At 50.9% G+C, this 57,671-nt stretch carries 41 protein-coding genes, 1 tRNA gene and 1 riboswitch (1 of these 43 running past the window's edge); of the genes, 9 read left to right on the top strand and 33 right to left on the bottom strand.

Annotation, left to right across the window (positions count from 1 at the left end):
* Together BLW33_RS03310 and BLW33_RS03305 are read right to left on the bottom strand one after the other, a co-directional pair.
* Positions 1 to 341, bottom strand: partial view of a phosphoribosylformylglycinamidine synthase gene (locus BLW33_RS03310; RefSeq protein ID WP_242911584.1) — the 5' end (the start) only. Its footprint begins 3,376 nt before the window's first position; only the first 341 of its 3,717 coding nucleotides appear in the window; it begins with the start codon at positions 339 to 341; its stop codon lies beyond the left edge, outside the window.
* 138 nt (positions 342 to 479) lie between these two features.
* Complete coding sequence (locus BLW33_RS03305) at positions 480 to 3,296, bottom strand: response regulator (RefSeq protein ID WP_176966605.1); 2,817 nt, start codon at positions 3,294 to 3,296, stop codon at positions 480 to 482.
* 190 nt (positions 3,297 to 3,486) lie between these two features.
* On the opposite strand from BLW33_RS03305, the gene BLW33_RS03300 reads away from it, so the two are divergent.
* Positions 3,487 to 4,182, top strand: coding sequence for an MBL fold metallo-hydrolase (locus BLW33_RS03300; protein ID WP_090245174.1), 696 nt, complete (start codon positions 3,487 to 3,489; stop codon positions 4,180 to 4,182).
* Between the two features lie 110 nt (positions 4,183 to 4,292).
* Here the strand turns inward: BLW33_RS03300 and whiA are convergent, their stop codons facing one another.
* The 26 genes from whiA to BLW33_RS03175 form a co-directional block, all read right to left on the bottom strand.
* Complete coding sequence (gene whiA, locus BLW33_RS03295) at positions 4,293 to 5,231, bottom strand: DNA-binding protein WhiA (protein WP_090305014.1); 939 nt, start codon at positions 5,229 to 5,231, stop codon at positions 4,293 to 4,295.
* Positions 5,228 to 6,247: a gluconeogenesis factor YvcK family protein gene (locus tag BLW33_RS03290; protein ID WP_090305012.1), complete on the bottom strand. Its 1,020-nt coding sequence runs from the start codon at positions 6,245 to 6,247 to the stop codon at positions 5,228 to 5,230. The genes whiA and BLW33_RS03290 overlap by 4 nt, the downstream gene beginning before the upstream one ends.
* A 10-nt stretch (positions 6,248 to 6,257) precedes the next feature.
* Complete coding sequence (gene rapZ, locus BLW33_RS03285) at positions 6,258 to 7,127, bottom strand: RNase adapter RapZ (RefSeq protein WP_090305010.1); 870 nt, start codon at positions 7,125 to 7,127, stop codon at positions 6,258 to 6,260.
* A gap of 44 nt (positions 7,128 to 7,171) precedes the next feature.
* Positions 7,172 to 7,900, bottom strand: a complete 729-nt coding sequence (locus tag BLW33_RS03280; RefSeq protein ID WP_090245180.1) for a PHP domain-containing protein — start codon at positions 7,898 to 7,900, stop codon at positions 7,172 to 7,174.
* On the bottom strand, positions 7,891 to 8,811 hold the full coding sequence (gene murB, locus BLW33_RS03275; RefSeq protein WP_423230231.1) for a UDP-N-acetylmuramate dehydrogenase: 921 nt from the start codon (positions 8,809 to 8,811) through the stop codon (positions 7,891 to 7,893). Before murB ends, BLW33_RS03280 begins: the two co-directional genes overlap by 10 nt.
* 71 nt (positions 8,812 to 8,882) lie before the next feature.
* The gene (locus BLW33_RS03270; protein ID WP_090305006.1) at positions 8,883 to 10,253 is read right to left on the bottom strand and encodes an MATE family efflux transporter; all 1,371 of its coding nucleotides are present in this window, start codon (positions 10,251 to 10,253) and stop codon (positions 8,883 to 8,885) included.
* 104 nt (positions 10,254 to 10,357) lie between these two features.
* Positions 10,358 to 11,968 (bottom strand): potassium/proton antiporter, encoded by a 1,611-nt coding sequence (locus BLW33_RS03265; RefSeq protein ID WP_090305004.1) that lies wholly within the window; start codon positions 11,966 to 11,968, stop codon positions 10,358 to 10,360.
* Between the two features lie 129 nt (positions 11,969 to 12,097).
* Positions 12,098 to 12,946, bottom strand: a complete 849-nt coding sequence (locus BLW33_RS03260) for a tyrosine-protein phosphatase (RefSeq protein ID WP_242911583.1) — start codon at positions 12,944 to 12,946, stop codon at positions 12,098 to 12,100.
* On the bottom strand, positions 12,939 to 15,086 hold the full coding sequence (locus BLW33_RS03255; RefSeq protein WP_090305002.1) for an ATP-dependent helicase: 2,148 nt from the start codon (positions 15,084 to 15,086) through the stop codon (positions 12,939 to 12,941). The genes BLW33_RS03260 and BLW33_RS03255 overlap by 8 nt, the downstream gene beginning before the upstream one ends.
* Positions 15,087 to 15,152: 66 nt before the next feature.
* Complete coding sequence (locus BLW33_RS03250) at positions 15,153 to 16,325, bottom strand: 1-propanol dehydrogenase PduQ (RefSeq protein WP_090243838.1); 1,173 nt, start codon at positions 16,323 to 16,325, stop codon at positions 15,153 to 15,155.
* A gap of 162 nt (positions 16,326 to 16,487) precedes the next feature.
* Positions 16,488 to 17,273 carry a sulfite exporter TauE/SafE family protein gene (locus tag BLW33_RS03245; protein ID WP_090305000.1) on the bottom strand — a complete coding sequence of 262 codons (786 nt, stop codon included), beginning with the start codon at positions 17,271 to 17,273 and terminating at the stop codon, positions 16,488 to 16,490.
* 82 nt (positions 17,274 to 17,355) lie between these two features.
* On the bottom strand, positions 17,356 to 17,982 hold the full coding sequence (locus BLW33_RS03240; protein WP_090304998.1) for a GNAT family N-acetyltransferase: 627 nt from the start codon (positions 17,980 to 17,982) through the stop codon (positions 17,356 to 17,358).
* Between the two features lie 10 nt (positions 17,983 to 17,992).
* Complete coding sequence (locus BLW33_RS14455) at positions 17,993 to 18,118, bottom strand: hypothetical protein (RefSeq protein ID WP_276983294.1); 126 nt, start codon at positions 18,116 to 18,118, stop codon at positions 17,993 to 17,995.
* A 136-nt stretch (positions 18,119 to 18,254) separates the two neighbouring features.
* A tRNA-Lys gene (locus BLW33_RS03235) sits at positions 18,255 to 18,331 on the bottom strand.
* Between the two features lie 304 nt (positions 18,332 to 18,635).
* Complete coding sequence (locus BLW33_RS03230) at positions 18,636 to 20,402, bottom strand: adenine deaminase (protein WP_090304994.1); 1,767 nt, start codon at positions 20,400 to 20,402, stop codon at positions 18,636 to 18,638.
* A 33-nt stretch (positions 20,403 to 20,435) separates the two neighbouring features.
* Complete coding sequence (locus tag BLW33_RS03225; protein ID WP_090304986.1) at positions 20,436 to 21,800, bottom strand: amidohydrolase family protein; 1,365 nt, start codon at positions 21,798 to 21,800, stop codon at positions 20,436 to 20,438.
* A gap of 151 nt (positions 21,801 to 21,951) precedes the next feature.
* Positions 21,952 to 23,385, bottom strand: coding sequence for an adenylosuccinate lyase (gene purB, locus BLW33_RS03220; protein ID WP_090304985.1), 1,434 nt, complete (start codon positions 23,383 to 23,385; stop codon positions 21,952 to 21,954).
* A gap of 8 nt (positions 23,386 to 23,393) precedes the next feature.
* The gene (locus BLW33_RS03215) at positions 23,394 to 24,581 is read right to left on the bottom strand and encodes a pyridoxal phosphate-dependent aminotransferase (protein ID WP_090304984.1); all 1,188 of its coding nucleotides are present in this window, start codon (positions 24,579 to 24,581) and stop codon (positions 23,394 to 23,396) included.
* Between the two features lies 1 nt (position 24,582).
* On the bottom strand, positions 24,583 to 25,371 hold the full coding sequence (locus BLW33_RS03210) for a TIGR00282 family metallophosphoesterase (RefSeq protein WP_090304983.1): 789 nt from the start codon (positions 25,369 to 25,371) through the stop codon (positions 24,583 to 24,585).
* Positions 25,372 to 25,420: 49 nt separating this feature from the next.
* Positions 25,421 to 26,965, bottom strand: coding sequence for a ribonuclease Y (gene rny / locus BLW33_RS03205; RefSeq protein WP_090304982.1), 1,545 nt, complete (start codon positions 26,963 to 26,965; stop codon positions 25,421 to 25,423).
* A 111-nt stretch (positions 26,966 to 27,076) separates the two neighbouring features.
* Complete coding sequence (locus BLW33_RS03200; RefSeq protein ID WP_090304980.1) at positions 27,077 to 28,249, bottom strand: SpoIIE family protein phosphatase; 1,173 nt, start codon at positions 28,247 to 28,249, stop codon at positions 27,077 to 27,079.
* Positions 28,249 to 29,952: a [Fe-Fe] hydrogenase large subunit C-terminal domain-containing protein gene (locus tag BLW33_RS03195; protein WP_090304978.1), complete on the bottom strand. Its 1,704-nt coding sequence runs from the start codon at positions 29,950 to 29,952 to the stop codon at positions 28,249 to 28,251. Before BLW33_RS03195 ends, BLW33_RS03200 begins: the two co-directional genes overlap by 1 nt.
* Positions 29,952 to 30,191 carry a (2Fe-2S) ferredoxin domain-containing protein gene (locus BLW33_RS03190; protein WP_090304977.1) on the bottom strand — a complete coding sequence of 80 codons (240 nt, stop codon included), beginning with the start codon at positions 30,189 to 30,191 and terminating at the stop codon, positions 29,952 to 29,954. The genes BLW33_RS03195 and BLW33_RS03190 overlap by 1 nt, the downstream gene beginning before the upstream one ends.
* Positions 30,192 to 30,451: 260 nt before the next feature.
* On the bottom strand, positions 30,452 to 31,702 hold the full coding sequence (locus BLW33_RS03185) for a chloride channel protein (protein ID WP_090304976.1): 1,251 nt from the start codon (positions 31,700 to 31,702) through the stop codon (positions 30,452 to 30,454).
* A gap of 126 nt (positions 31,703 to 31,828) precedes the next feature.
* Positions 31,829 to 32,725: a leucine-rich repeat domain-containing protein gene (locus tag BLW33_RS03180; RefSeq protein WP_090304975.1), complete on the bottom strand. Its 897-nt coding sequence runs from the start codon at positions 32,723 to 32,725 to the stop codon at positions 31,829 to 31,831.
* A gap of 389 nt (positions 32,726 to 33,114) precedes the next feature.
* Entirely contained in the window at positions 33,115 to 34,488 is a 1,374-nt protein-coding gene (locus BLW33_RS03175) for an MATE family efflux transporter (protein ID WP_242911582.1), read from the bottom strand.
* Between the two features lie 177 nt (positions 34,489 to 34,665).
* Positions 34,666 to 34,850: riboswitch (cobalamin riboswitch) on the top strand.
* Positions 34,851 to 34,948: 98 nt separating this feature from the next.
* On the opposite strand from BLW33_RS03175, the gene thiC reads away from it, so the two are divergent.
* The 6 genes from thiC to BLW33_RS03145 all read left to right on the top strand — a co-directional run bounded on the left by thiC (position 34,949) and on the right by BLW33_RS03145 (position 43,339).
* Positions 34,949 to 36,235 (top strand): phosphomethylpyrimidine synthase ThiC, encoded by a 1,287-nt coding sequence (gene thiC, locus BLW33_RS03170; RefSeq protein ID WP_090304973.1) that lies wholly within the window; start codon positions 34,949 to 34,951, stop codon positions 36,233 to 36,235.
* 13 nt (positions 36,236 to 36,248) lie between these two features.
* Positions 36,249 to 37,535 (top strand): B12 lower ligand biosynthesis ThiC-like protein BzaB, encoded by a 1,287-nt coding sequence (gene bzaB, locus BLW33_RS03165; RefSeq protein ID WP_090304967.1) that lies wholly within the window; start codon positions 36,249 to 36,251, stop codon positions 37,533 to 37,535.
* A 306-nt stretch (positions 37,536 to 37,841) separates the two neighbouring features.
* On the top strand, positions 37,842 to 38,918 hold the full coding sequence (cobT, locus tag BLW33_RS03160; RefSeq protein ID WP_090304964.1) for a nicotinate-nucleotide--dimethylbenzimidazole phosphoribosyltransferase: 1,077 nt from the start codon (positions 37,842 to 37,844) through the stop codon (positions 38,916 to 38,918).
* Positions 38,905 to 40,464, top strand: a complete 1,560-nt coding sequence (locus BLW33_RS03155; RefSeq protein WP_090304962.1) for a DUF2284 domain-containing protein — start codon at positions 38,905 to 38,907, stop codon at positions 40,462 to 40,464. Before cobT ends, BLW33_RS03155 begins: the two co-directional genes overlap by 14 nt.
* A 12-nt stretch (positions 40,465 to 40,476) precedes the next feature.
* Positions 40,477 to 41,835: a B12 lower ligand biosynthesis radical SAM protein BzaD gene (gene bzaD, locus BLW33_RS03150; RefSeq protein WP_090304960.1), complete on the top strand. Its 1,359-nt coding sequence runs from the start codon at positions 40,477 to 40,479 to the stop codon at positions 41,833 to 41,835.
* A 13-nt stretch (positions 41,836 to 41,848) separates the two neighbouring features.
* Entirely contained in the window at positions 41,849 to 43,339 is a 1,491-nt protein-coding gene (locus BLW33_RS03145) for a B12-binding domain-containing radical SAM protein (RefSeq protein ID WP_090305371.1), read from the top strand.
* 56 nt (positions 43,340 to 43,395) lie between these two features.
* Here the strand turns inward: BLW33_RS03145 and BLW33_RS03140 are convergent, their stop codons facing one another.
* Positions 43,396 to 46,599 (bottom strand): ATP-binding protein, encoded by a 3,204-nt coding sequence (locus BLW33_RS03140; RefSeq protein WP_090304958.1) that lies wholly within the window; start codon positions 46,597 to 46,599, stop codon positions 43,396 to 43,398.
* Between the two features lie 409 nt (positions 46,600 to 47,008).
* On the opposite strand from BLW33_RS03140, the gene lplA reads away from it, so the two are divergent.
* Positions 47,009 to 47,992: a lipoate--protein ligase gene (lplA, locus tag BLW33_RS03135; protein WP_090304956.1), complete on the top strand. Its 984-nt coding sequence runs from the start codon at positions 47,009 to 47,011 to the stop codon at positions 47,990 to 47,992.
* A gap of 9 nt (positions 47,993 to 48,001) precedes the next feature.
* Here lplA and BLW33_RS03130 read toward each other — a convergent pair whose 3' ends face one another.
* Positions 48,002 to 54,292: an Ig-like domain-containing protein gene (locus tag BLW33_RS03130; RefSeq protein WP_090304954.1), complete on the bottom strand. Its 6,291-nt coding sequence runs from the start codon at positions 54,290 to 54,292 to the stop codon at positions 48,002 to 48,004.
* A 498-nt stretch (positions 54,293 to 54,790) separates the two neighbouring features.
* Positions 54,791 to 55,405, bottom strand: coding sequence for an MBL fold metallo-hydrolase (locus BLW33_RS03125; protein WP_090304952.1), 615 nt, complete (start codon positions 55,403 to 55,405; stop codon positions 54,791 to 54,793).
* A 166-nt stretch (positions 55,406 to 55,571) separates the two neighbouring features.
* On the opposite strand from BLW33_RS03125, the gene BLW33_RS03120 reads away from it, so the two are divergent.
* The gene (locus tag BLW33_RS03120; RefSeq protein ID WP_090304950.1) at positions 55,572 to 56,516 is read left to right on the top strand and encodes a DMT family transporter; all 945 of its coding nucleotides are present in this window, start codon (positions 55,572 to 55,574) and stop codon (positions 56,514 to 56,516) included.
* A 109-nt stretch (positions 56,517 to 56,625) separates the two neighbouring features.
* On the opposite strand, the gene BLW33_RS03115 is transcribed toward BLW33_RS03120, so the two are convergent.
* Both BLW33_RS03115 and BLW33_RS03110 read right to left on the bottom strand, forming a co-directional pair.
* A complete protein-coding gene (locus tag BLW33_RS03115; RefSeq protein ID WP_090304942.1) occupies positions 56,626 to 57,228 on the bottom strand; it encodes a DUF4125 family protein in 603 nt (200 codons plus the stop codon).
* Between the two features lie 12 nt (positions 57,229 to 57,240).
* Positions 57,241 to 57,591: a hypothetical protein gene (locus BLW33_RS03110; protein ID WP_143032579.1), complete on the bottom strand. Its 351-nt coding sequence runs from the start codon at positions 57,589 to 57,591 to the stop codon at positions 57,241 to 57,243.
* Positions 57,592 to 57,671 lie beyond the last annotated feature (80 nt).

The raw sequence follows: 57,671 nt of genomic DNA, 5'->3' as shown, positions 1-57,671 counted from the left end.
ACTTTGATGGCTGGACGATTCCCCGCCAAAATTTGGATACACTGAGCCGCTGAATCCCCGTGCTGATCGTATTGTCCAGGAAGGTACTCAGTGGCAAAAACCCGCTCACCGTCCGAGAACGCTATGGCATCCTCCCCCACATCATCCACATTCGGTTCTGAGAAAATAATATTCTTAGCCTTCTCCATGATGTCATCATCCAACATTTCCACATCATACCGATAGATGATACGGATACCACGCAGCCCTTTGATGTTCAGGATTTTACGGAAGGTTTCAGCCAGGGCCATTGCTTCCGTATTAAATCCCGGTTTCTTTTCTACGAAATATCGTTTGATCACTACTACTCCACCTTTATATTTGATACAGCTATTGTACTCTCTTTTTGCTTTTTTTGCAACTTTTTTCAATGAAATTTGAAACGATAGAGCAAAATATTCCCCTTTAAACATTTTCATTTTCTATCATATTTACAACTTTTATGAAAATACATCATTTGTTACGCACTCCTGTCCTTTACTCATATAGTCTGCCAAGACAGTGTACAATGTTTTTTTGACGATTGGCTTCGCGATGTGGGCATCCATTCCCGCTTCCTTGGATTTTTGACTATCCTCTTCATAGGCATTGGCCGTCATGGCAATAATGGGCAAGGAGTGAACATCCTTCCGCGGCAGTTTACGGATAGTCTGGGCTGCGGTCAAACCATCCATTACAGGCATCCGAATATCCATAAGGACCGCATCATACCATCCTTCGGAAGAATTGGATATAGCCGCTACAGCCTGGGCGCCATCCCAGGCATTTTCGACCTGACATCCCGCCTTAATCAATAAACGCTCTGCAATTTCTGCATTCAAGGGATGGTCCTCGCACAATAAAATCCGGCTTCCTTCTAAGGTGTTCAAGGACATCGATGTCTGATTTTCTTCCCTTTCATCTGAGTCTAGAATCTCTAAATCCAAAATCACCGTCATACAGGTACCTTCCTGGGGATGGCTTTCCACCATAATCTCGCCGTCCATTAGGTCCACCAGGCTTTTGACAATGGCTAAACCGAGACCAGACCCTGCGGAGGTCGTCGTCACTCGATTTTGTTCCTGGGAAAAGGGCGTATACATTTGATTTTTTACAAAATCCAGGCTCATGCCAATCCCCGAATCCTTTACGGTAAATTGTGTTCGCCAACGCCCAGGCCTCTGAGATTTCTCGCCTTGGATATTAAAGGTCACCAGGCCTCCCCGGGGAGTGAATTTTATAGCATTGGATAAAAGATTGATGAAAATCTGTTTCATCCGAACCAAATCCATATAAACATCCCGATTCTCCAGATAACCATCGGTCTTTAAGACGAAGTCGACCCCCTTTTCAGCCGCTGTTGGATCGACCATATCCCAAATATTTTCAATAAACGAACGAAATTTCACGCGCTCTGGCCCAAGAATCATCTTCCCGCTTTCAATCTTATTCATATCGAGCGTATCGTTAATGAGCGAAAGCAGATATTGGCTAGATTCTCCAATTTTTCGAATATTCTCCCGAAGAATCCTAGCATCGGTTTCATCTTCGGACAAAGTAACCAGCCCCACAATACCATTCATTGGCGTTCGCATATCGTGGCTAATTCGAGATAGAAAATCGGTCTTGGCTTGGTTGGCCTTCTCCGCCAAGGTTAACGCTGATTCAATTTCCTGAAGACGTTTTTGTTCTCGCAGATGATCTTCAGTTATATCAATTTTTTCAACGAGAATACGGGTATCATCCTTCGATAAATAGGCATATTTTTGCATTTTATAGCGCTCTTCTCCATCGACACGCTCTGCAAAGGTCACACTAAACGTCGGTTTTTTTTCAAGCTTTTCGATAATGGATGGCAATGCAATGGCCTCATATAAGGATTTACGCTCCCCTGGGACAACGACCGTTTCGATGAATTGATGGATAGCTTCATCATAATCCGGGTAGGGATTATGGGATTTAACCAATTGTTCCTTTTCCTTTTGCGTTGTAATATGGAACGTCTCGTTCACCGTGTCAATTATCCCGAGGAAATCATATTCTTCATTCGTAAGATTCTGGATAATCATCTCTTCCTGGAGCTGTTCATCCATATCCACTAAATAGAAAAACGCCTCGATTTCCCGGGTAGTCGGGTTTTCCATAATAATAACCTGAGTCCGGACACGATGGCGGTGTCTATTTTTCATCGCAACCCAATGGATTAAGCTTTGTTCTCGTTCACCCTGACACGCACAGTTTAGGAGTGCATCTCTGGAAAACAATTCCAGATACTGCTCTTGCTCCTTTTTATTGGGAAGAAATTGGCTTGTAAATGCGATGATCTCCTGGATATTCTCCAACGCTTCAACGGTCTGTCCCACAGGTCCGGGAATGATGAGCTCCAAAAGACGGTTTGTTGTCAAATTCCCATGGAACACAGAAATGGCATCTGGCATGGCGCGCACTAAAGAATCCCTCTGCCGCGCATAGGATTTTTCAATCTCTTTTTGGGCGGTAATGTCGGTGGCAGTACAGGCTACCTTGATACGCCTACCTGTCTCATCATAAATCGCAGTAAATCCATAGCGATGCCAGAATTCCTGACCCTCAATTCGATTAATCACCTCACACGTAGCACTCGGAGCCCCTGCCTTCATCGCCTCAAAAGCACTTCGCAGAAGGGGTTCATAATCTGGATGGGTAAATTTTTTCTCAAACCAACAATCGGGATAATTCTCCAGGTATGCCGCAATCCCAAAAAACTCCCGACCATTAAATTCCAAAGCCGAGTCCGTGTCTGGATAATACTCAAAATACATCATTCCAGCACTGTTGATGGCGGCCTGCATGGAGGATTGGGTTTCCGACAAACGCCCCTGGACATCAGACAGAGCGCCACCCAAATTTGAATCCGACGCCTTTAGATATTTGCTCCCAATTCCGATGGCAATTTCCGAATAGCCTGCGCCATCACACAATACTCGGTAGCTTAGATCCAGCCAGCCCCAAGAATCATCGTCATTCTTAATTTTAATCGCCTGGCGAGCGTTTTCTCCCCCCTGGATTTTTGCGTACAATCCCCGGTAGGCCTCTACCCAATCCGGATGGATCTTTCCTGTGCGCACATGGCTCTCCGGGACATCCTCGTCCCACCCCCCTTGCCCTATACGCTCAAGCCCTTCTCCAAAACGGTATAAGCGTTTTTCGTTAATGTTGTATTCCCAATACTGCAGCCCGGCCTGGGCTAAGGCGGTCGCCATCACCGCTCGTGCTTCCGCCCGTATCGATTCAAACATGACTTTGCCACCATCCATGTCATACCCTCGCTTTTTCATTTTCTTCAGCTTAAACTCTTTTTATTATAACATAATCCAGGCCCAAGGATGACCTCATCCAAATCTTTTCCCTCAAGGACCTGTTTTTTTCAGAAAAAGCTGTTATAATGAAACTATATTATACGGCAAACCCATTATAAAGGAGGTTTTTATGAAAGTTATCTATCTGCATCACAGCGGCTTCATTGTTGAACTGGAAAAGGTCACCCTGATCTTTGATGCCATTACCAATATCCAACCCCATTTTTTACGGAAGGGCCGGAAAAATATCTTCTTTGCTACCCACAGTCACAAGGATCATTTTGCCCAGCGCATCTTCTCCTATGGCACCGATTATAATTCCACTTATATTTTGAGTGACGATATTAGTAAACGTGGGGGGAGTAACATTAGCTATGTCCATCCTTACGAAACCTTGGAAATAGACGGGGTAACCATTAAGACCTATGGGTCTACAGACCTGGGGGTCTCCTTTCTGGTAGAGGCTGAGGGAAAGACCATCTTCCACGCCGGCGATTTAAACTGGTGGGATTGGGACACCGAGGAACGCCCGCACATCGACCCGGTAGCCGAAGAAGCGGATTACAAGGCAGAGATTGCCAAATTGAAGGCAGATCTCCAGAACACCATCATCGATGTGGCTTTCGTCCCTGTGGATGGACGCCTGGGAGGCTCTGCCACCAAGGCCGCCGTCTACTTCATCGATGAACTCCATCCCAGGGTCCTGGCGCCCATGCATTTCTGGGATGACTACAGCCTGGTGGGTACCCTGACCAGTAAAGTTTACGGCTCTGGTACGGAAATCCTCCCCATTGAAAAACGAAATGAGATTATTTTTGAGGATTAAACACGCAAAATTGATTTGCCACGCAAAAGCCCACCGGATATCCCTCAGGATGTATCGGTGGGTCTTTTTACATTTTACTTGAATATTATCCGTCTGACTGTCATTTCAGACTACCGCTCCGCGGCGATCTTGGCCAGCTTGGAAAGGCGATGGTAGACCCCGGATTTGCCGATGGGGGGGACCATCATCTCCCCCAGCTCCTTGATGCTGGCGTCGGGGTTTTCCAGGCGGAGGGTGGCCAGGGCCTGGAGGCTGGGGGACAGGCTTTCGAGCCCCGGGCCGTCGGCGATGGCCTGGATATCCGCCAGCTGTTTTTCTGCTGCGGCGGATACCTTGTTGAGATTGGCCACATCGCAGTTGACCTTCCGGTTGACATCGCTGCGCACTTCCTTCATCACCCGGATACTCTCCACGTCTAAAAGCGCCTTATGGGCCCCGATTAGGCCAAGAAAACCGGAGACACTCTCGGCTTCCTTGGCGTAGAGCACCTCCGATGCCTTCCTCGTGATGAGATTGGTCTTAATCTCATAGTGGCTTAATATCTGGGCCAGGCTTTTGAGATAATCCTTTTGCTTTCCTGCCAGCTCCAGGCGATAGCCCTTTTCTGGATCTGATACCGAGCCACAGCATAAAAACACCCCCCGGATATAGCTTTTAATAAACCGCTGCTTGGAGCTGAAAAAGGGGGGGATCTCGTTGACATAAAAATTTTGATGCTTTGCATTATGGCGCAATATCCGCAGGTCCTTTAAGACGCGCACGACATCCCCCATGATGGTGACTTCGTACAGGCGATGGTTTTTAAACTGCTTGCGCTTAAGGATCTTCACACTGGGGATGATGCCGTAAAGCAGCTTGACCATGCGGAAGATACGCCCTGCCACAGCGGGATTTTCAGTTTGAACGCTGATAACCTGGGGGACCAGTGCTGCATCCACCGCCACCACGGCCACCGGCGCCAATAGGCCTGATAACTCCGCCCGAACGCAGCCGTCGGCTTCAAAGGGCTGGGCACACAGATCTTTCTTTACCTGCTGGGAAAAACTCATTTGATGCCACCATCAAGGTAGACCTGGAAGACCTGTCTGGCCAGCTCGTCGGCGTCGTGGCGGACCCGCCCCATATCCTGGATGGCATAATCCCCCAGAAGATAATCATAACCCGGAAGGATCTTCCCAATTTTTACCGGGGCCGCCCCGGATTTATGGTACCGCGTAATGGCCTGGGTCCCCAGGTCACCGTCGTTGGCCACGATGTACTGAAAGAGCGGACGCTCTTTAAAACAACAATGGGCTTCAATGGCTTCAATATGGTCAGCCTGGCTGTAACCCGTGGTTTCCCCGGGCTGGGTCATCAAATTAGCAATGTAAAACTTCTTAGCCCGACTTTCCGTAATGGCCTCTTCGACCCCCTCCACCAGGAGATGGGGAATGACGCTGGTGTATAAGCTTCCGGGTCCAATGATGATGATATCCGCCGCCTTGATGGCATCCAGGGTTTCCGGCAATGCCCTGGCGACTGATTTTAAGACCACATGATCCACAGCGGTACCGCTTTCCTTGACCGCCTGGGGAATACGGGATTCACCCTCTACAATCTGTCCATCCTTTAAGGTTCCCAGGAGGACCATTTCATCCAGGGTTACCGGGAGGACCCGGCCGGTAATCTGCAGGACATCCGAGGTGCGCCGCACCGCATCGTAAAAATCGCTGCTGATGCCTGCCATGGCTGCCAGGAAGAGATTCCCAAAACTATGGCCCTCCAGGCCCCCACCCCCAAATCGATAGTTAAACAGGGACTGCATAACGTTCTCGTCGTCGGCCAATGCCAGGATACAATTACGGATATCCCCAGGGGGAAGAATCCCTAAATCCTCCCGGAGCATACCAGAGCTTCCTCCGTCATCAGCCATGGTAACCACTGCCGTTAAACGGTTGGTATATTTTTTAAGGCCACGGAGAATAACCGATAATCCCGTTCCCCCACCAAAGGCCACAACCCGGGGATTTCGAACCCGGACCACATCCTTTAAGGTGAACTCACGAATATATTCTTTAATTTCCATATTCAGCCTCCTAAATTTCTCGGTTTTTTTCCATATCCCGATGGTCGATGGCCGTCAGATACCCTTGCTTTCTAAAGGCCTGTTCCAACAGATATGCAAAGGTAACCGAGCGATGCTGACCGCCCGTACAACCAAAGGCGATTTCAACGTGCTCCTTCCCCACATTTTTGTACTGGGGAATGACAAAGGCCACCAAATCAGCAACCTTCTCATAAAAGGTCCGGGCCTCAGGGAAGGACATCACATAGTCCCGGACCTCAGCGTCATTACCGGTTTTTTCCCGGAGCTCCTTTTTATAAAAGGGGTTGGGCAGGAATCGCACGTCAAAGACAAAATCAGCTCCCATGGGCATGCCGTATTTAAAGCCAAAGGAAGATACACTCACCCGGATTAAGGCGTTGCCGTCCTCATTCTCCAGAATGCAGTCAATGGCCTTCTTCAGTTCCTTCACGCTCATCCCCGTGGTATTGATGATATGATCGGCTTCATCCCGAAGGGGGGCAAGCTTTTCCCGCTCCATCTTAATGGATTGGGTGAGGCTTCCGGCCCGGTCTGTCAGGGGATGCTTTCGCCTGGTGGTCTGGTATCGGGTTACCAGGGTTTCTGGATCTGCCTCCAAAAACAGGATTTCAACCCCATTATTATTATTTTTAAAACTACTCAAAGCCGATTGAAATTGCTCATTGAAAATATCCCCGCGAATATCCGTCACCAGGGCCAAGTTATCAATTTCTGAATCCCCGGTCCGACAAAGTTCTACAAAAGTGCGCACCAACTGGGGCGGCACATTATCCACACAAAAAAAACCTGCATCCTCTAAAATCTGTATGGCCTGGGATTTCCCAGCGCCGGATAAACCGGTTACGATGATGGTTTGCATCGCCGCCTCCTTTCATTCCCTTCTTGACACCGCCAGCTCTCTCCCTACTCACAATTGACAATCCGTGTGATGGGTACGCCGGCTTCCTCAGCAATTTTAAAACCGCCCTCCACCTTTCCAAGGGTGGCCACCCGATGGGCGTCGCTATTGATGGCAAATTTCCCACCATAGGGCAAAATTCGCCTCAGCTCCTGAGCGTTGAGATGGCTGTGCCGGGGGTTAATCTCTAAGATCACGCCCTTTTCTGCCGCCTTCTTCCCAACAGCGTCCACATCAATGGGACACTTATCCCCAGGATGGGTGATCATCTTCAAATCATACTGATCCATCATGGCCAAATAAGCGGCTGTGTTACGCGCCCGGGTTTTTTTCTTCATCCAGGGGAACACGTAGGTAAAGTAATTTCGGAGCATCAAATGAATAAAATCCGAAAAGCGATGGGGAATATAGGTATAATGGTAGCCGGCATAAATCCAGTCACAATTCTTAAGCTCCTCCTCGCCAATGTCGATGGTTCCGTCCGCTCCGATGATGTTAGATTCTACCGAAAGGTAAATCTCAATATCGTCATACTTAGCGTTCAGGGCATCGATTTCTGCCCGCATTTTGGCAAAATTTTCCTTTTTCACCCCGTATAGGGGGTGGCTTCTTCCATGGTCTGAAATGACAATGGCTGAAAGCCCCTGCCGCCTGGCCTCCTCTACCATCTCTGTGATGGTCCCCAGGCCATGGCTGTAGGTGGTGTGGGTGTGCATATCACAAATTAGTCGCATTCTTCTCCGATCATAATGACTTCCGTCTTCAGGGCAACGCCGTACTGACCCAGGACCTCTGCCTGAACCTTGGCAATGAGGTCCTGAATATCCCGGGCGGTGGCATCACCACCATTGATGACGAAACCCGCATGCTTTTCAGATACCCGGGCTCCGCCAACGGTAGCCCCCTGCATTCCACTGTCCTGGATGAGTTTTCCCGCAAAGTAGCCCGCCGGACGCCTGAAGGTACTCCCAGCACTAGGATACTCCAGGGGCTGCTTACTGCGCCGCCTGTCGTTAAAGTCTTTCATTTTTCCCTGGATGGTATTGTAATCCCCATCCCTTAACCGTAGTTTAACCCCGGTGACCACCCATCCCTGCTCCTGGATGCTGCTTTGGCGATAGCCAAAATTGCAGCCTTCCAAATCCAGGGTAGCACCGGTGCCATCTTTTTTAATGACCGTTACGCCTTCGACGATATCCTTCATCTCACCGTCGTAGGCCCCGGCATTCATCACCACCGCCCCACCGATGGACCCCGGAATCCCCGAGGCAAATTCCATACCGGTTAAGGCGTGCTCCAACGCCACATCTGCCACGTCCCGAAGCAGGGCCCCGGGCCCGGCAGTAATGGCGGTCTCCGTCACCTGGATCTGTGAAAGGGCCTTGGTTTCGATGATGATGCCGCGGTATCCCCCATCCCGTACCAAAAGATTGCTGCCATTTCCCTTTAAATAATGGACCAGCTCCTGGGCCCGGCAGAAGGCTAAAACTTTTTCTAATTCCTGGGTATCCTGGGGCAGCACAAAAAAGTCTGCTGGGCCCCCAACCCGAAAGGATATATGTTTCGCCATGGGCTCATCCACCAGAAGATGTCCGGCCCCGACGATATTTTCTAAATATTTCTGAATCTCTTTTTTTTCCAAAATCAACACTTCCTCCCGTGCTTTTCAAAATTATTATAGCACACAAATCCTTTAGCCCCAATAAAAAAGCTTCCTTAAAGGAAGCCCGGCTCCCTGCTCGTCATCCGGCGGCAAAGCCGGGGGAAAATCAATAGGAATACGACAGTCGATACGCAGCAGGATACCACATCCGAAATAGGCTCGGCGTAGAAGGCTGAACGGACCCCCCAGGTTATGGGCAGGGCCACCACACACAGAACATAGGTTCCTTTTCGGATAAAAGCCAGGGAAAAGGCCGTCCATACCCGCCCCAAAGCGGTCAGTCCATCCACCAGCACATACTGGAAGGTCAAGGGAATCACCGCCAGGGTAAAGACACCCATGGCCCAAATGGCCAGACCCTGAATTTCCACATCCGGGGTAAAGGCCCGGGCAAAGAGGGGCGCCACCAACCGGGTGACAAAAAACATCCCTGTGGTCAATATGAGACCAAAGGTCAAAATTACTTTAAGCGCCTGTCGAATTCGCCCCACTGCCCGTCCCCCATAATTATAGCTTAAAACAGCCTGGGTTCCGCTGGTTAAGCCCCCCAAAGGACCCGTAATCAAAAAGAAATAGCTCTGGGCAATGGTCACTGCGGAAATAAAGACATCCCCCTGGGCCCCACCATAATGCTGGAGACTGGCATTCATCACAATAAGGATTACGCTGTCCGAAGCCCAGATGAAAAATGTCGGCAGGCCAATGGTAGCAATCTGCCGCCAAATCCGAAAATCGTAACCCCCAAAGGTGATCCGGACCGGCATCATCTTAGAGCGCAAAACCCCTATGGCAAAGAAACAGGAGAGCATTTGTGCGATAACTGTCGCACAGGCTGCCCCCGCCACGCCCCATCCCAATCCGATGATAAAAACCGCATCCAGCACAATATTGGTCACCGCCCCAATGAGCACTGTCACCATCCCCACCAAGGCAAAGCCCTGACAGGTAATAAAATAATTCAGGCCAACCGCCATCAACGCAAAAAACGACCCCAGGGTGTAGATCGTCAAATAGGTATCGGCATAGCCAAAAGTTGACGGACTCGCTCCGAAACTCCGAATCAAAAAACCCTTTGAGTACAAAAAAATAACGGTCAACAGCAGGGACACCACCGCCAGCATCACGGCGCTGTTAGCCAATAGCCGTCGAGCCTCTGCCGTCTCCTTGGCGCCCATCCGCATGGCCATGAGAATCGACCCTCCCAAGCCAATGAGAATCCCAAAAGAGGACAGCAGGGTAACGATGGGGCCGCATACGCCCACCCCAGCCAGGGCCATTCCACCAATCTCCGGAATATTTCCAATGAACATCCGATCGATGATACTATAAAGCACATTCACCACCTGGGCCACCATTGCCGGAATCGCCAGGCGTGCCACCAAACCAATAATGGGGTCCCGCCCCAAATCATTACTTGCCTTCATTTCTTGTCATCCTTCCCGATGATAATAGCCGACGGCTATCATAACACAGATAAAGATTCCTTGGCAAGGAAAGTATTGAGAATTGACTAATATTTTCAGTCCCGCTACTCCAAAAGGGTATCCTGGTCCAAAACCGTTATAACGAGGACATCCCCTTCCGCTAACACCGTACTCCCCTTGGGGATGATGGTCCGATCCTCCCGCTGGACCATAATAACCAGACGCCGCTTCTCCATGGATAGCTCAGACAGGGGTTTTCCCACCATCTTATCCCCGGGCTCCAGCTTCTTTTCTTCAAAACGGACACCTTCAAGATCCTCTGTTGTTTTCGCACAAAGGACAATGCGGTCATCGGCCTTTAGAGTCGTACTCCCGGTGGGAATGATAAACTCCGGCCCCCGTTGAATAAGGGCGATGATGGTACAGGGAGGCATTTGGATGTGATTCAGGGTACAGCCACACCAGGGATGATCTGCCCGGAGAATAGAGCCTAAAAATTTGACCGGAGTCGTCTCACTATAATCCGAGAAGGTCTTCATGACATCCTCCTTCGCATCGATCATATCCAGATGACGGGCGATCCAGGGCAGAAGCGTCCCCTGGAACAAGATGGACCCCAGCACGACAAGGAAGACCATATGGAACAAATCAGAAGTCGGGTCCACCGCCAGCATAGCCATGGTCATAAAGACCATGGAGGATGCCCCCCGGAGGCCCGCCCAGGAGACCAACATACACTGCCGCAATGGTGCTCGGAAGGGGGCCATTAAGGCAAAGACCATTGCCGGTCTGGCCGCCAGGGTAATGAAGAGACCGATGCATAACGCCGGGATAAAAACCTCTGGCAGTCGGGATGGAAAGGCCAGAAGCCCCAAGGCAAAGAACACGGCCATCTGCATCAGATCTGTGACCCCATCAAAGAAATGGACTAAAGCCCGCTTATCCACAAAATCCACATTGCCCAGACCGATGCCCAACAGGTAAACCGAGAGATACCCATTGCCACCAAACCAAGTTGGCAGGGCATAAGCCAGAATGGTAATAGCTACCACCAGGGCCATGGTAAATCCCGACGGCAGGTGCACCCGCTTTAATAACCATCCGGCACCACGGGCAAAGAGGAATCCAGCCAAACCCCCGATACATAATTGGGACGCCAATAACCCAAGGATCTGGGTGGTCCCCCCGGTTCCCAAAATCACCCCGATGCAAGACATGGTCAGCATGTAGGCAATGGGGTCATTGCTCCCACTTTCCACTTCCAAGAGCGATGCCGTATGATATTTGAGGTTGAGGCGCTTCATCCGTAAAATGGAAAAGACGGAAGCCGCATCTGTTGCCGAAAGCACTGCCCCAGCCAGCCATCCCTCACCCCAGGAAAAGCCCAGGACGCCATGGCAAAACCAGGCTGTCAGCCCTGCTGTGACCACCACCCCAAGGGTGGAAAGAAGGGTAGCTTGCCCCACAATGGACCGAGCCTCCGCCAGCCGGGTCCCGAATCCGCCGTAAAAGATAATGAAGATCAACGCCACAGAGCACACCTGCTCCGTCAGGGCATAATTGTCAAAATCAATCCGCAAAATTCCATCAGTTCCAAAGGCTATCCCCAGGAAGATAAAAGCCAGCAGCACCGGAATCCCCATCCGGTCAGATAGCTTGTACAGGGCCAAACAGCATAGAATCGCTACTGCAATGAGTAGGAGATAATCGGTCATGGGTACGCCTTCTTTCTTTTAATCTGGGGGAAGAAGTAAACATTCGTTCCGCTTCGCTTCTGGTGGCATCGTGTGAGGATTAAAAAAACAAGACGCTCTTCTTCTCTGGAGTGAACGTCTTCGTTTCGATTAAAGTGTGAACCGGCCAACAACACTTTTTGTGGCTGGTGCTTTGTAAAAACAAGGGCTTGTGGTGACGGTGCCCCTTCCCAGGATGACTTTCTCTGGGTTAATGCACACTAAGTCCTGCCATTTCTCTTTCCCCACCAGGGTCATGCCGGCATCCGCCGCTTCAGGGTAAAGGGTATAGCCCTCGGCTTGGTGGGCATCGCTGCCCAACAGTTGGACCATATCATGGCGTAGCATTACCTCCAGAGTCCTCTGGGTAGCACCTCCGTAGTAGCCGATGAGACTTAGGTAATTGGACTGAATCAGGGTCCCTGCCGCCATGAATTCCAAAAGCACATTGGGGTCCTCCTGGACGAAATCATAACGCTCAGGGTGGGCCAGGATGGTTTTCCTCCCGGACGCCTTTAGCTTCCCCATGAAATTCTGAATCCCCAGGGCAGTCCCCCCCTGCCGTCCGGTTTCCACCAGATAATAGGGACTATCCCCCAGGGTTTTAAAGGCACCGGTGCCAATACGGCCAACCAGCTCGTAGTCGTAAAAAAGCTCACTGCCCAGGTAAAGGGTAATGGGAATACCCGCCTCATCCAGGGCCCGCTCTAAATGGGCCAGGCGTACCTGGTTCTCCCGAACCGTTGCGGTGTAATCCTGATACACCATATAATGGGGGGTCAATACCACGCCGGTATAGCCTACCCGGGCTGCCTCCGCCAACATGGCCAGACTGTCCTCAAGGCACTCCGCCCCATCATCCACCCCGTATAAAACGTGATTGTGCATATCGATCATCCCATCCACCTCCATGATGTTATTATACGGTAATTTTTTGTTTTTTGCAATGTTTTCATTCAATGATTCCCTTACTCAGACAAATGGCCAAGTTCAGCTTTTTCGCCCCAGCCCTCTCAAAACGCACCGTCGCCGTCTCCCCCTCCAAAGCGGTAATCTCCCCAGGGCCAAAGCCTCCGTGGGTGATGATCGTCCCAACACCCCAGTGGTCAGGGACCGCTGCCTTAGGCATTACCTCCGGCCGGACACTGGCAGTCCCCATACTCAGACCCCTTTTGCCCGGAGACTTGCCCCCCGTGATGGGTTTTTCCGCCGCCTTTGCCACCGGCCGCCGACCTAAATAGTGTTCGACAAAGCGGGATACTGGGCGAGTGGGGTTGTATCGGCCCTTCTGTCCAACAGAAATAAACTCTAGCTCCCCCTTGGCCCGGGTCACCCCCACATAAAACAAGCGAATCTCCTCATTCATCAGACGTTCCCCCTCCTCGGTGGGCTCCAGGGCCGCCCGACTGGGGAACTCGCCATCCACGGCATCAATGATGAAGACCTTCTCGAATTCCAGTCCCTTACTGGAATGAATGGTAGACAGCAGCACGCCTCTTCCTTTAGACTCCGTCTCTCCCCTGAGGATTGCAGCCAGGTCCGAAAGCCGCCTCCGAAAGCCATCCCGGGTCTCCTCCCGCTTGGCCAGAGTCTTTAGAATCTCCATTTTCTGGGTGAGCTGCTCCTCCCGACACCCCATTTCCACCCGGTAGGCCAGATGCTCCCCGTAGCCCAGCTGGTGCTCAATATAATCCACCACCCGGTTCATGGGCAGGGTCTTCAGTCGTTGGAAGCCCGCCTCCTGGGTCTGTACCCGTTCCACTAGCCACTCGGGAATCCCCGGCAAGGTGTACAGGGCGTGAAATACCGTCTCCCCAGGCTTTTTTTGTCTGATAGCCTGAATCATGTTCTCCTTGGAGATACCGCAATTCATTTTATAATAACTCTTTTCAAAAATCTCCCCATCCCCGGGGTCCTCGGACAAAGCCAAGAAGTCCAATATATCCCGAACCACAAAATGGCTGAAAAACAGCGGGTTATGCTCCTTTAAGCGATAGGGTACCCCCTGGCGCTCGAATAAATCCACCAGGGGGATGGCGGATTCATTGTTCCGATACAGCACCGCTGTTTCCTTCCCTTCCTTTTGAACGGAATTCAGCAGAAAACGATACTGGTCCTCCAGAGTTTTAACGTACTCCTGAACTGCAGGGACTCCCAGAGCATTGGGGGTGGTCATTTTTTTGGGGTATCGCTCCTGGTTGAGGGTAATGAAACGGTTGGCCGATGCCACCAGGGCTCCGGTACTCCGATAGTTGGTCTCCATCAGCAGCACCTTCCCCTGGGGATACTGGGTCTCAAAATCCAATAATCCCTGGGGGTAGGCACCTCGAAAACCGTAAATACTCTGATCCTCATCCCCCACCATAAACAGGTTGCCCCATCGAGCCACCAGGAGATGGATGAGCTCAAACTGGATTTTAGAGGTATCCTGGGCCTCGTCCACATTGATGTAGCGGTAGCGCTCTGTAAAATGGGCCAGCAAAGCGGGGTATTTTTTAAGGAGCAGCCAAGCATAACGCAGCATATCATCAAAGTCCATCAAATGGGCCTTTCGCTTGTACTGCTCATAGGCGGTGTATATCCGGGGGAAATCCAAATCCCCCACCTTGAGAGCGGCGATTTCCTCTTTATTTAACATCAGGTTCTTGGTGTAGGTAATGGCCGAAAGGATATCCGCAATATCGTTATCCGAGGGATAGCTTTTAAAAACCTGCCGAAAAAGCGCCCGGATGACCGCCCCCACATCCTGAAGCACATCAAAGGCCCGGCGACCGGTCTGCCGTTCATAGGTCCGGATGACGGATAGGGCAAAGCTATGGATGGTTGAGAACCGCGGCGCCGCCCCCTCTCCTCCCAAAATACTTCGGTAACGCTGCCCCAGATCCCTTGCCCCGGCCCGGGAAAAGGTCAGGGTGAGAATCTGATCCTCGGAGATCCCCAGCTCCCGGATCATATACCCCAGCCGACAGATGATGACCGTGGTCTTTCCACTCCCCGGAACCGCCAAGAGCAAGGTCGCCCCCTGGATTCGCTCCATGGCCTCCAGCTGCTGGGCATTCAAGGTGATGGCATACCGCTCTAAATATTGTGTGAGATCCATGGGTCCTCCTTCCCTTCTGTTTCATAAAAAAACACCCGCAGTGACGGGTGCTTTTTAACCGTTAAATTATTCTGCCTTGGGGCAGCCATAGTAAACCATATCCAGGACCGAACCCATTTCTTCCCGGGTGGGTTTAACCGGATTGGTCACCGTACACACATCCTTCATGGCTTTATCGATAATGATGTCTCTGTTGGCTAAGAAATCCGATTCCTCTACGCCCTTATCCCGAAGGGTCAGGGGGATGCTCATATCAATGGAAAGCTTGAAGATCATACGCACCAGGGTAGCCGCGGCAGTGGTTCCTGCATCACGATGCATCCCCATGGCGTGAAGAAGCCGGGTGTACAGATATTCTGCCCGTTGATCCCCACCATTAAAAGCAACTACATAAGGCATGGTAATGGCGTTAGCCAGACCGTGGGGCATGTGCCACTGGGCACCAATGGCATGGGCAATACTGTGGGTAATTCCCAGACCGCCACTATTGAAGGCGATCCCTGCCATACAGGAGGCAATTTGCATGCTCGCCTTGGCTTCCAGATTGCCGCCGTTGGTATAGCATTCATACAGGCTCTTAAAGACAAGCTCTGCGGCCTTAGCGGAATAGCACCGGGAGAAGGGATTGTTATCCGTGGAAACATAGGACTCAATGGCATGGGTCAGGACATCCATCCCCGTGGCTGCCGTTGCCCCAGCCGGCACACTTTCAATGAGCTTTGGCTCTAAGATTGCTGCATCCGGCATCATCAAAATATCCGTCAATGGAATCTTGGTATTGTTCTTCTTATCCGTAATAACCGCATACTCGGTGACTTCGGAGCCCGTCCCTGCGGTGGTCGGCATGGCGATGAAGTAGGGCTTTTTAATATAATCTTCTTCAAAAAAGATTTTCTTGAAATTATAGCAATAGTAAATAATCGCTTTAGCGGAGTCGATGGCAGAGCCACCACCCAGCGCAATTAAAGCATCCGGCTTTTCCATGAGGATATGGGTCAGGCCTTTCTCGACGATTTCCGTGGAGGGGTCCGGCTCAACTTCATCGAAAACATGGTACTTAATACCGTGGGCATCCAACACATCTGTCAGCATTTTAAGAAGGCCAAACTTGACCATTCCTTCATCGGTTACAATACAAACCTGTTTAAAATCATGATTGCCAATTTCTTCAATGGCACCAATGCCGTAAAAGATTGCGGGTTTCACTTGGAAAAAGCGAACCTCATCCATTTTGCTCATGCTGTCCTCCTCGATTTTCTCTATGATTTCACAGTGATTCATTCTCACAACGATTTAATGTTTAATTTGATGATATTATAACTCATTTGCACAAAAAGTTCAGGGGATGACAATAATTTAATGGAACTCAGCTAGTTTATACCTGTCAATATTTCGGTTGTCTCACAAAAGATACGCCACCGCATTCCCTCCACTGAGTCCCATAATGAGCACCATCGCTCCCACCAGCATCCAATCCCCTTGACGGGTAGTCAGCCGCCCATTGAGTCGTCGCCCCAGCTCACTCCCTAGAATCCCAAAGGCCACCATCCCCAAGAGGATGGGAATGTAAAAATCTGTTACACTTCCCCGTATCAGGGAATAGCCCGTGCTGGCCGTCTGGCTGAACAAAATAATATACAGGCTATTCTGGGTCGCCGTCTTCGTCTCCATTGAAAAGAAATAGCATAATACCGCCACATTAAAGGGACCACCGCCAATACCCAGGAATGCTCCAAACACCCCTAACGCAAAGCCGATGATAAGGGTTATCCCCCTGGACTTAATCTGCCTAGGGGGAATTTTCGCCCGACGAAGGGTATAAATCAAGGTTGCTCCCGTTGCCAAAAAAAGCAGCACCCCCTGCACACCACCTGCCGTATTTGGATTTTCAAAGCCAGCGGCTACCATCTGATAAAGCTCCTTTCCTACCAATCCCCCAACGGCAGCACTCAAAGCCAGCAGCGTCCCTATCCTTAAATCAATGATGGACTCCCCCTTTATCAGAGTTCGCCCCACACTCCATAGGGTCATCCCCACCACCGTCACCCCTGAAAGGAAATTGACCGTAGCCACCGGCATAAGCTGGGACGCATCCAACACCGGCTTGATGATTACTCCGCCCCCCATGCCGCAAATGGTTCCGATAAGGCAGGAAAACAGTGCAATACCATAAAATAAAACGACCATTGTATTCCTCGCTTTTCTAATTTCTTGGATAAGCTTAGAATAACACGGTCGTCAAAGGACTTAGTCACGCTTCGTTAATCTTTTAAAAGAGCTGTCCGGGCAACTTCAGCTTTTCTTTATGGGGAAACGCCTTGTCAAATTGATCCGCTTCCCTCTCATCGACACAATATCCACAGGGAGGCGCATACTCTCCCGTGATTCCATCAAGATACCCCCCAACCAATTCCTTGCACAAAAAGAATGGTGCATCCTCTCCTTCCGATACGCCATCGTATCGGATGCCGTAGGTACTTGCCAGCGTAAAGCCGCTCTTTCCGTAGAAGTCAATATTACCTTCAAGGCACACCGCTTTACATCCCACTTTTGTCGCCTGCTCCAAGGAATAATCTAACAGGATTTTCCCGTAGCCCTGTCTCTTAAATTCCGGTAAAATACCAATGGGTCCCATCGCCATGATCGGAAGGTCTCTGCCATCATCCGTCTTAATAAAGGCCCTCATAAACATATTCTGTCCAATCAGGCGCCCCTCCTGTTCCATAACGAAATCCAGCTCCTTCACAAATGCAGCATCATTCCTCAATTGATTTAGTACATAATGCTCTAAGCATCCGGGGCGATATACATTCCAAAAAGCCTCTCTCACCAGGTTTTCAACCTCACAATATTCATTTTTTCTTTCCAATCGGATAATGTAGTCGCTTTTATTCATTGATCTTTCCTCAATTCATACAATCCTTGTATTCTCTGTACGCTTTTTCTTCTGCTTCGGTCAGCTTTGAAGCGACGTAAAGCCACCACAAAAGCAAACCACAGCAGATAAAATAGCTGATCATAAACCGAATCATAGGCGTCCTCCCACCAAGGGGACTGATCCGCTAACGCAACCAGTCGGCCAGGTGATACGCCTTTTTTTAATTATATCACGATTATGGTAAATAAAAAACGCCAAACCTTTTTATTGGTCTGACGCGATTTTCTAAATGGTGGGCCATCAGGGACTCGAACCCTGGACACCCTGATTAAGAGTCAGGTGCTCTAGCCAACTGAGCTAATGGCCCATTTACCGACCGCTCATTTGCGGTACTTGTATAGTATAGACGAGTGATATAAAAAAAGCAAGTACTTTTTTATTTTTTTATTGATACTTTCTTAAAATTTTTCACACAATCGTACCTTTCTCCTTTTCATTAAGAATCCCCTTCTATAATTTAAAAGCAAGAGGGTCCATCACAGAAAAAATCCCATGACCCCGGAAAGGATGGTTATTATGAAGAAAAAGAGCTGGTGATACCATCCATCAATTTTCTACACCCCTATAAAAAGGCACTGCATGGTCGGCAGTGCCTTTTTGTATTCTAACGATTATTCAACAACCTCTAAAATGGGATCAATGACTTCCTGGGTGAGGACATTGATAAAGCCCATATCGGTAATGGCGTAGGTGGGCAGTGCTGCCAGGCAAATGAAGGATAAAAACATAAAGGGAATGGCAATGGGACATCCCAAATCGTGGATGGCAGCATTGAGTTTTTTCTTTTCTCCCGCCAGGGCTTCCCCTGAAAGATCGGACAGAAGCCCACAAATAGGATAGGCCACCTCGGCCACCACCTGGCCATCGACCACGACACATTGCCCCCCACCGATATCAATGAGGTGATTGACGGCCACGGACATATCCTCAAAATTCGTCCCCAGAACAATGACATTGTGATTATCATGGCCCACTGACGAAGCAATGGCACCGGCCTGCATATGGAATCCTCCCATGAAGGCCTTCCCCACATTGCCATTTTTGCCATAGCGTTCAACCTGGGCAATGTATAATACATCCTGGGCGACATCACAGGTGATGGTCCCATCTACCACATCCAGCACCACTTCCCGGCCTTCGGTAATGGGAATCCAGGGCAGGGTATCCATTACCTGGACCTTCACCTTTTTTGCCCCCTCTGGTGCCTTCATTTTAAAGCTGTCCGGGGTAATGGAGTGCTTCAGGGTGGTGGTATTGAGCAGACACGGCCGATGGTCCGCCACGGGGTAATGGACGAGCATTTCCCCCTGAGCTAAGATCGGTGTTCCCCCGGCAATAACGCTGAGGACCTTGAAATCCTCGGGGCCTGTGGTGATGTTCACATCAGCCCGGCGTCCGGGTGCCAATCCGCCAATTTCATCATCCAGATGGAAGGCCCGGGCGGCATTGAGGGAGACCATGGTGATGGCGGTGGCAAAATCCACCCCTGCATCCAGGGCGACCCGTACGGCATCGTCCAAATGTCCCCGTTCCACAGCATCCACCGTGTGAAGATCATCGGTGACGATGCTCACCCGGGAGGTATCCAATCCCAATTCTAAAATGGGCGTGATGCAGTCCTTCAGGCCCCGGGCAGCAGAGCCTTCGCGAATCATCAGATGGCAGCCATTTCTCAGGCGAAGAAGGGCATCCTCGGCCCCCAGGGCTTCGTGGTCCGTGGTTACCCCAGCTGCCAAGCAAGCGTTCATGGCTGGCCCCTTCATATCCGGCAAGTGGCCCTGGCAGGTTTTTCCAGGCATCTCCTTGGCCATATCCATGGATGCTAAGAGGTCCGGGAAGCCGGCCAATACGTAGGGCCCTACAATTTCTGACAGGCCTACGGCATCCTTACGTTCCAGGGCCTTTTTAATGATGTCGTAATCAAAGCGTCCCCCGCTGGTTTCCAGATTGGGTGAAAAGGGGACGTGGGAGGGCACCACAAAATACAGCTTAAGGGCGGTTTCTGCGGCTTCATCCAAAACAGCCTCAATCCCCTCGATGCCGGCGACAACGCCAATTTCGTGGAGATCCGTCATCACCACGGTTGTCCCGTGTTTTAACACCAGTTCCGCAAAGGAACGAATGGCCAGGCTGGTGCTTTCGGGGTGGATATGCCCATCGATGAAACCTGGGGTGATATACTGTCCCCCAGCATCGATAACCTCCGTCCCTTCACCAATGCAATAATCAACATCACCCACGGCGGCAATGGTATCCCCGCTGATGGCGACACCACCATCATAAATTTCATGGGAATACACATTGACCAGCTTGCCATTTTTTACAACGAGATCTGCAGGAGCCTGTCCCCCTGCTACTGCCAACAATTGTGTGTTCAATTTCTACCTCCTAATACTCAATACTATTATCAGCTATCTTACAACGGGATAGCGATCCGGCAATACGATTCCGGCCCGGGCGTAAATGGCTTCTGCCCGCTCCTGGGCCTCTTTCAGGATGGCTTCTTCGTCCAGGGTCAGGATAACCCGATCCTTCATCAGCCATCGCCCATCACACATGGTACTTTCAATATTACTGGAGTGCATGGCTGTCACCAGGGCCGCAATGGGATCATTCACGGGCATCATGGATGGTCCATGGGGATTAACAACGATAAGGTCAGCCTTTTTTCCAACCTCAATACTGCCGTAGAGGTCATCATCCAACAGGGCCCGGGCCCCATTTTTGGTGGCCATCTGAAGGATATCCTCCGAGGGCACCACCGTGGAATCCAGCCGCCAGCCTTTGTGAATTAAGGATGTCAGCCACATTTCATCCACCATGTCCATCCGATTACTGGAGGAGGCCCCATCGGTTCCGATGGAGACACATACCCCTTTAGCCAGCATTTGCGGAATCTTGGCAAAGCCTAAAACCCGCATGGCCGATGCCGGATTGTGGGAGACCTTCACATCGTACACCTTGAACCAATCGATTTCTTCATTGGTCAGCCACACGGTGTGAACCGCCAGCAGGTTTTTATCCAATACCCCCAGCTTTTTAAGATGGGTAACCGTGGGCTCCCCATAGACGGCCTGGGTATATTCGATTTCAGACTTAGCCTCGGCTACGTGCATGTGGACCCCCACACCGTAGTGATCCGCCAGTTCCTTAGTCCGGACGATGAGGTCATCGGTGTTATTAAAGATGGTTCGCAGGCCAAACCACACCTGGACCCGGCCATCGGCGGTGTTATGGTATTTTTTCAAATCCTCGACCTGTTGGTCCAGCTCTTCATCGGCGGTTCGCTGCCAAATTTCCGGAAGACCCTCGCCACAGTCCATAACGGATTTTGCCAGCTTGGCCCGAAGCCCAGCCTGAGCCACAGCCCTAGCCATCCCCGAGACAAATTGCCCCCCAGGCTCTGCAAAGCTGGTCACCCCACAGCGGATTTGCTCCAGACAACACATCAGGGTCGATACATAGGAATCTTCCTCTGTCATGTTGCTTTCAAAGGGCCACATCCGTTTGTGGAGCCAGGTCATAAAGTCCACATCATCCCCCACTCCCCGGCTAATTTGCTGGGAGGTATGGACGTGGGTGTTCACCAGCCCTGGAAGGACATACTTCCCCTGGAGATCGAAAATTTCAGCCCCTAGAGGAATCGTGACCGGGTCCACCTTGCCCACCGCCTGGATACGGTCTCCGTTAATCAGAATATCCCCCCGCTCATAAACCTGATTTTGATCGTTCATGGTCAGGATCATGGCATTTTTCAAATATATCTGTTTCACCATGTTGCTCTTTATTACCTCCTCTTCATGCTTCCTTTCATTATACTGCACTGCCTCTCCACTTGCCAATAAAATTACAAATTAGAACCGTCCTATATAAAAAAACACCCCAGATGCGTGGGTTCCACTTCTGGGGTGTTCAGATTTTATGGGATTAAACCTTTAAATCCACTTCGGATTTATCAATAAGGTCAGCGTTGGCTTCTAAAATTGGAGTGACTTCCTCTTCGATGAAATCCTCCACCTGTTGGGGGGCCCGGCCGATATAGAGGCTGGGATCCAAAATGGCGGCAACGTCTGCCTCGGTGATCCCGAAGGTACCGTCAGCGACGATACGGTCCATGAGGTCATTGGGCTTGCCTTCTACCTTTACGGTGGCCCCGGCCTCCATGGAGAGGACCCGAATTTTTTCATGGAGGTCCTGGCGGTCTCCGCCGCGCTTCACCCCTTCCATGATGATGTTTTCCGTGGCCATGAAGGGCAGCTCATTTAAAATATGCTGGCGAATGACCTTGGGGTAGACCACCAGGCCCCCCGCCACGTTATTGGCGATGGAGATGATGGCATCCACAGCTAAGAAGGCTTCAGGCACAGCGATCCGCTTGTTGGCGGAATCATCCAGGGTCCGTTCAAACCACTGGGTAGCCTGGGTGATGGCGGGGTTGAGGGAATCCACAATGACATAGCGGGCTAGGGAACAGATGCGTTCTGAGCGCATGGGGTTCCGCTTGTAGGCCATGGCCGAGGAGCCGATTTGTGTTTTTTCGAAGGGCTCTTCCACTTCCTTTAAATGCTGGAGAAGGCGGATATCCGTGGCAAATTTGCTCAGGCTCTGGGCGATGCCGGACAGCACGGCTAACACCTGGGCGTCAAATTTACGGGGATAGGTTTGCCCGGTGACAGCGTAGGTTTTTTTGTAGCCCATCTTCTTGGCCACCAGGGCATCGATCTGCTTCACCTTGGCCTGGTCGTTTTCGAAGAGATCCATAAAGCTGGCCTGGGTACCGGTAGTTCCCTTGGCTCCCCGGAGGCGCACATTAGAAATCAGGTGGCAGAGGTCTTCGTAGTCCAGGAGCAGGTCCTGAATCCACAGGGTGGCCCGTTTCCCTACAGTCGTCAGCTGGGCTGGTTGGAAGTGGGTAAAGCCCAGGGTGGGCAGGTCCTTGTATTCCATGGCAAAATCCGTCAGCTTGGCGATGAGGTTGACCAGAATGCCCTTGACATGGACCAGGCCTTCGGTATAGGTAATGATGTCCGTATTATCCCCCACATAGGCGCTGGTGGCCCCCAGGTGGATAATTCCCTTGGCCCCGGGGCACTGGGCCCCGTAGGTATGGACATGGGCCATGACATCATGGCGAAGGATTTTTTCTTCCTTGGCGGCCATGTCATAGTCTATGTCATAAATTTTGGCCCGAAGCTCTTCAATCTGTGTATCGGTAATGGGTAACCCCAATTCCTGTTCCGCTTCTGCCAGGGCGACCCAGAGCTTGCGCCAGGTGGAAAATTTATTATCTGCGGAAAAAATCCGGCTGATTTCCTTGGAGGCATACCGTTCAATGAGGGGGCTTTCGTAATACTCTTTCATTATATCTCCTATCTTCGTCGTTCTAGAAAGTGTTCAATCCGGTCGAAGCCTTCCTGGATTTCTTCGAGGCTGGTGGCAAAGGAAAACCGTATGTAGTTCTCCACACCAAAGGCTTCTCCAGGAATGGTCACGACCTTTTCTTCCTGTAATAGCTGTGCTGCAAAATCGTAAGCCGAGGCTATTTTGTATTTATTATCCCCGATTATGGCAGAGATGTCCACAAAAATGTAGAAGGTGCTCTGGGGGTCAATATAGCGAAACTCGGGAATGGCATCCATCCGGGCCATCATGGCTCGGCGACGGGTATCGAAAGTGCTTACAATCGTCGATACCACATCCCCCTTCTCCCCAAGGGCGGTAATCCCGGCGTACTGGGTGATGGTAGAGGGATGGGAAATCAGATGACCCTGGATTTTCTTCATCCCCTCGATTAAGGGTCGGGGTCCTGCGGCATAGCCCAGGCGCCAGCCGGTCATGGCGAAGGTTTTGGAAAAGCCATTAACCACCAGAGTATGGGCCTTAATCTCTTCCCCCAGGGCGGCGATGCTCACCACCTCCGCGCCATCGTAGACAAAGGCTTCGTAAATTTCATCGGAAATCACCCAGATATCTGCCTCTACAATGACCTTAGCCAGCTCTGCCAGCTCCGCCTCGGTGTAGAACACCCCAGTGGGATTTAAGGGAGTATTGAGCATCAGGGCTGTTGTTTTTTCCGTGATAGCGGCTTTCAGCTGCTCCGCCGTCATTTTAAAATTGGCGGCAGGATCGGTGTCCACGATGACCGGAACACCACCGGCCAGCTTAACCATTTCCGTATAGCTCACCCAATAGGGCCTTGGGATAATGACCTCATCCCCGGGGTCCAGCATGGCCTGGAGGCCCACGGACAGGCTGACCTTGGCCCCGCTCCCTACAATAATGTCATCCGGGGTATATTCCAGCCCATTTTCAGTGTGGAGCTTTTCTGCAATGGCCTGGCGCAGAGCATACACCCCAGCCACGGCATCGTATTTGGTGTGTCCGGCATCGATGGCGGCCTTGGCCCCAGCACAAATGTAGTCCGGGGTGATAAAATCCGGCTCCCCGGTACCAAAGCGCACCACCGAGTCACCAGCCGCCGTAAAGGCCGCTGCCTGTTCGGCCAGCTTTAGGGTCAGGGAGGGGATACAGGTTTCTAATTTTTGTGATAATTTCATACTAGTCTCCGTAAACCTCATAAATCCGCTCAATGCTCCGGGCCTGGCCCGTGGCTTCATCCACGTCGGCCAGGATGCCGTTAATCTGCCAGGGATGGGCCTTTTCCGCCACGAAGCGTTCCGGGCGCTTGGTTCGCATATTGCCGATGATAATGTCCTTCTCTACCCCGATAACGCCATTTAATGCCCCAGTCATCCCCAGATCGGTAATGTAGGCGGTGCCCCCGGGGAGGACCCGGGCATCGGCGGTTTGGACGTGGGTATGGGTTCCTACCACCACTGAAGCCTTGCCGTCCAGGTAATACCCAAAGGCAATTTTTTCAGAGGTGGCCTCGGCGTGGAAATCTACCAGGAGAATGTCCACTTCCTCCCGGTTGACCTCGTAGATTTTATCGAAGGTGACAAAGGGACAGCACCCCATTTCTGGCATAAAGATTTGACCGGAGAGGTTGAGAATGCCAATGCGGGTGGCTCCATGGTGGAAGATGGCGAAGCCCTGACCCGGACAGGGCTCGGGATAGTTGGCCGGCCGAACAATTTGGGGATAGGCGTCGATATAATGGACGGTTTCCTTCTGGTTCCATACGTGGTTGCCCATGGTGATGGCATCCACGGGAAGGGCCAGCAGCTCCAGCGCATTTTTTTCGGTCATGCCGTTTCCGCCCGAGGCGTTTTCCCCATTGATAACGGTAAAATCCACCTGATGGGCTGTGATGATCTCCCTCAGATGCTCTTTAAGGACGCTTCGGCCCGGCCGGCTGAAGACATCCCCGATCATTAGTATTTTCATGATGACTCCTTGTTATTAAAAAAAGAAGGGGGGCTTCCCCTTCCTTTTTTTATTTAGCATACTCCACAGCTCTGGTTTCCCGAATCAAATTGACTTTGATATTCCCGGGGTATTCCATTTCTGCTTCGATTTTCTTGGCAACATCCTTGGAAAGCATCAGCATGCCATCGTCGTCGACGGCATCGGGTTTCACCATGATGCGGACCTCCCGGCCGGCCTGGATGGCGAAGGATTTTTCCACTCCGTCGAAGGAGTTGGCAATTTTTTCCAGCTCTTCCAGACGTTGGACGTAGGAAACCAGTGTCTCTCTGCGGGCACCGGGGCGAGCCGCTGAAATGGCATCAGCCGCCTGAACCAGTACCGCTTCAATGGTAGTCGCTTCCACATCTCCGTGGTGGGCTTCCACCGCATGGATGACATTCTTGTTTTCCTTATGCTTCTTCAGCACATTCACGCCGATTTCCACATGGTTCCCTTCGACTTCGTGGTCAATGGCTTTTCCAATATCGTGGAGGAGTCCAGCACGTTTGGCAATCTTCACATTGGCTTCCAACTCTGCCGCCATAAGACCAGCCAAATGGGCTACCTCAATGGAGTGCTTGAGCACATTCTGGCCATAGCTGGTCCGATATTTCAGACGGCCCAACAGCTTCACAATTTCCGGATGGACATTGTGAATCCCTGTATCGAAACAGGCTTGCTCACCCACTTCCTTAATCTGTACTTCCATTTCCTTCTGGCTCTTATTGACAATTTCCTCGATTCTTGCCGGATGGATTCGCCCGTCAATGATGAGCTTTTCCAAAGACATCCGGGCGATTTCCCGGCGAATCGGGTCGAAACCAGATAAAATGACGGCTTCCGGGGTATCGTCAATGATCAGATCGATGCCTGTCAGGGTTTCCAGAGTCCGAATGTTTCGGCCTTCCCGACCGATAATCCGTCCCTTCATTTCATCATTGGGCAGGTTTACCACGCTGATAGTATTTTCAGCCACATGGTCTGCGGCACAGCGTTGAATGGACTGGGCCACGAGTTCCCGAGCTTTTTTATCCGCCCCGGCCTTAGCCTCCGTTTCAATCTGACGCACCATCATAGCGGCTTCTGCCCGGGTTTCCTTTTCCACCTCTTCCAAAACCATTTCCTTGGCTTCTTCTGCGGTGAGTCCCGAAATCTTCTGGAGCTCCTGGAGTTTTTCATCCAGCATGCCGTCCAGCTTTTCATGCTTACGGTCCAATTCCTTGTTCCGTTTTTCTAATTTTTCCATGGAACGTTCCAGGTTTTGGTTCTTTCGGTCCAGGTTTTCTTCTTTTTGGACCAACCGATTTTCCATTTTCTGGAGCTCGTTCCGCCGCTCTCTGTTATCCTTCTCGATGGATTCCTTCAGGGTGATGGCTTCTTCCTTGGCATTGAACAACAATTCCTTTTTCTGAGCCTCACCATCTCGAATCGCATCATTAACGATGCGTTTTGCTTCTTCTTCCGCACTGCGCGTTTTTCCTTCGGCGATATTTTTTCGGATGACATACCCGATGCCGAGTCCAACGACGACTGCGATAATTGAGCAGATTATTAATGTAATGATTGGTTTCACCTCCTATTATGTGATTTCCATTTTTCAAATTAGTGTTACTAAGCTATTGTATCCTTTTTTGAAAATGTTGTCAATAAAGAGCGTTTTCACAATCCGCTTTTTTGACGACTTTTATACATAAATAATCTTGACGGATTTATTGAGAGATTCCAGCAAATCGATCAGCTCTTTAGTAATACGCCACTTGGAACTGAGGGCATCTGGAAAATCGGGGTTTTGATGGGCTGGATTAATGGAATTCCCCAGGACAAAATCAATATGGGTACAGTGATTCACCAGCAAATCTGCTAAAATATCCGCACCACCATTTCCTTTAAAGGCCTTATGTCCCTGGCGCTTTTCAATATATTCCCTTATAATCCGAACGGTTTCCTGGATAGTGATCACGCCTTCGGTTACCAGGTCAATGGATTTCATATGACCCACTGGAGGAACGGACCGAGACATGGTGGACAAATCGATGTCAATCTCCTCTCCGTATTCCCGGGATAGGATGTTGCTGGCGGTTCCGCCGCAAACCACTTTTTTGCCCTTGGCTTCATCAAAAATATCCTTGATCAGATAATCCTTGGTCCGATCCAGGGGGGGGCCGGAAAAGAGGGTAACGTACTGATGCTCCTCTGCCCGCATCACCACCACTGTGGTATCGTCCCCGGGCTTATGGGCATAAAGTTCATCACAGGTCTCAATCATCTTCATGGAGATATCCTTACAGGTCACCATGTTATCATCGTAGGTCCGGGCCAGGAAATAATCTGCGGCGTCCTCCCACTGCCAGCCAAAGTTCATCAAAGCTCCGACTCCGGCGTAAATCACGCCATCGCTGAAGAAAGCCATGGTATCCCCAACCTGGATATCCATGGTGGTTTCAAAAACCTTTTTCCCCTGAAAATCCATGCTTTTTCGTGGCAGATCGATGATTTCCCCATCCCGGACATAGACAATTGGAGGGTTATCAAACTCAACAATATACATCTCCTGGCGACGCCAAAAAACCTGGACGATGGTGAAGGTGGAGTAAGCCAGTTTGCGCACCTGGCAAACCGGAAGGGTGGCCTCAAGCGTTTCCAGTACATCTGGCAGAGGCATTTTTTCTTCCAGCATTGTCGCAGTGATCGTAGAGGTCATGGTTGCCAGGATATTGGCCTTTACCCCACTACCCAGACCATCCGCCAACACGACGATGACGCTCTCGTCATTAAACCGGATTTCCACGTTATCTCCGCAGAGCTCCTGGCTATACTTATTAATCCGATCATGGGCAATATCCATAAACAGGGGCATCAGTCCTCACCTGCCTCTGTGGTTACAATTTTTTGCAGTTTCGTCAACGTCACCTTGGTTTCCGCTGTAGTTTCCCCCAAAAGGCCGGCAATTTCGTGGGCCACCCGCATCTGCTTATCGATAACTTTCTGGGCCATTTCCAGGGTTTCCACCTGCATCTGTCTAAAAGTATTTTCCTTCTTGATTTCCTGGGAAATATCTACAAAAATACCCATATACATATCTTGCTCGGGGATGTAGGTCAGAATCTCCATGAAGTGGATACTCCCCTGGAAATAATATCCCCGTCCACTGTAGGTGTTCCCTTCCACATTTTTAAGTTTGGTAAAGGGATTATAATCAAAAATTTGGGTGAAATCCCGACCCATCACATCGTTTTTAGACACAGCAAAGATTTGCTCCGCCGCCGAGTTAAATTCCAAAATCCGATAGTCCCGATCCAGTACGGCAATGGCGTTGGGCGTAGTGGCAATAATCAGATTGGATACTGCCTCGTTCCGGTTCCGCATGTAGGGCAGACACATATCAATTTCCGCCATTCCCCGATAGACCGCCGCCGCCTTTTCCCGGCAGCTGTCGTAGCCACAGGTGCCGCAGTTCAGCTCATCACTGGGCTGGTATTTCCCAGTTTTATGGAGAATTTCCACAATGGCCTCCTCTGGGATACCGGAGAAAATATCCATGGGTTGGGGCGTATATTCCCTTTGGGGTGCCTGGGCCACGGCATCGGCATCAAAGAAATCGCGATCCACATTCTCCACATAGCGACGAACCCGCTCCATCCGTTCGTACTGCACTAGGGGGCTGTGGGTGTTCCCTGGCCCATTAACGCACCCCTCCAGACAGGCATTCATTTCAATCCAATAGGACTCCTCCAATTGATCGATATTATCCAGGAAATCCCGGCAATTTTTCAGGCCATCAATTTTGATCACCCGTCTTGGACCTGCCACATCGGACACACTGCTTTTTGCCACGCCGCCAGCCAGAGGGTAAAAACGTGCGACATTGCAGGCCTGAGAATCCAGGGGCGCCTCGGGCATTTGGCGGATATCGTACCCCGCCTCTGTCAGCCAGAGATCCAACTCGTCGAAGGTCATCACCCCATCGATACAAGTGTTCTGTGACTGTTCCTGAACCTCCAGCTTCTTGGAGATACAGGGCCCCACAAAAACCACCCGGGCATCAGGATATTTTTCCTTAAGGAGGGCGCCATGGGCCATCATCGGTGAAACCACCTCACTGAGATAGGGAACCAGCTGAGGATAATATTTTTCTACCATAATGTCCACCGTCGGGCAAGAGGTGGTAATGACGTGGCGCTTGGGGCCGTCGTAATCCAACCGATAATTCTTAGAAACGGCCTCCGCACCAATGGCTGTTTCTTCCACTGCGGTAAATCCCAGTGCCTTCAAGGCGCCCACCACCCGCAGGGGTTCTGTCACGTTAAAGCTCCCAGGAAAACTTGGTGCCAGGCTGACCACCACCGGTCCCCCAGTAAGCCATCCCTTAATTTGGTCCACATCACTGGCTACTTGCTTGGCATTCTGCGGGCAGACCTTAAAGCAATTGCCACACCCAATACACAAATCCTCTACGATTTGGGCCTGATGCTCCACAATCCGAATGGATTTTACCGGACAGGACCGAATACACTTGTAGCAGTTTTTACAATTGGCTTTGTTAAAATTAATAACGCCCATCAGTTTGTCTCCATGATTTCATCCAAAACGGCTTCAACCTCATCGATTTTGACATTATAAATGGTGTCCCCATACTTAACGGCCACGCCATCACTGCAGGTGTCCATGCAAAAGGACCCCACCAGCTCGACTTCATCCTCCAAGCCGCGGGCCGCCACAACGTCTTTAAATTTCTCTACAACGTTGTAAGAGCCACGGACATGGCAAGCCGATCCAATACAGATTTTAATTTCTTTCATATCTTATCTCCTCCAAAATCAAGACAAATCAAGTAGGCTGGGCGGAGCGTCACCCCTCTACAAATACCGGTTTCCCGTTCGTCCCAGGGGACCCAGGCTGTCCGGGGATTGTATGCCAGGCACTGCGACCTTGAGGCGAACAGGCGTAGCCTGTACGACGAGCGGAAGCATGACTGTTATACAATCTGCGAACAGCCGTCCCATTTCCACAAACTAAATGGACGAACCACCCAAATTTTAAGTTTCCCTACTATCAAGCTTTAACCATTCGTACCCGCTGGTTCACCAGCCACAAGCACCTTGGGCACGGGGATTGCCCCAGCGATAAAGGCTCCGACGCACATGGGGACGATGGCCGCCACTGGGAAGCAGATCATTAACAGCATCACCACCGCAAAGGGCTTGCGCATCACCGCCCCGCACAGTCCCGCAGTGACCACCGCCACACAGAACACCGCATTAAGTCCCGGGAACAAGGCCGCCACCCCATACCCCACACAAACTCCGGAGAAGATGACCGGGAAGATATTCCCGCCCCGCCAGCCGGAGCTAATGCAGAAATGAATCATAAACAGCTTGGCCAGCCCAGTGGCAAAGAGCATCCACACCGGAAAGTCCGTCCACTGTGCCATCAGCACCGTCATCTGGGATTCCCCAGCCCACATGGTATAGGGTAAAACCATCCCTACGCCGCCGAGAACTAGCCCGCCAACGGTGCCCAGAATAATCTTCCGGTTTTTCAAAGGACCTGTTATCCACTCCGTCATCCGTCCAAAGCCATAATATAGGATACCGCACAGAGTGCCCAAAAGCCCCAGGGGAATCATGGCAATCCACTCCTTGGCGGTGATGGTAATGGACTCAAAATGTCCCAGACCCATACCACCTCCCAGCACATGGGAGAGGATGGAATAGACCCCAAAGCCTGATAAAATCGCCACAAAGTATAACAGGATTTTTGAACGCTTGGGGATGATTCGTTCCCCGGCAGCATCTTCCATTTCATTGGCAAACCCAAAGAGCGGCGCCCTGAAAATCACCCCTAAGGTGGCGGCAATTCCCATTTGGGTTAGCTCTTCTACCTCGGAATAGGTTGATCTGAATTTATCAGAAAGCCAATAGCACAGCCCGGCAATCACCCCGGTCAAGCCCGCTTCAGGTCCCAGGCTCCCCCCGAAAATCAGAGGAACCAAAGCACAAAGAGCAATGATGGGCAAGCGATTGTAGGGAATGCGATGGCCCTTTTTTATCTCCCCCATGACCTGGGAAAGCTCCTCAGGGCATGGTCCCCATTTCCACTGGAGGATCCCCACCAAGACCCCTCCAAAGCCACAAACAACCAAGGAATACCATGCCGGTAGTGTCATCATCCCTGGAATCCACTCCCACAATAGATGAATCCCCCAATCCATCACCCAGAGCAAAAACCAGACGACCCCACCAATTATGGCCCCCAGCACCCCAATGAACAGTCCAAGCACAATATTCTTTTTGATTTCTTGATTCATCATCTTCCCTCTTCTTTTTCTTTTAGATACAGTATGATTATACCCCACTGCACCTATTTCTAAAAGAGGCATCAAAAAAAACGAGGGGATTTTCATCGCTATTTCTACGAAAATCCCCTCGTTTTTTAATTACACACAGTCCCATATGGCTTCATCTTGCCCATCCATCTCTATCTCTAAAAAATGACAGGGATAGCCAAAAGCCTGGCAATAAGAAACAATAGAAGATCCCCTGGGGCAATACCACGTGGTCGAACGATTGGTCAGCCATTCCCCCATTTCCGGGACATGCCTGAATCGGATCTCCTTGAGTCGGTTGCAGCCGTGGAAGGCCCATTCATCAATAGCCTGAACATTTTCAGGAATTGACACGGTCTCTAAATAACGACAACGGAAGAAAGCCTTAAATCCCACAACGTTCAAACAATCATTCCATCGGATTCCCGATATGGAAAGCCCCAGGAAACATTCCTCCTCAATGGCTTTAAGGTTCCTGGGCAGTTGCAGTTCTCCCGTTAGTCCCCTACACCGATAAAAGGCCCGAGTTCCAATGATTTCAATGCTATCGGGCAGATTAATCTCCTGGATCCCCTCGCAATTAAAGAAAGCATCCTTCCCAACACGAAAGACGGGCCCCATCATGACTACCCTTCTCAAGCGTTTGCAATTTCGAAATAATCGGTCCGAAAGATCAACAATCCCAGGGGGAAGGGTAATTTCCTCCAGAGAGGTACACCCATCAAAGGCCCCTTCTCCAATGGACACCAGGGTATCCGGCAGTACAATCCGTCGTAGGGCCGTACAGCTTTTAAAAGCACCCTCTCCAATAACTGTCACGCCCTCACAAATTTTAATCTCCCGTAAATTTGTGAAATTTTTAAAGCATTCATTTTCGATCACTGCGATTCCTGTGCTTTTAAGAATGGTCAATCGCTGATGCCGTTTAAATCGCTTGGCCCGCTTTGGATCTAATCTCTTTCCTTCCATACCGATTCCTTCCATGGTTTTTATGCTATATTTTGCCATTTCTTAAGAAGTGGTCACTACTTCCGCTTTGCCGCAGTCGTTGGCGGCTGCGCCGCATGCAGTCAAAATCATACAGGACCTTATAAAAGCAAGCTTTTAAGGGACCTGCACGGTTTTGACTGCACACTTCTGTTCGCTTACGCACAAAAAAACAGCCCTCCACCAATGGCAAAGAACCGTTATTGCATAAAGCAAAAAAAGCAAACCAATCCCGTTTCCACATGACACAGGTGAAAGATTCTACGAGATTTCAAATTTTCTGACTTATTACGCCCCTCACCAGCTCGGGGCTTACAGTTGCAGTGGAGCAGTTGAGTTTTTCACTCATTCCTCTACATCTCGCAATCGCTATTTAATTATCTTCATTCTACTCATTATGGCGGCTTCTGTCAAGGGCGAAACCCGGCGATGGCTTCACTTTTGCGCTGCCACTTCCGGCCCTTCCACCGGATGATGAATAAAATGCCCCGAAGTCCCTCATCGCAGGTCATGGCGATCCAAATTCCCGGCAGGCCCCAGCCCAGAATGATGCCAAAGGTATAGCACAGCACCACAGAAATACACCACTGGCTGCCGATACCGATGGCAATAGGGAAAATAACATCATTGGCTGCGGTCAGAGCCCGGACCATGGTCATATTGATAGCCCGGCCAATTTCCAAAAACATATCAATAAACAGGATTTGACGCCCCAGGGCAATGACGGCGGGATCATCGGTAAAAAAACCGAAAATGGTATCGCTGAATAAAAATAAAAAGGCGGCGATACTAAAAGAAATCACCACGGCAGACAGGGTCGTCCGCCACACCCGACGGTTCGCCTGGCCATAATCCTGGGCTCCGATGGCGTAACCCACCAATACCTGGGAGGATTGGGAAATAGCATTGGCGTAAAGATAGGAAATCATGGCAAACATATTGGCATAAACCCGGGTGGTAATGGTCACCCCGCCGCACAAATTGACAAACCCCATGGTCACGGCCTGGCTTAAGCTGTAGCTCACCGTCTCACCCCCTGAGGGCAGGCCGATGTAGAGTAACCGCCGTAAAACCTGGGTTGGAAAGGGGCGCAGGGACTTAAAGGATAATCCGGGCTTGATTTTTTTCTGAAAAAGCCAGATAATCAGGACCATCCCAATGGCCTTGGCAATATTGCTGGAAATAGCTGCTCCCGCCACCCCCAGGGGCTCTCCCGTCATCACACCGCCAATGAGGAGATAATTCCCCAGGATATTGGCCGCATTCATCACCACGGCTACCACCATGGATTCCATCATCAGACGATTGCTTTTAAAGATTGCCGAGAAGGTGAGGAATACGCCCTGGAGGATGAGCCCGCTGCCAATGATCCGGGTATAGGCCACGGTTTCCTCCATGAGCTCAGCCGGCACCTGCATCCATGTGAAAATTGTTGGGGCCCCCAGGTACAAGATGACAGAAACCACCAGGGCGAAAAGGGCATTCACCACCAGAGATACGGTGTAGATGGTGGACACCCGATGATAATCCTTCGCACCCATGCTCTGGGTAGTTAAAATGGTGGCCGCCATAGAAATGACGGAAAAGGCAATGACGAGTAAATTGATAATCTGGTTGGCATTGCCAATGGCCCCCACCCCACTGGGGGATACCCAGCCCACCATCATTTGATCCACATTCCCCACCAGCATTTGGAGAAAAAGCTCCACGAAAATGGGCCAGGTCAGATGAAAAAGGTAATGCTTTCTTTGGGTTAAATCCCAGCTGTTTTCATTTTTTTGCATATTTACTTTATTTTCATTCCCTTTCATTCCAATTTATTTTCAAATCCTACCACAAAACCAGCTGGATGAACAGCCCGGTTTTTACCCCTTCTGCGCTCTTTTACATTATTTTCATTTTTTCAATTTTGAAAAAAGCCTTGCACAATCCCCCAGGATTGCCTATACTAAAGACAAATGAATAGTCAACGTGTTTCAGGTGCCCGAAAGGGAGAATAGGGAACCGGGTTAGAATCCCGGGCGAACCCATCACTGTAAGCGGTATTGTTGGACAAAATGTCACTGTCATCAAAAAATCGATGATGGGAAGGCGTCCTTCGAGTCATTCCGTAAGCCAGGAGACCTGCCTGATGAACCACGATGCATGGGCGACGGTAAAGTCCATAGCAGATTCAAGAGGATCTGTTATGGACTTTACCGTTTTTTTGTTCGGACAGACCACAAAGCCAAAGGAGATTTGATCATGACATTACTGGAACAAGCGAGAGCCGGTATTATCACCGACGAAATGAAAGCCGTTGCCGAGAAGGAAGGTATTTCCCCGGAATTTGTTCGCCAGGGGGTGGCTGATGGCACCATCGTCATCCTCCACAGTCCTCGGCCGAACATCAACCCTGTGGGGGTTGGCCGTGGCATGACCACCAAGGTATCCGCCAGTGTGGGGATGTACGAAGACACCGACACCATCGAGGGTGAAATGGCCAAGATTGAAGCCGCCATCGCCGCCAAAGCCGATACCATTATGGATCTTTCTGTCCGCGGACCCATTGAAGAAATGCGGGAGAAGGTGCTCGCCACCGTGGACCGCCCGGTGGGGACTCTGCCCATGTACGAAACCCTGGCCGAAACCGCCAAAAAATACGGTACCGCCCTGGATATGACCCCCGAGGATATGTTTGAAATGATTGAACGTCAGGCCGCCCAGGGTGTCAGCTTCCTGGCTATGCACCCGGCCACCACTCTGCAAATCATCCATCGGGCTAAAGAAGAAGGCCGAATCGATCCTCTGGTGAGCTATGGCGGCAGCCACTTAATCGGCTGGATGATTCACAATAACACCGAAAATCCCATGTACACGGATTTTGACCGTATCGTTGAAATCTGCCATAAATACGATGTGGTGCTGTCCTTTGCCGATGGCATGCGCCCCGGCGCCGTCGCCGATTCCCTGGACGCCGCCCAGGTGGAAGAGCTGGTCTTAATCGGTACCCTGGTCCGCCGTGCCCGGGAAGCTGGTGTTCAGGTCATGGTCAAAGGACCTGGCCACGTCGCCCTGGATGAAATCGCCTGTACCGTCCAGCTGGAAAAGAAGCTTTGCCACGGTGCTCCTTATTTCGTCTTTGGCTGCCTGCCAACGGACGCTGCTGCTGGCTTCGATCATATTACCTCTGCCATCGGTGGTGCTGCGGCGGCCTACGCCGGTGCCGATTTCCTGTGTTACGTCACCCCCGCAGAGCACATCGGGATGCCCAGTGTGGATGATGTCTACCAGGGCGTCATGGCCTCCCGCATCGCCGCCCATGCAGGAGACGTGGCCAAGCGCCTGCCATCGGCACTGGCCTGGGATAAGGAAATGTCCGTGGCCCGTCGGGAAATGAACTTCCCCCGCCAGTTTGAGCTGTCCATCGATCCTGAAACCGCCGAACGGATGTGGCGGGAACGCAGTACCTCCTTCACCTCAGAATGTACCATGTGCGGGAAATACTGCGCCATGCGGATTGTTGAAAAGTATTTAAGAGCAGAAGCATAGAGGAGAAACCACAATGACGACACAATTATTACAAGCCCGTGCTGGCAAAATTACAGAAGAAATGGAAAAGGTCGCCTTAATGGAAGGGGTCACCCCGGAATTTGTCCGGGAGGGTGTGTCCAAAGGACACATCGTCATCCCTAAAAACCGTTACCGGGATCGGGAAAAAATCTGTGGCATCGGTCACGGCATGGATGTGAAAGTTAACGGCCTTATGGGAACCTCCTCGGACCGTAATGATATGGAAATGGAAGCCCGAAAGCTTAGAATGTTAGAAGAATGCGGTGCCCACGCCTTTATGGATCTGTCCACCGGCGACGATATCGACGCCATGCGTAAGCAGTCCCTGGCGGTTTCCAACATCGCTGCTGGCTGTGTGCCCATTTACCAAGCCAGCGTCGAAGCCATCGAACGCAACGGTGCCATGGTGGATATGACCGCCGACGATCTCTTTGCCGTTGTGGAAAAGCAATGTCAGGAAGGGATGGACTTTATGGCCGTCCACTCTGCCCTCAACTGGCAGGTATTGAACGCCTTGAAGAAAACCGGCCGGGTTACTGATGTGGTCAGCCGTGGGGGCTCCTTCCTCACCGCCTGGATGTTCCACAACGAAAAGGAAAATCCCCTTTATGAACAATTCGATCGGCTCCTTGAAATCCTCAAGGCCACAGACACCGTCCTCTCCATCGGGGATGCCATCCGCCCCGGCTGCAACGCCGACTCCCTGGATGCCGCCCAGATGACAGGCCTCATGGTCCAGGGCGAGCTGACCAAACGTGCCTTAGAAGCCGGGGTCCAGGTCATGATTGAAGGCCCGGGCCATGTGCCGCTGAACCAAATCCGCACCACCATGCAGATGCAAAAACGCCTGTGCTACGGCGTTCCCTTCTACATCCTGGGCTTCCTGGCCACCGACATCGCTCCAGGCTACGACAACATCACCGGTGCCATCGGCGGTGCCTTTGCCGGGATGTACGGTGCCGACTTCCTGTGCTACCTCACCCCTGCGGAACATTTGGGCCTGCCCAACGAAGAGGATGTCAAAATGGGCGTCCGCTCCACCAAAATCGCCGCCGACTGTGCCAATATGCTCCGTCGGGGCGGCAAAAGCTGGGAACGCTCCCTGGCCATGTCCAAGGCTCGGGTAGCCCGGGACACCGAAGCCCAAATCGCCAATAGCCTGGAACCTGAAATTGTCCGGGAAAAGATGGCCGCCCAGCCCCACAGCGACCACTGCGCCGCCTGTAATGATGCCAAGTGCCCGGCGGATGTTGCCGCAGAGTTTTTCGGCATTAATTAATCACACAACTAGGGGAAAGGGAGGGCCGCCGTTTAGATACGTGAGCGGAGTGGTCCCCTGCGGGCAGTGCATTACAACGCTTTGAGAGCCGCACCATCAACCAGCCTACAACCACATCAAACCCAAAGGGTTTGCGCCCTGACGACTGAGGTGTTACACTGTGTTCGTCAGCGCCAGGGGTCTGAAGCGAATCTTCTAAACGGCTGCCCCTCCCGTGCTACACCACCACTGCTGGGGTAGCAAGACTGTTATACAATCCGCGAACAGCCGTCCCCTTTCTACAAATTCAAAATCGGAGAAACCACTATGTCAACTCTAACCTTAGATTATATCCTCGATCACACCCAGCCCGCTGACCCGGAGTGGGAAGCTAAAGCCGCCGCCCATGTGGAGGAGCTGGCCATTCCCCCCTGGAGCCTGGGCCAGGTCCTTACCCTGGGGGTCAAGCTGGCGGGAATGACCCGGACCATCCACCCCGTGGTGGACAAAAAGGTCATCCTCACCATGGCCGCCGACCACGGCGTTGCCGAAGAAGGCGTCTCTGCCTTTCCCCAGGAAGTCACCATGGAAATGGTCAAAAACATCGTAGCCGGAGGCGCTGGTGTCAACGTCCTCGGTAAAGCCAGCGGGGCGGAGGTCCGTCTCGTTGACATGGGGGTCATTCCCGATATGCCCGATTTAGTGGCTTCTGGTGCCGTCATCGACTGTAAAATCGCCCACGGGAGCAACAATATGCGAAAGGGTCCGGCCATGACAAAAGAACAGGCCATTGCCGCTTTAGAAGCAGGGGCCCGGGTAGCAGACGATCTGATCAACAGCGAAGGGGTGAACCTCCTGGGAACCGGGGACCTCGGCATCGGGAATACCACCCCCAGTGCTGCTATTTTAGCCGTTATGGGGGAATACCCCGTCACCGCCGTGACCGGCCGGGGCACCGGCGTGGATAACGCCGGCCTTCTGAACAAAATCCAGGTCATCAAGGATGCCATCCGCATCAACGATCCCAACCCCGCCGATGCCCTGGACGTGCTGATGAAAATTGGCGGATACGACATCGCCGGCATCGCCGGGATGATTTTGGGAGCGGCGGTTAACCAGACCCCGGTGGTGGTGGATGGTTTCATTTCCACCGCTGGGGCCCTCATCGCCAAGGGGCTTTGCCCGGGTGCCGCCAACTACATGATCGCCTCCCACCAGTCCCAGGAGCCTGGCCATCAAATGATGTGGCAAACCCTGGGGATGCGTCCCCTCTTAAACCTAGACTTCCGTTTGGGGGAAGGAACCGGGGCCGCTGTGGCCATGCATCTGGTGGAGTGCGCCGCCCGGTGCATGAACGATATGCTCACCTTTGAAGAGGCCTCCGTCACCAATGGCCTGGCTTAAGTACGATCCCAATACCAGCGGCGGTCAGTATCTCGAGGATTTGGCCACCGCCTACTGGTATTCCGACACCCTATTCACCGCCCTAAATTTAGGGCTTTTTGACTTTTTAGACCGCAGCCCCAATGCCACCACGGCGGACATGGCTGAGGGCTTGAATTTGGACGAAGGCGCCCTCCTTCGATTCCTAAAGCTCCTAAAATCCCTGGATTTGGTGGATTGCTATGAGGACACCTGGTACAACACCCAGCTCTCCTCGGATTATCTGGTTGTAGGCCGGCCCCTGTACCAAGGAGGCAATATCCGCTGGCGGGAAGACCTCCAGGGGGATTGGTCCACCCTTAACGATGTCCTGGCCGCCGGGACCCGCACCCATTTTCCCACCGCCACCGTTTCTGAGGCGGAAATGGAAGCCCGGCGTCTGGATTACCTCAAGGCCATGGACGCCGTCATCAGCCTGAAGATGCCGGAAATCCTGCCCCTTTTGGGCCAGGCCATCCCCCCAAATGCCAGAATTCTGGATGTGGGGGCCGGCAGCGGTGGATTTACCACCAGCCTTCTGGCGGCCTACCCCCAGGCCCAGGCCACCCTCCTGGATATTCGCCAGATTCTCCCCCACACCCGCACCCTGGTGGAGACCTATCCCCTGGATATCTCCCGGCGAATTGACTATGGGGAGCAGAATATTTTAGAGGACTCCTGGCAGGATGATGCCCACTACGATCTCATCATCCTCTCCAATATCGTCCATGCCTACAGCGAGGCTGAAATGGCCCTGGTCCTAAAGAATGCCGCCGCCCATCTGACCGAGAGGGGGCTGATGCTCCTCCACGATTTCTACACTGACCATTGGGAAACCAAATCCCGGCTGTCCGACATCAACATGCTGGTGAACACCTACAACGGCCGGGCCTACGACAGCACCTGGGTCACCCAAGCCCTTAAAGACCTGGGTTTAGCCACCACTGGCCTAACCCCCCTGGATTCCGATACCAGTATCGTCTTTGCCTCGGCCGAAAGCCAAACCCTGGATGCCCTGGCCCTGGACCCCGTAGCCCAGCTTATTCCAGTGATCCGCTCCCTGGGTTTTGCCGAGGCCATGCCCTTTGACCCAGCCGATGTGGTGGTCACGGACTTTGCCCAAAATAAATGCCGCTTCGGCTGCGATTCCTACGACAAAAAACATTGCAGCCGGAACCACGAGCACAGCCCAGAGGAAACTGAGAGCCTCATTAACACCTACACCCGGGCCTTGCTCTTAAAGGGCGAGCCTCCCACCGGGGATTTTCAGCGGCAATGCCTGGCGGCGGAAACTGCCGCCTTTAAAGCCGGGTATTACAAGGCCTTCATCTATTGGGCTGGCCCCTGCAGCATCTGCCCAAGCTGCGATTTATCGAAGCCCTGTACCAACCATAAGCACAGCCGGCCATCCATGGAGGGCTCCGGCATCGACGTTTTCGCCACCGTCTCAGCGGTGGGTGAGACCTTAAAAACCCTGAAGGAAAGGGGAGAGGTTATCAAGTACTATGCCCTTCTCCTGTTAGAGTAGAAAGAGGAATCCATGAACCAACAAAAAATACTCCTCATCCAGGCCATCTCCATGGAGGGGATGGATATTGAACGAGTTTATCCCATTGGGGTAGTGACCCTCGGCTCCATCATCGAAGCCAGCGGCCGCTACACCGTCTCCATTTTTGATATGAACATGGCGGTGGACCCCTACGGGGATTTGATCCGCACCATTAAAGAGGAAGCCCCAGACATCCTGGGGATATCCCTACGGAATTTAGATCCCCTGGGGAATCGCACCACCTCCCTCCTGGTCCCCTTCGCCATCACCCTGGATCTTATTAAAAAAGTGGCCCCCTCCCTGCCCCTGTTGGCCGGCGGCACCGCCTTTTCCCTATTTCCAGAGCGTCTGATGGCTGAATTCCCCCAGATTACCTGTGGCATTGCCGGGGAGGCCGAGGAAAATATCCTGCCCCTTCTGGATCATCTGGACAATCCGCCAGCACTACCCGGCATTATCTGCCGGCGAAATGGCAAAATCCACCTGACCCCCCCCACAGGCACCTTCGACATGGCCCATTACACCATGCCCAACCGGGACCTTTTAGACACCCGGGAATATTTACGGGTGAATAAATACGTGGAAAGCGTTGGGGTCGAAACCAAGCGCGGCTGCTGCTACAGCTGCGGCTACTGCTCCTACCCCATTCTCCAGGGACACTGCATGCGCTGCCGAAACCCGGTGGATGTGGTGGATGAAATAGAATTCCTCCAGAAAACCTACGGGGTGGAACGCATCCATCTGACGGACTCCATCGTCAACTTTCCCTCGGAGCATCTGGACGCCATTTGCCAGGAAATCCTGGCCCGGGGCCTTCAGATTAAATGGAGCGGTTTCTTCCGGGAGGATCTTTTCACCCCGGAGAATGCCCGGCTCTACGCCGCCGCCGGCTGTGAGTGCTTCTCCCTCTCCCCGGACGGCCTGTGCCAAAAGCATCTTGACATGCTGGACAAGCACCTGCGTGTGGAGGATATCCTCCACACTGCCCGGGTCCTCTCTGAGGTTGGCATCACCACGGTATACCATTTCTTAGTCAATGTCCCCGGGGAGGATGCCCAGACCATCGCCGAATCCAAGGCCCTCATCGATGCCATTTACGACATCCATCGGGACTCCAAAAGCATCGGCACCATCGTCCTAAACCTCATCCGCATTATGCCAAACACCAAGGTGGAACGCCTGGCCCGGGAAAGCGGGGAAATTGACGACAACACCGACCTGCTCTACCCCGTATACTACGACCCAGCCGCCCACCGTACCCTGCGCTATGCTTTGGAAATTTACCACCAAAAACAAAACGTGGCCATGTGGGGGCAATGGGATGATGCCGAAGCCCGCAAGGAATCATGAAAAGGAAAATACTATGCGCATACTCTTATTAGAACACCCCCGGACTCCCTCCCCGGACCGTCAGAATGATATTGCCAATACCACCCTGGCCTCCTGCCTAAACTCCGGCTATCTGGCCTCCACCCTGCTCGCCGCCGGCCACTGCGTGGATTTGGTGGAGGGTTATATGGAAAACCTGAGCTACGATGCCATCGAAGCCGAGGTGGCGGCCTTCCGTCCCCAGCTCCTGGGCATCCATCTGGTGTACAATTGGGAGGATAACCACACCCTCTACACCTTTATCGCCCAATTAAAGAAAAAATACGCCATCACCCATGTCACCGTGTACGGCTACTACCCCACCTTTGCCTACGGTGAAATCTTTGACCGCTGCCCAGCGGTGGATACCGCCATGCTGGGGGAAAATGAAATCACCATCACCCATCTGGTGGACCATCTGAGGGATTATCAGGGAATCAAGGGCTTGGCTTACCGGGAAGGTGAGGGCATTGCTGCCACCTTTGGGGAACGGGTGGAGGATCTCGACAGCCTGCCCTTTCCCATCCGCAAGGCCACCAGTTACCCCGGAGGCGAGGTCAATATCTTTGGCAGCCGGGGCTGCTACAACGATTGTACCTTCTGCTATATTAACCCCTACTACGGGTCAGAACGGGGCTGTGTCAAATGGCGGGGACGCTCCCCGGAAAATATCATTGCCGAGATCGATACGATTATCGCCCAGACGGATCACCGTTATTTCTACTTTACCGATCCCAATTTTTACGGTCCCGGCAAAGTGGGCCGGGATCGGGTCCTGAAGCTGGCCGCACTCCTTAAGGAGCGGCCCATTACCTTCGGCATCGAAGCCCGGGCCAACGACATCGACGAGGAGACCACCGCCGCCCTGGCGGAAGCTGGCCTGAAAGACATCCTGGTGGGCCTGGAATCCGGACGGGATGAAACCCTGGCCCGGCTCAACAAGCACACCACTGTCAGCGATAACGAACGGGCCCTGGCCATCCTCCGACAAAACGGCATCGAGCCCAATGTGGGCTTTATCATGTTCGAGCCCGACGCCACCTACGATGATCTTAGGGCCAACCTGGCCTTCCTGAAGCGCAACCATCTTTTAGACCGCCTGGAAATCTCCGTGAATGTCCTCTATCACCACCAGATCATCCTGGCGGGGAGCAGCAGCTATCAGGACCTCAAGGCTGCAGGACGGCTGAATATCTCCGACCACTCCGTCTACGAGGCCGACACGGACTACATCCACCCCGAGGTGGCCGCTCTGGCCGCCCTCATGCGGGGGATCACCAACCACATCTTCGATTATATGGCTGATACCTGGACGGCCTCTGCCGCCGGAGATGCCGACACCGTGGCCCAATACAAGGCCATTAACACCTTGCTGGTGGGGGCCTTTGAAGCGGCCCTGGGTACAGCGGATGCACCCGCCGGGTTTGAAGAGCAGTTGGCCGCTGTTTGTCAGGAAATTGATGGGATTATTGCCAGCGGGCATTAAATAGAAAAAGCGGGAATGCCTTTTAAAGGAAATTCCCGCTTTTTCTATTTGCTCCCTCATCCCTTTTCGATCAGTTCACCTAAAACATCATAAAGCCTTTGGGGCTCAATGGGCTTGGCCAAATGGGCATCCATCCCTGCTTCCAATGTCTTTTTCACATCATCCTCAAAGGCGTTGGCTGTCATGGCAATAATAGGGATGGACCGGGCATCAGGCCGATCTAGCTTTCGGATTCGGCGAGTAGCTTCCAGGCCATCCATTACCGGCATTCGGATATCCATCAGGATAGCGGCATAGACCCCAGGCGCCGATTTTTCAAACATTGCGATCCCCATACTTCCGTTTTTTGCATGGTCCACCAATACGCCCTGATGCCCCAAGAGCCGGGTTGCAATCTGGGCATTCACCGGATGATCTTCACACAATAAAACCCTTTTGCCCGACAGGCACTGGACATCTCGTTTAACGGGTTGATTTTTTTCAAATGCAATTTTTTGTTCATCGGTTGCGATGGGAAGCTTTAGGACAATGGTAAAGGTCGTTCCTACTCCCGGTGTACTATCCACGGCGATAGTGCCTCCCATCAGTTCAACGATTTGTTTGCTGATCGTCATCCCCAAACCAGAACCTGTATATCGACTCGTCATATCACTGTGTTCCTGGCTAAAAGGTTCGAAAATTTGTGGTATAAACTCAGGGTCCATTCCAATTCCGCTATCCTTTACCACGATTCGGTTCACCAGGGCATGGCCTTCAATCCCCAAATTCTCCATTACAAAATCGATAGATCCCCCAGTTGGCGTAAATTTAATGGCATTTCCGACAATGTTCATCACCAGCTGCTCCACACGGCCTACATCCAAGTATAGGGTGGTAAAGGGTAGCCCATCGGCTTGGATATTAAAGGTGATGTTTTTCTTCTCCAAATTGGGCCGAAGGAGTGCCAGAGTATTGGCAAATACGGCCTTTCCGTCACACACAATGGGATGTAGCTCCATCTGCCCCTTTTCAATTTTACTGACATCCAGAGTATCATTAATCAGGTTTAGCAGATACCGACCGGACATCTCCAATTGGGTAATATCCTTCTGAATTTCTTGCCAATCCCCCTTCTCCCGCATGAGTTTGGTCAACCCCAAAATCCCGTTTAAGGGGGTCCGCATATCGTGGCTAACCCGGGAGAGAAAATCTGTTTTGGCTTCATTGGCCTTCTCTACCGCAGCCATGGCCTGTTTAAGTGCTGTAATTTGCGCCTGTTCCTTTTGGTACACAGCAGTGATATCCTCGGAGGTGATCATGATGATTTCACAGCTTTCATCTAAATAACAAAACCTCAGCTGACGACGAACGGTCCTTCCGTGGATTGCCTTTGAGAATGTGATGCTATACGTACCATTTTTTGAAAGTAAATCCTTCAGCTTATCAAAATCCATCAAGCGAAGGAGGGCATCACGGTCCTCTTCTCCCACAACTTCTTTTATATGGTGCTGATACCTTTCCGCTAGGATTGACAAATCGATCCGTTCCCTCACCACAGTATCCGTTCCAATATTTTTGATCATAAATTCCCCGGATTCCAGATTCAGAGTTGCTAACACCTCATATTGGCTACTGGTGACGCGCTCCAATATCCTTTGGTCCATCACCCGCTTCGTCACATCATAGCTATAGATGAAGGCAAGGATTTCCCCGGTATGAGGCTCCATAAAAGTTTTGCAGTGAAGCTCTACCCACCCCAGGCGCCTCCCTGAAAGGGGCCGAGCATATTCCACCGAAACCTCCGTGTCCCCGGCCTTACAGGCTGCCATCAGACGCCGTCTATTGAAGCAGCTCCGGATTTCTGATTGTTGCTCTGGATAAAGGGCGCAACCGGCAATGACCTCTGTGGCCTCATCGTAGCTGGCCACCTCTGGAGGAATATAATCCTCTTCCATTTTTACCAGTCGGTATTCCATCTGATTTTTATTCAGGTTATACCGTGCCTTTAAAATGAGGTTATCAGCATCAAAACGGTCGATATCATCCATCTGTTTCTGGTATTGTAGCTCCGCATTTTTCTCAGCATCCACATTGGTAAAGCTACAGTAGAGCAGACGCTTCCCATTATCCACAGCCACCGCAGTGCCTAAAAGACGGACCCACATGGACTGACCGGTGGCATTTTTCAGACGATAGGTACAATCGAGGCTGTTTCCCCCCTCCTCAATTCCCACCATCGCCTTCCGGAGCCTTGGTCCATCCTCTGGGTGAATGTCATCTAATACTTCCATTCCTTTATGGGTATCGCCACCCTTCCACCCAAGCATCCGGTAAAAGCCTTCATTGAGGTACATGGGTACAACCCGATCCATAAACACCTCGTAAATCCCAATTCCCCCGGGTACGGAGCCCACCAGCCGCTGTAATGCCTGACGATCCGTATATTCCTTTGTCGCATCCGAAATATACAAAATATAGGCATCAATCCCATTCCAATCCATGGAGCGAGCATAAATATGCAGATAAAGACCATTGATATGTGTGCGATGATACTCCAAATACTCTTCTTTTGGCAAAGCTCGCAGATCTTCCTCACAGAAAATTTGATTCACACTGGGAATCAAGTCGAAAAGATGCCGTCCGATAATTGGGATATCCTTTGGTATGCCTTCAATCTTTCTCCACACCTGATTGGCGTAAAGAATCGTTCTTTTTTGTTTATCGGCAATAAAAACAGCCGTGGTGGAATCCTCCACCACCCGTTTATAAAGTTCGGTCTCCTGGGGAATTCTGGTGTAAACAGCGTAGTAAATCGGAAAGCCATCCTCCACCCCAATCATATTGGCCAAAAGCTGGACCCAGACCACACCGCCATCCTTATGATTGAGCCGATAGATAACCTGTATATCCCCACCAGTGGAAACGGCAGATTCCACCGCCTGCTGAACTCGAAATCGATCATCAATATAAATGGTGTTTTCAAAAATACCATCATCAACCCACTGCTGATATTCCGCCATGGTCCGACCGCTAAGTTTAGGAATGCCTTCGCTGGAATAAATCGTCTTAATGGTCTTTCCAATTTTATAGATGGCCACACCCCCTGGAATGGCATTGATCAGGCTGTCCATCTTGGCGCTGTTTTTCTTTTCCTGCTCAATATCCATGATTCCCCCGATGGCGCGTTTCAGCATTCCCTGGGTATCCCGCTCTAAGATCCCAACCATCCGGGTCCAGCGGTATCCACCATTCACCAAAGTCAGGCGCAGAACCGCTTCCACTCTGGAATTTCCCGCATCTATTTCTCTAAAAAAGCGAAGGAGCTCCGGTAAATCATCCGGGTGGATAGTGTCCAGGCTTGCACGATTGTTTCGAATGGCCTTGGGGCTTTCCTGGCTAATGGCGTAATCCTTAAAAGATGGTGAACAATAGAAGCTTTCATCCTCAAGATTCCATTCAAAGACAGCAGCCTTCAGCTCATCAATGACAATCTACTGCCGCTCGACTTCCATCGCCTGTTGTTCCTTCTCTTCTACCCGGTCTACCATCCCTTTTCTCCTTCCTATCCTCCCCAAAATTGCTACTTTGCTATGATTTTATTATACGCCATTCTTCCATAGTGAACAATGGATATTTCAATCAATCCTTCGCTGTGTTAGAATAAAGAAAAATGCCTCAAAAGGAGTAATTATGCGCTATATCGACAGCCCAATGACCGATCCCACCTGGAACCTTGCCCTGGAAGAATATGTTTTCGACCATTTACCAAAGGATGAGGATTATTTTATGCTCTGGCAAAATGACAACACCGTCGTCGTCGGTAAATACCAAAACACGGATGCAGAGATTGATGCCCAGGCTGTGGCTGAGCAGAAGGTCACCGTCGTGCGGCGCCTTTCTGGCGGAGGTGCGGTTTTCCATGACATGGGCAACCTGAATTTCACCTTCATTACCGATGCCAATACCGTGTCGGATTTTGATTTTCTTCACTTTACAAAGCCCGTCCTGGGGACCCTGGCCCGCTTTGGCATCACTGCCGAATTCAATGGCCGCAATGACCTGACGATCAATGGTTATAAATTCTCGGGGAATGCCCAGTACACCCGGGATGGTCGGGTCATGCATCACGGGACCTTGCTTTTTTCCTCGGATCTCTCCCGGGTACAAAGCATTCTGGCATTCAAACCTGAAAAATACAAACAAAAGGGTGTAAAATCCGTTCGATCCCGGGTTGGTAATATTTCTGATGCCCTGACCGCCCCCCTATCCCTGGATGAATTTAAAATCGCCCTTCTCGAAGAGGTCTTTTCTGAGGGAGATGTCCAGACCTACACCCTCACGGATTCAGATCGGAGAGCCATTGCCGACATCCAGGCCGAGCGTTACGCCACCTGGGAATGGAATTACGGTGCTTCCCCCGGATACAACGCCACCCGTTCCGGACAATTTGACTTTGGTGGCATCACCCTTTACCTGAATCTGGTGGATAGCATCATCCGGGATATCCATATTTGCGGCGATTTCTTTGGAGATGGGGTGGATACCCTGTGCCACCTGCTTGTGGACTTGCCCCTGGATAAAAAAATCCTCGAAAGCCGCCTCACCGACGATTCCCTAAAGGGTACCATCAATGGACTGACTTCCAAGGATTTACTCAACCTTCTATTCCATTAAATCAAACACTTATTGTTCTCTTTTTCGATAGCCTATAGCAATGCTGCCCGCTAATCCCAGAAGCAGTACAGCGGTCAGAATTCCAGCTGCATCGCCGTTGATACCAGTTTTTTGATTGCTGCTTCCAACTGTCGCTGTGATACCTGTTGTATCGGTTTTTTCAGTTATGCTATCGGTGCTGCTATCTGCTGTCGGTTCATCAGAGGTTCCTGGAATAGGAACCTCAATTTTTTTCGCCAATACCACAAAATCCGAAAAATTGTCCACTGTAAAGGTCACAGTTTTGGCGTCTTCATCGTACACCGCCTCTAAAATTTCAATGGTGCCATTATCCTTGATATGGACGACCTTGACGCTGCTGGTGTTGTAGCCACTCAGATCCACAGGCAGGGTGATTTTTATTCCCCCGTCAACGGGTGTCCCTTCCATCTTGATATTAACACTGAGGACGGTGCTTAATTCTCCAGCAGCATTTTCTGCCTTGGTGATACTGTCTGCCGCAACATCGTTGCTGGTGGTAATCTTCGTGTCCACGGGCAGGTCCTTCCCATCGGCATCGGTTGCGGTTGCGGTTCCACCGTTCATTTCCGACTGGTGATTTTGATCCGCCAGTGCCTTGGCCGCAGCATTCACCTTATCCACGGCATCCTTCACCAGAGCTTTTGCTCCGGTACTCAAGGCATCGTAGCCGTCATTGACAGCCTCCATGGCATCGGCCACACCGCCATTATTATCGGCAATCTTACCCTCTGCCAGAGCGATTTTTTCCAGTAGCACCTGGGCCGCCGCCTGATCCTCTTCTGCTGCAAGCTGGGCATCGGTTTTGATGGCATCCATGGTGGTTTTTGCCTGGACGACCTGTGCCTGAACTTCTGATACAGCAGCATTGACATCATTGTCTTTTACTGTAATCCCCGCAATGGCAGCTTTAGCATCAGCGATGGTCTTGGCCAGTTCTGCTTGCTGAGCTTCCCGATAGTCGTCTGCTTTCTTGTATTGATCCAGCACCTCCCCTGCTGCTTTTTTAGCCGCATCCAATGTGGCGGCTTCTTCTAAGTCGTAGTCCGCATCGGTTTTAATGGCTCCAATGGTGGTCTTGGCAGATTCCAGAGCGCTGGTTACGGCCGCCTGATCTGCTGCTGCATCAATGGCAGCTTCCCCATCTTTAATAGCCTGGGCAAGGGCTGCTTTTTCTGCATCCCGATATTTCTCTGGCTGATTGAGCTTTTGGAGCTCTGCTTTTGCTTCAGTTTTAGCCGTTGCTAATTCCTCTGCGGTAAGTTTAGCATCGGTCTTGATGGCATCCATAGCGGTCTTGGCATTGGTCAGAGCCTGGTCAATTCCATCCTTATCCGTTGCCTTATCAATGGCTTGGCTGCCCTTTTCGATGGCTTTATCAATTTCTGTTTGCTGGGCCTCACGATAATCTTTTTTATCCACATAGCCCTTCAATTCTGCTTTTGCCTCATCTTTTTGCTTATTCAGTGCGGCTTCTGCCGACAACTCCGCCATCTTCTTTTCGGCATCGGTGAGGTGCTTCAGGGTATCCTCTAACACTAAGGCTTTTTGAGCATCACTTAAAGCATCATAAGCGGTACGGGCATCCTGTACCGGTACCAGATAAGCTATAGTTAAATCCTGGGTGTCTGGCAGTCCATTAATTTTGGTTGTGACCTTCTCTGCTGCGGCTACATCAGCCTTTAATTGGGCAAGCCGGGCTTCGTCATCGGTGAGACGCTTGACATCCTCTGCTGAAATTTTAGCCTTTGCTTCATCGGTTAGCGCATCATAAGCCTTACGCACTACGATTAGCTGCTCTTCATCCTCCAAAGTGATTTCCTCAGCCGGTTTCAACCCACTGAGCATTCCCTGAACCTCTTCTAATGCTGCTTCTTCAGGTGTGATGAGGGTAATATAGGTAATGGAAGCTTCTTTTTCACCTTCCTGTACGATAATGCGAAGGGTCTGATGGGTCGGTGTCCCTTCATAGGTCCGGGTGGTGCCCTGGGCACCGTTGATATACACATTGGCATCCTCAGAAGCATCCACGGTAACGTCAAAGTCACCCTCTACTGCGGCGCGGTAAGTCGATACCCCATCCTTTAAGGCAATGGCGTTGCCATCGACCGTAATCTTCGTTGGTGCTGTTGTTTTGCCCACTGCGGCATCCGCTTTATTCTGAGTAGTATAAATGGAAGTAATCTCTGTGGATTTTTCTCCAATGGCTCCCGCGTAAATATTGGAAGCAGTCCCTACCTTAACATATTTTACATTGTCTACACTAACAGGATGTCCCTCGGCATCCACAGCCCATTCGAGGTCGAACATCCCATCCTTGGTTTTTCCACTGCCTAAATATGGATTGGTGGCTTCGCCTTTAACGGTGTTATTAGCGTGCGTATCGACATATCCAAAATCTGGATAGGATGCGGAAGCGCTGCCGTAAGGATCCTTCGCATCGGCAACCAGGTGCAGGCCGGAAACCGTCATGGCATTTTCTTCCCCTGCTGCGAAAGTATGGAGAGGATAATTGCCAACCAGCGGATAGGTATAGTTGGTTCCACTGGTGCCATCACTGGCCGTCCATGAAGATGCCCCACTGGCTGTCTTGGTATAGGTCATGCTGTAGTTCCAGTCTGCTTCATCATCGTAATAAGTGGAACCTGCCAGATAATACCAGTTGACACCATCCGAGGATACCTGAACCCAACCAGGCTCCGCCGCACTCTGCTGCTCTGCAAAACAGTTTCCAAAGGCGATAAAGTCGATGCCGTTGGGGTTGGTGGGATCATTGGTGATGGGGGTATCGAATTCATAGGTGATATACCCCCCAAAGTTCCCCAGACTCTTGAGAGAGCCGCCATACTGCAGTGTTTTTTCCGGCAGCATCCCATAACTGGCACTGTTTGTATACTGGGAGCCCAGGCACAGGTAGTCCACTACCCGGCTGGGTTGTACGCCTTCCTCACCCTTTGCCGTGTAGGCAAATTTGTAGCTATACTGTACGTTGCTGGAGGCATCGTAGAGAATAATTGTAGCCGCAGTACCACTGGTTGTCAGTGGCGTTGCCATCGTCAGTTGATAGGTTGTTTCTTTTTCACCTGCCGTACCCGTCAGCTTCTTGGCATCACTTTTACTGCCATTGTACACCTCGTAGCCATTGGGCACAGTGAAGCGCATATCCACCGATGTAATCCCCCGATTGATGAGAATATTTGGCGCAAAATCGGTGGATACAAAGCCTGTCCCGAAGAAAGCCGCTCCCTCAGAAAGCTGGGCAGAGGTAATCTTCATATCTGCTCCATTAGCGGTAACCTGTTCAATCTTGATGATATAAGTGTTTTCTGCCCCTTCACTCCAGGGATCCTGGGTACCGGCCGCCATACGATCTGCCCAAATTTGAGAGGATATCACCTCATAAACTAAGGTGGTTCCATCCGCCTTGACACCATAGCTTTGGGTGTCTGGTTTTTTAGAGGATACATCTGCCATCAATTCGGTGGCTGTCCCACCGTCCACAGAAACCCGCACATGCTCGAAAGCATCCCCAAAGGTCGGGGTCAATGCCATTTCCTTTGTGTTCGCAAAAGCATAGGTCGTGTATTCAGAGGTACTGCTGCTCCATCCCGTGGAAGTTCCAACCACACCACCGGGGCTTTTGAAGAGCGTTCCTTCAGCCTTCCCCTTATAAGTTGGATAAGTCTGGGCTGCTGTACCATCTGGCTGGACTGTCATACCCGTGATCGTCTTGGTCGCCGTGTAAGGACGGTTGACCTTAAAGGTATAGGTTGTGGTGTTGTTGGCCTCCGTCTTATCACTTAAAACAATTTTGATGGTGTTGTCCCCTGGATATAAGGCGTAATTCAGGGTGTTGGATACCCCAGGATTAATCGCTGTGGAAGTTTCCTGTCGAGTTGAATCTTTATAATATGCCTTTCCAGTATACTTGTCCCCATCATAGGTTGGTGTGAACATAAAGGATGCCAGGCCTGCATTCGTACTTGTCAGATTGTATTCCAACTGAGTGGCGTGGAAACCGGCGCTACCACTGGTCCATCCAAAAGAACTATATGAGCTTAACGACAGGTTATCCATATACGGCACGCCCTCACCGGCAATTTCCAGCGAAATCCCCCCCTTGACTGTATTAAGCAGGGATGATTCTGAGGACGTGGCGTAAATGATCACGGGGCCATCCTTAATGCCTGTCACTACTCCTTTTTCATCAACAGTCGCCACGGTTACATCGCTGGAGGTCCAGGTGAAGGTTTCCCCATCCGTTAGTCCCTGGGCCTTTAATGCTAAGGTCGATGGGGTTGATCCTTTCTGCAGGGTGAAGTACTTGGAATCACTGCCATCTGCCCGGGTCACCCGGACGCCAGATACATTGATGGTGACCTCATCGTAGTTGGTCGGATCATTGGTATAGCTAAGCTTAACGGTGGTCGTCCCCGGCTTCACTGGGGTGATGTTCAATTTATTGGAGGAAATCTCTGCCACGGCTACTGAAGCGTCACTGTTTTCAATCTTGAGCAAGCCATTATAATCACTATTCGGCAGACTAATGGTTGTCGTTGTAATATTGCCATCCTCCGGTAGCGTGATGTCCTTGGTATCTAATCCAATCGTGACCTGATTCGGTATAACGTAAATTGTAAACCATTGGCTTTCGGAATAGCCGTCCTTATTGGCTGTCGCCTTTAAGGAATAACTTGTTGAGTAATTGGGCTTTACCAAGGTGACCAGCCCATTGGCATCAATGGTACATCCCTTATCTGATGAGCTCCAGGTTACGGTATCATCCCCATCGGTATCTACCGCCGCTTTTAATTGAATCTGATTATCTTTAGCAGCATCCCAAACATAAAGGTACTGGCCCTTGTAACCGGTACGATCAAAGATCGGCGTTCCCTTTTCTGCCGTCACACTGACTGGCACCTGGGCAATGGCATTAACCGTAAGGGTGAAGATTTCAGAATCTGCTTCGCCGTCGTTGGCCTTCAACTGAAGGGTATGGATTCCAGCTGTCTGTGGATAGTAATAGACAGAAGCATATTCTCTGGTCCATTCCCCATCATCTTCCTTCGACCAATAGGTCATGGAATCTTTATCAGGATCCTCAAAAATACTGCTCATGGTATAGCTTTTATAGGTTCCATTGTGGTAAGAGCCATCGGCGTAAAAATATTTAGCATATAACTCTGCGGTATCAAAATGTGATACCCCTTCCTTGATCACCGGGGCCTGGTTATTGCTGGCTTCAATGGTGACCTGATAGGTATCTGTAGAATCCTCGTAGCCATCATTTGCCGTAAAGATTAGAACATCCCCATCCGCAGGCTTGTAAGAATAATTCACCGCCGCATCCACAGCTTCTTCTCCATTAATGCTAACCTTGTAGGTCAGGGTATCTTTATCTTTGTCCGTAAAGATGGTGGATAAATCCACCTGATACCGGGTATCTGCCATAACCTTTTGGGTCACTGCTGCATCAACCCCCTTTGCACGGGTTGGAGCGGTATTCGTGTACTTGACGGTAATGGTGTAGGTTTCCGCCGGAACACGGGACGCCTCATTCATTGTCGGCCAGCTTGGATCGCCATCGGTTACGGTAATAACTGTACCATTTTCTACCGGAACTCCTGCGCTACGTTTATATTCCGTGCTGCCTACAAAGCTTCGAACTTGAAAATTCTTATTGGCAGCCGTTGGAGTCACCACTACGGAATTTATTCCTTTTTCAAGAGTTAATGTGTAGTCTTTTGTCGTCCCAGAAAATGTGGGGCTTAGCGTTCCCACATTTGTACTTAAAGCCTTTAGTGCTTTGTTATTATTCCCCCAACTGCCTCCGAGGTCTTCACCATAATTACAGGAATACGCAATATCGATGATATCTCCAGCTTCCAGTTTTCCTGCCTTCACCGTAAAGTCAGCAAACCCACTATTGGTAAACCAATCATTAAGGGTTCCCATCCATCCAGAAGCTGAGCCTCCGTCAAAGGCTGCCAAGCCATTGATTTCAGAAATATAGTTGCTTTCCGCACCAATCTGGGAATAGTTGTTTTTAGCCAGAGCCGCCTGTACCGCAGACATCATGGTACTGTCCTGATTAATATCGACCCACTCATCTACCAATGTGCCCTCCCAGGGTGCCCCATCCGCTTTGGTGTAGGTATTGTTCTCTACGACGACACGGACCTGATTATCGTGGGATTCCACTGCCATGACAGACATTGGAATCATGCCCATGATGAGCGCAATTGCCATCAGTGCCATCAAAAGACCTTTAATCTTCTTCATTCAAAATTCTCCTTTTTCATAGTTTTTTTATATTAACCGGCAAACCGGATTATTGCCATTTTTCATATCGTTTTCGTCTTAATGCTAAAAAAAGCCAGGCTCCAACCTATGTTGGAGCCTGGCTTTTTTCTCATCCTAAATCCATAAGTCGAACCCATTATACCTGGGATTCCAACTCATTTCAGGCTACAGACCCACCGACACATATGCCGATCCCCTGGATAACGTTCTGGATTTTCACCGGATTGCCCTCAGATGAGAGTACCTTATTAAATTATTTCAACAAAAAACCTCCACGGTAAAGTGGAGGTATCAATAACCTATTTCCTTCGTTTCCACTCGACCCTAGTAAAACCTGTTCCTGACTTTCACAGTAGCGGTGGAGCTGTCGACCCAGGGCCTTCTTCCAAAATGTTTTACTTAAAATTATCTTAGCATAATTTTTTATCTTATGCAAGGGAAGAATATGGATATCTTCATGGATTTTTTACGCTCTTTTCAATCCTTATGCACCAACGTAATTTCCTCCCCTGGCTGTAGGATCAGACGCCCCTCAGCATGGAAGGACTCTGCAACGGACAAATCAAAAAGGCGCTGGCTATCGGCTGGGGCCACATGGATGGGGATGGCGTGGTTAGCTCTGATGATGGCGGCGCACTCCGAAGCCTCTTCCGGGTTCATATTATACACCCCATCGATACACAGCAGGGCATAATCGATGTTTTCCTTGGATAATACCGCTTCCATGCAGTCGGTGCGGGAGGTATCTCCGGAGCCATAAACCTTTACCCCATCGATGACCATCACATATCCCACGCAGGCATCCCGGTCGTGCTTTAAATTATAAGCGGGAACCGCCCGAACAATAAAATCACCGTAGGTTTTTTTCAGGTATTGTCCCTCTTCAATCATATCCGCTGCCCGGAGGATGATGCCATCGGCTTTCATTCTCACTAAATTCAAATTGGTATGATCGTAATGCTCGTGGGTGATGAGCACGAAGTCTGCGGGCAGCTCATAGCCATCCCCCGCATAGGGATCGACGTAAATCACCCGGCCATCCGCCGACTGGAGCCGGTAACTGCCATGCCCCTGGTACAAAAGCTTCGCCATTGATAGGCCCTCCTCATTTCTTGAATAATCTTTTATAATGATTATACCCTAAAGGGCCTAAAAAATCATGAACGAGATGCAAATTGTATTTTTCTGTCAAGTCTTTTCTCCACCCTTAGGCTTTGTGTTACAATGGACCCAATGTATCGTATCAAAAGGAGAGTCCATGAAATCACATTCCACCACTGCTTTGACCCGCCCCATGGTCGTTTGCCTGCTTGCCTTGGTCTGCTGCCTCCTTTGGGGCAGCGCCTTTCCCTGTATTAAAATTGGTTATGGCCTTTTCCAGATTACTGGGGATGACCGAGCCAGCCAAATCCTCTTTGCCGGACTGCGCTTTACCCTGGCAGGACTTCTGGCCATCCTCTTTGGCAGTCTTTTAAACCGCCGCCTCCTCATTCCCCAAAGATCCTCCTGGGGACCAATTCTGAAGCTTTGTCTCTTCCAAACCGTCATTCAATACCTTTTCTTTTATATGGGTCTGGCTGGCACCACCGGGGTCAAGGCCTCCATCATTACCGCCACTAATGTTTTTTGGGCCATCCTGATGACCTGTGTTGTTTTTCGTCAGGAGCGGCTAACGGCGCCTAAGATCCTCGGGTGCATCCTGGGTTTTGCCGGGGTCATTGCCGTTAATGTATCCGGAGGGGGCCTTAGTGGTGGTTTTACACCTACTGGGGATGGCTTTATCATGATCTCCGCCATCTCCTATGCGGTATCCTCCGCCCTCATTGGCATCTATTCCAAAAAGGATAACCCCGTTACCCTAAGCGGCTATCAATTTGTTTTAGGTGGACTTATTCTCACCCTGATCGGTGTGGTCCTCGGAGGACACCTTACCCCCACCGCTCCCGGAGCCTATGGGATGCTCTTGTACCTTGGCTTTGTCTCCGCTGTGGCCTATTCGCTGTGGAGCCTTCTGCTCAAGTATAATCCTGTCTCCACCGTGGCCGTTTACGGCTTTATGAACCCCATTGCCGGCGTGGTTCTCTCTGCCGTCCTGTTGGGAGAGCAAAGCCAGGCCTCCGGCCCAGTGGTTATCATCGCCCTGGCCCTGGTGTGCTTAGGGATTTTTGTGGTGAATCGACCGGGGCCCCCTCATCATCATTGAGGCGTCTTTAGTCCGTTTAAATCCCGCCCTTTCTTCCCCACTTAAAAAGAGCCCAATCCTTCTGGAGTACAGAAGAATGGGCCCTGACTAAGCAGTGGGTGCCACGGATTCAGACAGCTTTTCCTTCGCATTCTGCCAGGGAAGCATAGCCATAGAATTTCACCATGGTGGTCATGATGATTTCGATGATATTCTCCCGTCTGGATAACAGATCCATGAGATTGGCCCGATAACGCAGCAGGGTTTCCATGGAGTAGGTTTTCAATTCTGCCCGGAGATAGGTTTCGAAGGAGGTGTCATCGTCCCGGTCATCCACGGTATAGAGCTTTCTTCCCGCCGATGCGGTTTTAGGGTATTTTTCCGCAAACACAGCCCGACAGGCCGTTTGAATGGTGACAATCCCCTCAACGATCTCCAGGGTCTTGGCATCGATGGCCGGGAGCTTATCCGCAAACCGGGCGTACTCCTGGGGAGCTGTGGTTTCCATCATACGGGCGTATTTCTCCGTCATGAGGTTTCTCCCCTCTGCCACGGCCTTTTTCAAATCCTGCCAATAGGCTTCCAGGGTAGGGATATCCCAGGAGGAAAATTGACTCACCCGCATCATCGTGAAGGTTTTTTTCTGGAATTGGCAGTCTGCCTTTCCGCCGGCGTTGTTTACATTGTGAAACATGGGCCATTCTAAATCCAGTACTTCTTGCAATACATTCATTGATAATCCTCCTTAAATTCGTCGCAGCGCGTCATCGGTAATCCGGCTGAGGATGGCCCCGGTGTGATGATCCAAAAAATCGGAGTCAACCTGGGAGAGGCCCATATCCAGAAGCACCACCCGTATGCGGTCAGAAATTTTCTCGATGACCCGAACACAGTCGTCTGCGGTATTAATCTGGCAGCGCCAACGCAGGATATCCACCCCCGACCATTTGTCCCGTTGATCCGGGGCCAGGAAGAGGGTCCGCAGCAGGGGTTCTAAATCCGCTAACAGGGGTAAATCCCTTAACCCCCGGTGCATCCATTTGTAGTATGGGGCATACCGATGGTTAAGCAGAAAAGCAGTCTGGAGTGTTATCATAAAAGTACAGTCAAAAATGCAAGGAAATGATAAAATAAAGAAAACAGAGAGGACTGTACACCCCAATGGCAAAAAAATAC

Origin of the sequence: Eubacterium aggregans, assembly GCF_900107815.1 — a bacterium.
In the GTDB taxonomy this organism is placed as follows: domain Bacteria; phylum Bacillota; class Clostridia; order Eubacteriales; family Eubacteriaceae; genus Eubacterium_O; species Eubacterium_O aggregans.
The sequence above is the reverse complement of the archived record's forward strand: the minus strand, read 5'-3'. Positions and strand labels throughout refer to the sequence as shown.

Excerpts from the sequence above, each read along its gene's own strand:
- BLW33_RS03290 (WP_090305012.1), bottom strand. The coding sequence starts at position 6,247 with ATGGAAATTAAAGAATATATTCGTGAGTTCACCTTAAAGGATGTGGTC.
- BLW33_RS03115 (WP_090304942.1), bottom strand. The coding sequence starts at position 57,228 with ATGAATGTATTGCAAGAAGTACTGGATTTAGAATGGCCCATGTTTCAC.
- cobT (WP_090304964.1), top strand. The coding sequence starts at position 37,842 with ATGTCAACTCTAACCTTAGATTATATCCTCGATCACACCCAGCCCGCT.
- BLW33_RS03300 (WP_090245174.1), top strand. The coding sequence starts at position 3,487 with ATGAAAGTTATCTATCTGCATCACAGCGGCTTCATTGTTGAACTGGAA.
- BLW33_RS03305 (WP_176966605.1), bottom strand. The coding sequence starts at position 3,296 with ATGTTTGAATCGATACGGGCGGAAGCACGAGCGGTGATGGCGACCGCC.
- BLW33_RS03270 (WP_090305006.1), bottom strand. The coding sequence starts at position 10,253 with ATGAAGGCAAGTAATGATTTGGGGCGGGACCCCATTATTGGTTTGGTG.
- BLW33_RS03130 (WP_090304954.1), bottom strand. The coding sequence starts at position 54,292 with ATGAAGAAGATTAAAGGTCTTTTGATGGCACTGATGGCAATTGCGCTC.
- BLW33_RS03145 (WP_090305371.1), top strand. The coding sequence starts at position 41,849 with ATGCGCATACTCTTATTAGAACACCCCCGGACTCCCTCCCCGGACCGT.
- BLW33_RS03280 (WP_090245180.1), bottom strand. The coding sequence starts at position 7,900 with ATGCGACTAATTTGTGATATGCACACCCACACCACCTACAGCCATGGC.
- BLW33_RS03195 (WP_090304978.1), bottom strand. The coding sequence starts at position 29,952 with ATGGGCGTTATTAATTTTAACAAAGCCAATTGTAAAAACTGCTACAAG.
- BLW33_RS03120 (WP_090304950.1), top strand. The coding sequence starts at position 55,572 with ATGAAATCACATTCCACCACTGCTTTGACCCGCCCCATGGTCGTTTGC.
- BLW33_RS03110 (WP_143032579.1), bottom strand. The coding sequence starts at position 57,591 with ATGATAACACTCCAGACTGCTTTTCTGCTTAACCATCGGTATGCCCCA.
- BLW33_RS03225 (WP_090304986.1), bottom strand. The coding sequence starts at position 21,800 with ATGGTGAAACAGATATATTTGAAAAATGCCATGATCCTGACCATGAAC.
- BLW33_RS03265 (WP_090305004.1), bottom strand. The coding sequence starts at position 11,968 with ATGACCGATTATCTCCTACTCATTGCAGTAGCGATTCTATGCTGTTTG.
- bzaB (WP_090304967.1), top strand. The coding sequence starts at position 36,249 with ATGACGACACAATTATTACAAGCCCGTGCTGGCAAAATTACAGAAGAA.
- BLW33_RS03240 (WP_090304998.1), bottom strand. The coding sequence starts at position 17,982 with ATGAATAAAAGCGACTACATTATCCGATTGGAAAGAAAAAATGAATAT.
- BLW33_RS03245 (WP_090305000.1), bottom strand. The coding sequence starts at position 17,273 with ATGGTCGTTTTATTTTATGGTATTGCACTGTTTTCCTGCCTTATCGGA.
- BLW33_RS03255 (WP_090305002.1), bottom strand. The coding sequence starts at position 15,086 with ATGGATCTCACACAATATTTAGAGCGGTATGCCATCACCTTGAATGCC.
- BLW33_RS03210 (WP_090304983.1), bottom strand. The coding sequence starts at position 25,371 with ATGAAAATACTAATGATCGGGGATGTCTTCAGCCGGCCGGGCCGAAGC.
- BLW33_RS03155 (WP_090304962.1), top strand. The coding sequence starts at position 38,905 with ATGGCCTGGCTTAAGTACGATCCCAATACCAGCGGCGGTCAGTATCTC.
- purB (WP_090304985.1), bottom strand. The coding sequence starts at position 23,385 with ATGAAAGAGTATTACGAAAGCCCCCTCATTGAACGGTATGCCTCCAAG.
- BLW33_RS03175 (WP_242911582.1), bottom strand. The coding sequence starts at position 34,488 with ATGCAAAAAAATGAAAACAGCTGGGATTTAACCCAAAGAAAGCATTAC.
- BLW33_RS03185 (WP_090304976.1), bottom strand. The coding sequence starts at position 31,702 with ATGATGAATCAAGAAATCAAAAAGAATATTGTGCTTGGACTGTTCATT.
- bzaD (WP_090304960.1), top strand. The coding sequence starts at position 40,477 with ATGAACCAACAAAAAATACTCCTCATCCAGGCCATCTCCATGGAGGGG.
- BLW33_RS03250 (WP_090243838.1), bottom strand. The coding sequence starts at position 16,325 with ATGAGCAAAATGGATGAGGTTCGCTTTTTCCAAGTGAAACCCGCAATC.
- BLW33_RS03215 (WP_090304984.1), bottom strand. The coding sequence starts at position 24,581 with ATGAAATTATCACAAAAATTAGAAACCTGTATCCCCTCCCTGACCCTA.
- BLW33_RS03190 (WP_090304977.1), bottom strand. The coding sequence starts at position 30,191 with ATGAAAGAAATTAAAATCTGTATTGGATCGGCTTGCCATGTCCGTGGC.
- BLW33_RS03125 (WP_090304952.1), bottom strand. The coding sequence starts at position 55,405 with ATGGCGAAGCTTTTGTACCAGGGGCATGGCAGTTACCGGCTCCAGTCG.
- thiC (WP_090304973.1), top strand. The coding sequence starts at position 34,949 with ATGACATTACTGGAACAAGCGAGAGCCGGTATTATCACCGACGAAATG.
- BLW33_RS14455 (WP_276983294.1), bottom strand. The coding sequence starts at position 18,118 with ATGATTCGGTTTATGATCAGCTATTTTATCTGCTGTGGTTTGCTTTTG.
- rapZ (WP_090305010.1), bottom strand. The coding sequence starts at position 7,127 with ATGCAAACCATCATCGTAACCGGTTTATCCGGCGCTGGGAAATCCCAG.
- BLW33_RS03200 (WP_090304980.1), bottom strand. The coding sequence starts at position 28,249 with ATGCCCCTGTTTATGGATATTGCCCATGATCGGATTAATAAGTATAGC.
- whiA (WP_090305014.1), bottom strand. The coding sequence starts at position 5,231 with ATGAGTTTTTCCCAGCAGGTAAAGAAAGATCTGTGTGCCCAGCCCTTT.
- BLW33_RS03180 (WP_090304975.1), bottom strand. The coding sequence starts at position 32,725 with ATGGCAAAATATAGCATAAAAACCATGGAAGGAATCGGTATGGAAGGA.
- lplA (WP_090304956.1), top strand. The coding sequence starts at position 47,009 with ATGCGCTATATCGACAGCCCAATGACCGATCCCACCTGGAACCTTGCC.